Origin of the sequence: Lewinella cohaerens DSM 23179 (assembly GCF_000379805.1) — a bacterium.
Classification (GTDB): domain Bacteria; phylum Bacteroidota; class Bacteroidia; order Chitinophagales; family Saprospiraceae; genus Lewinella; species Lewinella cohaerens.
The window spans coordinates 173,015-213,796 of the sequence record NZ_KB903537.1 but is presented as its reverse complement, the minus strand read 5'-3'; the positions used below and the strand labels follow the sequence as shown (position 1 = coordinate 213,796).

At 45.8% G+C, this 40,782-nt stretch carries 33 protein-coding genes (1 of these 33 running past the window's edge); 8 read left to right on the top strand and 25 right to left on the bottom strand.

Annotated elements, in window-relative coordinates; all coding sequences use genetic code 11:
• Positions 1 to 237 (top strand): transposase (locus tag A3EU_RS35470; RefSeq protein WP_020535674.1); only part of this gene is annotated, 237 nt, incomplete at its 5' end.
• A 206-nt stretch (positions 238 to 443) separates the two neighbouring features.
• Here A3EU_RS35470 and A3EU_RS29810 read toward each other — a convergent pair.
• The 9 genes from A3EU_RS29810 to A3EU_RS0108205 all read right to left on the bottom strand — a co-directional run bounded on the left by A3EU_RS29810 (position 444) and on the right by A3EU_RS0108205 (position 9,207).
• Positions 444 to 1,439 carry a sugar phosphate isomerase/epimerase family protein gene (locus A3EU_RS29810; RefSeq protein ID WP_020535673.1) on the bottom strand — a complete coding sequence of 332 codons (996 nt, stop codon included), beginning with the start codon at positions 1,437 to 1,439 and terminating at the stop codon, positions 444 to 446.
• Between the two features lie 1,666 nt (positions 1,440 to 3,105).
• Complete coding sequence (locus tag A3EU_RS0108240) at positions 3,106 to 3,696, bottom strand: aspartyl/asparaginyl beta-hydroxylase domain-containing protein (RefSeq protein ID WP_020535670.1); 591 nt, start codon at positions 3,694 to 3,696, stop codon at positions 3,106 to 3,108.
• A gap of 100 nt (positions 3,697 to 3,796) precedes the next feature.
• Positions 3,797 to 4,420 (bottom strand): hypothetical protein, encoded by a 624-nt coding sequence (locus tag A3EU_RS0108235; protein WP_020535669.1) that lies wholly within the window; start codon positions 4,418 to 4,420, stop codon positions 3,797 to 3,799.
• A 52-nt stretch (positions 4,421 to 4,472) separates the two neighbouring features.
• Complete coding sequence (locus A3EU_RS0108230) at positions 4,473 to 5,333, bottom strand: hypothetical protein (protein WP_020535668.1); 861 nt, start codon at positions 5,331 to 5,333, stop codon at positions 4,473 to 4,475.
• Positions 5,334 to 5,436: 103 nt separating this feature from the next.
• Positions 5,437 to 6,267 (bottom strand): maleylpyruvate isomerase N-terminal domain-containing protein, encoded by an 831-nt coding sequence (locus A3EU_RS0108225; RefSeq protein WP_020535667.1) that lies wholly within the window; start codon positions 6,265 to 6,267, stop codon positions 5,437 to 5,439.
• A gap of 15 nt (positions 6,268 to 6,282) precedes the next feature.
• On the bottom strand, positions 6,283 to 6,657 hold the full coding sequence (locus tag A3EU_RS0108220) for a hypothetical protein (RefSeq protein ID WP_020535666.1): 375 nt from the start codon (positions 6,655 to 6,657) through the stop codon (positions 6,283 to 6,285).
• Between the two features lie 22 nt (positions 6,658 to 6,679).
• Positions 6,680 to 7,420 (bottom strand): acetolactate decarboxylase, encoded by a 741-nt coding sequence (locus A3EU_RS0108215; RefSeq protein WP_020535665.1) that lies wholly within the window; start codon positions 7,418 to 7,420, stop codon positions 6,680 to 6,682.
• Positions 7,421 to 7,587: 167 nt separating this feature from the next.
• Positions 7,588 to 8,370, bottom strand: a complete 783-nt coding sequence (locus tag A3EU_RS0108210) for a hypothetical protein (protein WP_156825699.1) — start codon at positions 8,368 to 8,370, stop codon at positions 7,588 to 7,590.
• 45 nt (positions 8,371 to 8,415) lie between these two features.
• On the bottom strand, positions 8,416 to 9,207 hold the full coding sequence (locus A3EU_RS0108205) for a hypothetical protein (protein ID WP_020535663.1): 792 nt from the start codon (positions 9,205 to 9,207) through the stop codon (positions 8,416 to 8,418).
• A gap of 320 nt (positions 9,208 to 9,527) precedes the next feature.
• Here A3EU_RS0108205 and A3EU_RS0108200 point away from each other — a divergent pair, with 320 nt between their 5' ends.
• Positions 9,528 to 9,737, top strand: a complete 210-nt coding sequence (locus A3EU_RS0108200) for a hypothetical protein (protein WP_020535662.1) — start codon at positions 9,528 to 9,530, stop codon at positions 9,735 to 9,737.
• 97 nt (positions 9,738 to 9,834) lie between these two features.
• Here the strand turns inward: A3EU_RS0108200 and A3EU_RS0108195 are convergent, their stop codons facing one another.
• The 14 genes from A3EU_RS0108195 to A3EU_RS0108125 all read right to left on the bottom strand — a co-directional run bounded on the left by A3EU_RS0108195 (position 9,835) and on the right by A3EU_RS0108125 (position 27,609).
• Positions 9,835 to 11,655: a glycoside hydrolase family 2 protein gene (locus tag A3EU_RS0108195; RefSeq protein ID WP_020535661.1), complete on the bottom strand. Its 1,821-nt coding sequence runs from the start codon at positions 11,653 to 11,655 to the stop codon at positions 9,835 to 9,837.
• A gap of 163 nt (positions 11,656 to 11,818) precedes the next feature.
• Entirely contained in the window at positions 11,819 to 12,073 is a 255-nt protein-coding gene (locus A3EU_RS35465) for a helix-turn-helix domain-containing protein (protein WP_425412660.1), read from the bottom strand.
• A 1,940-nt stretch (positions 12,074 to 14,013) separates the two neighbouring features.
• Positions 14,014 to 15,636: an ankyrin repeat domain-containing protein gene (locus tag A3EU_RS0108185; protein WP_020535659.1), complete on the bottom strand. Its 1,623-nt coding sequence runs from the start codon at positions 15,634 to 15,636 to the stop codon at positions 14,014 to 14,016.
• A 94-nt stretch (positions 15,637 to 15,730) separates the two neighbouring features.
• Positions 15,731 to 16,321 carry a protein-methionine-sulfoxide reductase heme-binding subunit MsrQ gene (locus A3EU_RS0108180; protein ID WP_020535658.1) on the bottom strand — a complete coding sequence of 197 codons (591 nt, stop codon included), beginning with the start codon at positions 16,319 to 16,321 and terminating at the stop codon, positions 15,731 to 15,733.
• 87 nt (positions 16,322 to 16,408) lie between these two features.
• The gene (locus A3EU_RS0108175) at positions 16,409 to 16,819 is read right to left on the bottom strand and encodes a DoxX family protein (RefSeq protein WP_020535657.1); all 411 of its coding nucleotides are present in this window, start codon (positions 16,817 to 16,819) and stop codon (positions 16,409 to 16,411) included.
• Positions 16,820 to 16,985: 166 nt separating this feature from the next.
• On the bottom strand, positions 16,986 to 17,504 hold the full coding sequence (locus A3EU_RS29805) for a Crp/Fnr family transcriptional regulator (RefSeq protein WP_020535656.1): 519 nt from the start codon (positions 17,502 to 17,504) through the stop codon (positions 16,986 to 16,988).
• Between the two features lie 2 nt (positions 17,505 to 17,506).
• Positions 17,507 to 18,376, bottom strand: a complete 870-nt coding sequence (locus A3EU_RS0108165; protein ID WP_020535655.1) for an alpha/beta fold hydrolase — start codon at positions 18,374 to 18,376, stop codon at positions 17,507 to 17,509.
• A gap of 250 nt (positions 18,377 to 18,626) precedes the next feature.
• Positions 18,627 to 19,109, bottom strand: coding sequence for a hypothetical protein (locus A3EU_RS0108155; RefSeq protein WP_020535653.1), 483 nt, complete (start codon positions 19,107 to 19,109; stop codon positions 18,627 to 18,629).
• Positions 19,106 to 20,425: a sulfite oxidase gene (locus A3EU_RS0108150; protein WP_020535652.1), complete on the bottom strand. Its 1,320-nt coding sequence runs from the start codon at positions 20,423 to 20,425 to the stop codon at positions 19,106 to 19,108. The genes A3EU_RS0108155 and A3EU_RS0108150 overlap by 4 nt, the downstream gene beginning before the upstream one ends.
• Positions 20,426 to 20,448: 23 nt before the next feature.
• Positions 20,449 to 21,483 (bottom strand): sterol desaturase family protein, encoded by a 1,035-nt coding sequence (locus A3EU_RS0108145; protein WP_020535651.1) that lies wholly within the window; start codon positions 21,481 to 21,483, stop codon positions 20,449 to 20,451.
• Positions 21,484 to 21,488: 5 nt separating this feature from the next.
• Complete coding sequence (locus A3EU_RS29800) at positions 21,489 to 22,550, bottom strand: sulfurtransferase (RefSeq protein ID WP_020535650.1); 1,062 nt, start codon at positions 22,548 to 22,550, stop codon at positions 21,489 to 21,491.
• A 326-nt stretch (positions 22,551 to 22,876) separates the two neighbouring features.
• Positions 22,877 to 23,884 carry a hypothetical protein gene (locus A3EU_RS0108135; RefSeq protein ID WP_020535649.1) on the bottom strand — a complete coding sequence of 336 codons (1,008 nt, stop codon included), beginning with the start codon at positions 23,882 to 23,884 and terminating at the stop codon, positions 22,877 to 22,879.
• Positions 23,885 to 24,075: 191 nt separating this feature from the next.
• Complete coding sequence (locus A3EU_RS0108130; protein ID WP_020535648.1) at positions 24,076 to 26,469, bottom strand: ribonucleoside-diphosphate reductase subunit alpha; 2,394 nt, start codon at positions 26,467 to 26,469, stop codon at positions 24,076 to 24,078.
• Between the two features lie 162 nt (positions 26,470 to 26,631).
• Entirely contained in the window at positions 26,632 to 27,609 is a 978-nt protein-coding gene (locus A3EU_RS0108125) for a ribonucleotide-diphosphate reductase subunit beta (protein WP_020535647.1), read from the bottom strand.
• 993 nt (positions 27,610 to 28,602) lie between these two features.
• On the opposite strand from A3EU_RS0108125, the gene A3EU_RS0108115 reads away from it, so the two are divergent.
• Positions 28,603 to 29,337, top strand: coding sequence for a CPBP family intramembrane glutamic endopeptidase (locus A3EU_RS0108115; protein ID WP_020535646.1), 735 nt, complete (start codon positions 28,603 to 28,605; stop codon positions 29,335 to 29,337).
• Between the two features lie 448 nt (positions 29,338 to 29,785).
• On the opposite strand, the gene A3EU_RS29795 is transcribed toward A3EU_RS0108115, so the two are convergent.
• On the bottom strand, positions 29,786 to 30,874 hold the full coding sequence (locus A3EU_RS29795) for an AAA family ATPase (RefSeq protein WP_020535645.1): 1,089 nt from the start codon (positions 30,872 to 30,874) through the stop codon (positions 29,786 to 29,788).
• A 542-nt stretch (positions 30,875 to 31,416) separates the two neighbouring features.
• Here A3EU_RS29795 and A3EU_RS29790 point away from each other — a divergent pair.
• Together A3EU_RS29790 and A3EU_RS0108100 are read left to right on the top strand one after the other, a co-directional pair.
• On the top strand, positions 31,417 to 33,048 hold the full coding sequence (locus A3EU_RS29790) for a DUF6089 family protein (RefSeq protein ID WP_020535644.1): 1,632 nt from the start codon (positions 31,417 to 31,419) through the stop codon (positions 33,046 to 33,048).
• Between the two features lie 98 nt (positions 33,049 to 33,146).
• Positions 33,147 to 34,436: a hypothetical protein gene (locus A3EU_RS0108100; protein WP_020535643.1), complete on the top strand. Its 1,290-nt coding sequence runs from the start codon at positions 33,147 to 33,149 to the stop codon at positions 34,434 to 34,436.
• A 3-nt stretch (positions 34,437 to 34,439) separates the two neighbouring features.
• Here the strand turns inward: A3EU_RS0108100 and A3EU_RS0108095 are convergent, their stop codons facing one another.
• Positions 34,440 to 35,204, bottom strand: coding sequence for an NYN domain-containing protein (locus A3EU_RS0108095; RefSeq protein ID WP_020535642.1), 765 nt, complete (start codon positions 35,202 to 35,204; stop codon positions 34,440 to 34,442).
• Between the two features lie 198 nt (positions 35,205 to 35,402).
• On the opposite strand from A3EU_RS0108095, the gene A3EU_RS0108090 reads away from it, so the two are divergent.
• From A3EU_RS0108090 to A3EU_RS0108080, 3 genes are all read left to right on the top strand, one after another.
• Positions 35,403 to 38,684, top strand: coding sequence for a S41 family peptidase (locus A3EU_RS0108090; protein ID WP_020535641.1), 3,282 nt, complete (start codon positions 35,403 to 35,405; stop codon positions 38,682 to 38,684).
• A gap of 738 nt (positions 38,685 to 39,422) precedes the next feature.
• The gene (locus A3EU_RS0108085) at positions 39,423 to 39,764 is read left to right on the top strand and encodes a hypothetical protein (RefSeq protein ID WP_020535640.1); all 342 of its coding nucleotides are present in this window, start codon (positions 39,423 to 39,425) and stop codon (positions 39,762 to 39,764) included.
• A gap of 320 nt (positions 39,765 to 40,084) precedes the next feature.
• Positions 40,085 to 40,782, top strand: partial view of a TonB-dependent receptor gene (locus A3EU_RS0108080; RefSeq protein ID WP_020535639.1) — the start only. 1,540 nt of this gene lie beyond the right edge of the window; 698 of the gene's 2,238 nt are visible here — the first part of the coding sequence; it begins with the start codon at positions 40,085 to 40,087; its stop codon lies beyond the right edge, outside the window.

Genomic DNA, 40,782 nt, shown 5'->3' with positions numbered 1-40,782 from the left:
ATAGAATTTGTATTTCTCCCCCCGTATTCCCCTAATTTGAATTTAATCGAGCGGCTTTGGAAGTTTATGCGTAAAAAAGCCATCAGCTCTATTTACTACGATACGTATTCAAAATTCAAAGACGGAATAATTGATTTCCTCAATGACACTAAGTCATACAAGTCGGAGTTGCGCAGGCTACTAACGTTGAATTTTCGTTCAGTAGGTGGGGCTTCTGTGTACGCCCAAACCACTTAGGGACGGGTATAATCAAGCCCTTGGTGTCTAAAATGCAGGAGCGATGTGGAAGGGTGGTGCCGCTACGGCGGTGCCAGACAGTGGTGCGGAAAAGCACCGCTGGCCGAGTGAATAACGAGCCCTGCAACGTAGCGCCGGTGCCGCGAGGCTCCCTTCCTGAAAAGAGAGGAACACCACGGCACCGGCCTGCCCTGAAAAATCTAATCTTATAGCTGCTGAAACACCCGCTCCAGCAAAGCTTTGGTAGCTTTGATCCCTTCGTCTTCCGACAGTTCGGGGCCTTCGTATTCGATGCCGACATACCCCTTGTAGCCTGCTTCCTTGACGATCTTCATCATGCGTAGGAAGTCGGTATGGGTTTCTTCGCCGGCGGCGTTGAAGTCGTGTGTTTTGGCGCTCACCCCTTTGGCGTAGGGCATCAGGTCTGCAACGCCCTGATAGCGGTCGTATTCGTTGAGGCATTCATACTCAGGGCCTCTTTCGATGCAAAAGTTGCCGAAATCAGGGAGGGTACCGACATTGTCCATTCCCACCGCTTTCATGACGCCAGCTAACCAAGTGCCATCGGAAGAATAGCCGCCGTGATTTTCTACAATAACGTTGATGTTTTTGGTGGCTGCATAAGTGCCCAGTGCGGCCAAACCTGCCGCGGCATTGGTTGCTACTTCTTCGGCGGTACCGCTGCCGGCCGCATTGACCCGGATGGCGTGCGCGCCGAGAAATTGGGCGGCATCAACCCACGGATAGTGATTTTCTACGGCCTGTTGGCGAGCAGCTTCATCAGCCTCGCCGAGGTCACCCAAACGGTCGCACATGATGAGGCCGACGGTGACGCCAGCTTCCTGGCACTTGTTGCGGAAGGCCGTGAGGTAAGCTTCATCTTCGGCTTTGCTAAAGTAAAAGGTGTTGACCAACTCAATGGAATTGACGCCATAGCTGGCGGCGATAGTGGGAAAATCCATAGGGTCGAGGTCACCTTGCAGTAGGGAGTCTGGTGACTCCTCCAGCATCCGCCCAAAAGCATCCCAATCCTCGATGGCACCACCAAAAAAGGAGCGATGGAGCGACCATTGTGCAAGGGAGATTTTGAAGTCTTGTTCGGTGGCTACCTCATCATCGGTATCAGCAGCTTGCTCTGGGGATTGGGGGCTGCAGGAGACAAAAATGAGTAGTAAAAGGGGAAGGAGGATTCTTGTGGACATAGTTGGTTGATGGTTGTTTGTTAGATGGTTTGATTGTTCTGAAACCTGAGGGGCTGATTACTTCCGGCCTCCGATTTTGCAGAAGGCATTCCTTCGGGGCCCAATTTCGGCCTTGAAGTGGAATGTTTTTTATGGGCTACAAATTAATCAATCTTGGGAATAATCCGGACGCCCGAAGGCTGCACATCCATTATATACTCCTGAAGGTTTTCATCGAGCAGGATTTGGGTGCGATCATCGGCCAGGGTAGCTCCGCCGATGAAAGTGATCCCTGGTGGCTTTTCCGCTTGAGCGAAGGCACGGCGATTGGTATATTCATCGTTCATCATCCACAAGCGGGTATATTTTATGGGGAGAAGTGGCTGCCCCTTGGTAGTGATCAGGCCCCAGTGGTCTTGATAGCGGACGGCTAGCATATTGTGAGGTTCCCATAGGTTGAAGTGGTCGTATGGGCCANGTTTTTGAGGGGCGTTGATATTCCACAGGTAGACTTCCTCACGGCGTTTTTTTTCGAGAATGATCAATTCGTTGTTTTCGAAGTAGCCAATGCGGAAGTAGTTGGAAGTATCTGCAAGTCGTCCAGAGAAAAAATAGAGTTGATAGGTGGTAGGGGCATCGGTTTGCCGTTTTTCTGCTACGATTGTTTTGGTGGGCAGGTCGATCTCCAGAGAATGAGCGGGAATAAAAGGGAAGGCCCTGCGGCCATTAGCAAAGAGGATACCTAGCTGGCCTTCGGTTGTTTCGGCAATGTAATAAGGATAAGGCTCAGGGATGCTGCTCTCTGACTGCTCATAGTAGTTTTTGGCGTAGTCGAAATAAGGAAATAGCCTCGCGTAAATAGGCTTGATGATAATTTTACCAGCAGTATTCTTGACCCCAAACTGGCGCTGCTCATTGGTGAAGACTTGCTGCTGTCGGAGGTCTGTTTCCTGGGTTTTGCAAGAAGCAAATAGTAAAGGAAATAAGAAGAGAATTACGAGAGGCCTTGGAAACTTATTTGTTGTCATTTTTGACGCCGTTGAGGTAGGAGAAAATACAAGTTATGAATTAAGTACTTGGCCAAATGTAATCACGGATTGCTTTTTGAGTCTTTTCCTCCTACTCTTCGTACAGTCCTCAACTTGGTAGCTATGGCTACCAGTTTCCGGGCTTCCCTTGATTAGAAGAAAAATAGCGCTAAAAATCAATACCACATTTCTTTTGTCCAAGTACTTAACTTGTAACAACTATGATTCTACTTTGGCTGCAGGTTGTATTTGGATAGTGGCGGCTTTGCCCTTGATGGAAGATAGCGTGTTTTGGGGGGGTAACTTGAAGTTATACCCGGCACAAGGTGGTGGTTGAGGTGGGCCGTCGTGACTTTTTTAGCGCCCAAATAGGGGTATGATACGCTGGGGTACAACTCCCCCAACCAGGGTTGGGGGTCCCACCCCGCCTGAGTCGCCGCAGCACCTACTTCGCCCTCGGGCGATACAGGCATGCCTCCTCCACCTACTCCCTTAGGGAAGTAGCCAGCTTCGAAAACAAACAAACCGCTGATTTTCCTGCTGACCTTGCAGGGGTAGTGACCTATGATTGACCAGAGAGAAGGGTCTTCAATTCTCCGGATGAAGCAAATGTAGTAAAAAGTTTTTATTATTCACAATTCAAACAAATTTTTATAGAGTTAAGCATCTTGAATCAACTCTTTCACCCAGTCATTAGGAATCATATCAATGGTGAGGTTAATGCGTTCTACATCACTCTTGTTATTGATTTTATGAGGGTCGGTCAAGCGCAGGTACCAACATTCGCCAGCCTTAAGTGGTACAATCTCGTTATTGAGATAAAAATCCACCTGGTCATTCGTAAAAATGGGGATGGTGAGCCGGATGACAGACCGCTCAATGTGTAGCCCCAGAGTAGGGTCGGTGTGTTCCCGAACGGTAGCCTGAGGGGCTAAACGTAGTAAGCGGACCAGCGTAACATCAGTGTGGGCTTTGAAGGAATCGATAACACTGGTCAGGTAAGGCGACTTTTTTAGCAGTTCCGTATCCATCCAGTCGGTCCACGAGCCATCGGCATAATCATCAGCGGGTGGAGGCACTGGCAACGAAGTGTCTACCATGTGAGCAGGTGAACGTAGCGGCAGCACATCGTAGTAAATATAACTGTACAGTTGCAGTGCTTTTACTTCTTCCTGAAGCTTAGGAACATCAAAGGTCATCGGCAGTTTTACCCGGTCCAGAGTAGCATCGGCGGTTTCGACTAGTTGCATGATATATGTGTTTTGGAGGTGTGTTAAATGTTGTAAAATAGAATTTTTCTGGAACGTAAGCAAAAAATGCTGATTCTCTTACTTGATCACTTGACGCATTCTACTTGCCCTCAATAGCAGCCTTTGTCATCCTGGATTTTACTAAATTATAAACACCAGTAGCAATGAGTGTAATCACTAAAAAGAGTGTCTTTCTGCCGCCCCATTGAAGATAAGGCTGGGCTGCTAGTACAGCTACCGCAATAATGATCAGCAACCATCCCATCACAACGAAGTTCTGCTTCTCCTGCCCGCTTACTTTCACATTGTGTTTGATGTAATGATCAACTTCGGCCAGGATGTTTTCATGGGTGAAGAAAGGATTTTTCAGCGTCTTGGCGATCTCTTCTTCTTTTCTACCTTCCTTCATCATCTTGGCAACGGACCTTTGACCCCTCGTCTGGATTTCGGTAATTTGAAACTTCTTGACCAGTTCAATGGTAGAAGGTGCCAGGTCAGGGAATTCCTGTGCTAGTTGTTCTTCCTGACCATTGAGCAAATAAGGCTCAAATTGTGTTCCGTACTTCTGCTGGAATTCTTTACGGAGAAGTACTTTGATTTGATTGATATCGCTGGCGTATATCCCCTGCTTACTGAGGCTGGCCAGGTAGTCATCTATTGTAAGATCTTTGTTGATTTTTTGAATGCCTTGCTGTGCAATGGCTCGTTGTTCCTTGTATTTCATTTTAGTGGATTTTAATGGAACATTTACAAAAAAAATGATGCTTAGATGAAAATCAGGGCTTCCGCCGCCGACTGCGCTTGGCCTCTTGAATCTGGTAGCGAAGCAGGATACTGTAAGCCACATTCATAGCAGGAGGCTCAAAATCTCTAAAGCCTGCTTTTTGGTCTTCGGTAAGGATTGGGTTTTCTACCTTGATACTCCCAAAAGAAGCAATCGTAAGGTTGGGGATGACTTTCACATCCAACGATACTTTCTTGGAAAACTTGATGGCTGCTACTGGTACAAGCGAAGCCTCTAGCGCAAAAATCCGCCCTTGATAAGGGAAGGAGCCAGAGTCGTAGGGCGTACGCTTAAAAGTATATAGCGATGGTTCCATAGACACCGCTACGCCAAATCGCAAAATATCGTACCTGGGATTACCAAAGTATTTGCCCAATTCGTAGCGAAAAGCAAAGGCTGCCGTTCGCTCTTCTGTACCCGTAAAATAGAGGTCTATCGTATTACCCATATCGTCAAAGACATAAATATCCTGGCGAAATGAGGACTTGGAAATCGCAAACTTCGTCAGTGCCAGCTCTTGAAATATCCCATCTCTATTCTCAAATTGAACGCTGCCCCCGATACTTATCAGTTGAGAAGGACTAAGAAGAGTGGTTGTGGTTTCGTAATCGGTCGTCCTGCTTCCCACCACCCTGAAGGTCCCCGCATTGGGTTCTCGGTAACTCAGGATCAGGCGTGTATCCTCTTCTCGACTAAACTCACTGAAATAAGAGAAAGCATCGATTGCTGGATAATAATTGAAGGTCGTCGCCACCCGCACGTTCTGTTTCTTGAGCCATTTGCTCCTTTGAGCAGCTAACGAAAGTGGTATTACAAATATAAAAATGAGGGCAAGGGTAAATAGTCTTTTCATGGAGAGTGCGTGTTGAAATTTAAAAAGAGAGAAAATAAATCCACTGTGAACTTACTAAATCACGAGTTAATATTTGCCTTTTTTTGACAATTTTGTGTGGTCTCTAAGTAATAAAGGAAACCATTGACAATACCTTTTCTGCCAGCAACGGATCTCCTTTTACTTCAATAAAAGCTTCGAGATCGACAGCTCGTTTACTCTTGGAAACCAATTTCCAAAAGGCTTCTGCTGTTATCGTCACCTCCGTTATCGGTGTGTTGATGGCAGCTTCGCCAATCTGCCATTGGCCCTGATGAGCAAAGAAAAACCAACGGCCTCCACAGGCACCGGGAATACTTAACTGTATGCACGTCCCATCAGTGGCGGGCACCTCTCTAAAGGTATGCGGCAATGCTTTTAGGCAAACCTCCACAAAAGGCAAAAAGAAAGCTGTGGTCATAATGCCCGGTCGCTGCACGGCATCTCTAATTTGCTGTTGGTGCAAAAACTTCTCCGTGTATTCCCGTGCAATGTGCATCCAGTTTTTGCTTTCTTCTTCACCAGCCCACGCTACGGAAAAAGCAGCTTTTTCAAATGGATCCAGCGAGGCGTAATACGTATTGTACAAGGGGCCTGTAAGCTCGTGGAGGAGTATCAATATTTCCGGACTCACCCGCTTCATGGCCTGTACCCAGTCGGCATTCAGGCGGTTAATGTAGACCACCAAATCTTGGTAAGATGCGATGTCAGCGGTCTCTCCTTGGTAGCCATCACGTAGCATAGAGAGGATACGAATATTACCGTCTAGCAAATGAGCCACCACGTCTTTTACTTTCCACTGGCTGGCCACGGTTTGTGCCTGCCACTCTTCTGCGCTGAGGCTTTTGAGGAGCGTGAGCAACTGCTCGTTTAGCGCTGGTAGTTTATGGACGAGGTTGGTGATGGAAGAAGACATTAGGGAGATATTAGTTTATTTCTTAGGATAATAGCCTTGCTCTTTTAATACATCCCAACTAATAATGATTAGGTCTTTTGAAGCACTTCTTATTTTTTCAATCGTCATCACTTCTGTTATCAGGATGTTCACTTTGTCGTATAAGTCGAAAAAGTTGGGTAGCAAAAGGTCTTTAGCATCATCAAAGTCAACACCAATAGCGGAGTAAGAATTCCCCAAAAAGTCTCCATACGCGATTAAGTAATAATTGGAGCAGGAAGGGAAGTCTGGCAGATGCTTAGGGAGTTCCTGACGAAGGTATTCCAATGCTTTCATAATCAAGTCCATGTCCCAATTGAAAGCATCATAGATAGGAGGGGCTATAACCTCAAATTCAACCAGTTTTTTCATTTGCAAATCATTTAACTGGCGACTATTTCACCGGCAAATACAACTTCATCTTCTCCGCCTCAAATTCCACCGCATCCAAGTGCCCCATCTGGGTGTTGTCATCGGTGATCAGGTGTAGATGGATGTAGGAGTCGTGATGAGTGAAAATCCCCTGATGCTCGGTTGAGAAAAAGCCGATAATTGCTACTTGTTCTTGTCCCAGCGCATAGTTCGTTTGCCCCCGATGGGCTTCTTCTGGCGAGCTCACTTTGCTACCTTCTGGCAAATTCTGGATGTGGATATCGGCACTCATCACTTCTCCTTTTAGCTTGAACACAAAGGGGCGTTTGTAGCTCCGTGTCAGGGTGTCCAGGTGGCTTTCCAGCGCTTTGCCGTTAGTGATCGAAGCAGGCAATTCCAGCTCCTGCCATTCCGTAACGTTGCCATAAACAAGGAAGGGTGCTTCTGTGTCAAACGTCGCTTTTACCATCATTGTAGTATCAGATACGACCTTCGAAACATAGGCCTGGCCATCATTGATCAGTAGTTCACCTTGTAGGTAACTTAATGGGCCGATGCCGTACAGTCCTTCTTTATTGGCAATATCTTCCAAGCTGATAATACCGGCCAATTCTCCTTTCCACATCACATTTTTCATGGCGCCAGCCACTTGCACATCGGGGTAGGCATCATGGGTAATCGCTGTTGCTTCGCCCACCCCGCAGGATAGAAAACCAAGGTTGAGTAGCACTAAAAGGGTAGGGGTGGTAAGTCTGTTATTCATTGCTTATATTTTTCAATTGATTGTTCTCGTTTTTATATAAATTTTGGGCCATGCCATCTCCCGTCCCGACTAGAAAAGTCGGGACGGGATAGCCTTTGTCCTCCTCGTACCTGCGGCGAGCTTCAGGCTAGCGCCTTGCGCACTATATGGTATACGGCTACAAGTTCTTATTCCCGTTCGTAGTGAATTTCCGTTTTTTCAATGCCGTGTTTGTCGTAATAAAACCAATCATCGACTTTCACGCCCGAAAGTATTCTTCCGCCACAGTTTTTTATCCACTTACTTGGCGTAATCCAATTGATAGAGGAAAAATAACCGCTAACCCCCACAAATTTTTGATCAATCTCTACCGGGTCTGGGCTCACCAACTGTAGTTCAACGACATTCAAATCGTCAGCGATGTTGTGGTTACTAATCAATTTATCCATCTCTTCAAAGCTTGATTGGGACAGCGTGTCAATTGGTGTCTCCGAAAGGTCTTCCTCATCAGAGGAAAGGTAGCGATAAAATTTAGTCGCTTTCCATTTGAAATCAACAATAGGGAGCTCTTTTTCACTTCGCTTAAAGGTGAATACACAAAAATGAACAGGCGAAAAAATAAAGGTACCCCTTAGCTTTAGGGTATCTCCTACAAGTGTGCTGCGATGATCAATCTCGTTGTTGCCCATGTAAACATGATTGCCAAAACGGAAGGCATTGTTCAATACGACCCCAATGCGAATGTGGCAATCAATAATGAGCAGATAGGCACCTTTGAACACCACTTTCCCGGTGAGCTGATATTTAGTGAAGGACAATTCCTCTAAACCATACTCGGCATTACTTGGGGGTATCCGCTCCATTGATTCACAGTTAAATAGGAGCTTGTTTACAAATTCTACCTCTTTGCCGTAGAAGTCATGATCTCCGGAATGCATAGAAAAAGTAGAGGTTATTGTTCTGATCGTCATGAAAGAGGATTTGAACCAAATGAAAATGCCAGGAAAGGTACAAGTTTAACGCCTCTTTCGTCTTTTCTTTTTCTTGCGAAACTTACCCTCGCCATCAATAACGTAACGGATATTGATATTTCTAAAGTCCAAAACGGAGGCAAAAGCCTCAGTATCCATACGGGCGCTCCTGGTTGCTTTCTGCTGTTGGGTCAGAATGGGGTTCTCTACCCGTTCTTCGTACCAAGACCACTGTCCGGCGACGGGGATAAAGCTGTAGCCGATATTGATTTTTTTGTGGATTTGGTAGTTCAGCCCCAAGTGGATATTTAAACCGAGGCCTAGCCAGGTTTCTCTAATAGGGAACCCTGCACTAGTTAAAGGAATAGTATTTTTTCTTTGATAAACCGGGTAGCCGCCTACACTTGCATCTGCCGTCAACCGCTTGAGCAGCGGAAACATTTTTCCCCGCCGGTAACCAAAGCGAATATCGATGGTTTCAACGAATGTACCACTAGCAGGTTCATAAATTTGTGAACCTACTCTTTCGGCCACTCTAAGGTCTTCTTTTCTAGTGAAATCAAAGGCAAAGAGATCGAAGTGATGGTAGCTATTATCCTCCTTGATCACCCGATAATACATCCCTAGGGAAAGGGCTGCATCATAGTCTTTACTTGTCAAAAAAAGAGTAGAATCACTAGTGAATTGCTTAATCTCCTCCCGATTCTGATAATAGAAATTATGCAAGCCGATCCACTGATCAGGCATGGCGCGTTTTTGTGCCAGTAGACTGGTGCTAGAAAGAAGCAGTAATGCAAAAATGGATAATAAGCGGGTGCTTAGGGAAATCGTTTTCATAATCAGAGAGATTTTTGTTCAGCAATAGCCAAACCAATCAAGATGATGGGATAGCGCTGTTGGGAAGATAAGGTTTTATCACTTTTCTTTAGCTTAATTCCATGGGAATTATTAGTTATCATCAAAGGAGAGAAAAGAAATAGTGGGATGCTAAAAAGTCGAAAATTCCCACCAAGGTATTAAAAACGACCCTCAAAGGTGTTCCAATGTTAAGTTTTGCAGTGAAAATGGAAACTTAACATTGGAATCTAACTCTTTCGGTTACCGCGTGTTACTTTTGTGTTAATTGATTGTTTAATAAAAGTTAACCCGGTTGTATTATGAGTAAAAAACTCAAGAAAGCAGAGAAGAAGGTGAAGTCTCTCAAAAGTGCATTAGCAAAAGCTAAAAAAAACCAATCTAAATTGGAGAAACAGCATAAGGCTGAGGTAAAGAAGTTAAAGAAAAAACTGAAGTCTGCCACCAAGCCTGATAATTCCAAAGAGAAGAAACCTACTAAGGTAAAGAGACTAAAAAAGAAGACAGCATAGACTGTCTTCTCTTGTAAGTTTTATTGTTTTGAACAGCCAAGAGGTCCTGCCTCTTGGCTGTCATTTTTTTAGTAGGTGAGTTAAATAACTAATGCTGTTACTTGTTGTTGTAAAACGCCTGTAAAATAAAGAACGCCTTCTTTTTTTCTCCTTCTTCAGAGATGAGCCCCTTTCTGTTCCAGCCATCTTGAATTTCTGGCAGCACTCTGCGAGGAGACCTGAAGTCCACGAGTATCCACGGCGAAAATCCTTGGATTTTGTCAATCTTATCAATCATCTGCAAGGTTTCCACATAGAGGTTTTCTTGAAACTCTTCGGTCCACCGTTCTTCTTTACTGCCGTGTAATCCTTGTTTGGCTCCTGCGCCAAATTCAGAGATCAGTACCGGTTTGTCTTCTTCAATTTTCCAGGTAATGGTTTTACACTTTTCTGGCAGCCCATCATACCAGCCTATGTATTGGTTGAAACTTAGGATATCTACCACTTCGGCAAAGGGGTCGTCAATGGTTCTGATCGTAGGATCTCCCTGGTAATTCTTCTGTTCTAGCGCGGCACTTATCAGCCGGGTATTATCTTTTGCCCTGGCGTAGGCTGCAAGCTTGTTTAGAAATACATTTCTGGCAGGTACATTAGGCGTTTCATTGGCCATCGACCAGATGATGACACTGGCCCTGTTTTTATCGCGCGCAATCAGCTCAGATAATTGGGTTTCTGCATTCTGATAGGTGCTCTCATTGTCCCAGGAGATGGTCCAGTAAACGGGGTTTTCTTCCCATACCAGAATGCCCATCTGATCGGCCAACCTCACCATGTGTTCATTGTGCGGATAATGCGCCAGGCGCACATAGTTGCACCCCAACTCCTTGGCCCACTCCAACAGTTGTGTGGCATCTTCTTTGGAGTAACCACGGCCATCTCGCAGCGGACTTTCTTCGTGGATGGAAATGCCCTTGAGGTAAACAGGCTGGTCGTTCAACATAATCTGCGTACCCTCCGTACGGATACTCCGGAAACCAATTTGATCTTTCACCGTCTCTTGCGCAGTTTCGATAGCTACATCGTACAAGAACGGATCGTCTAAAGACCAGTAGCGAATATCTTCAACAGAAAGGTCTACAGCGGCGTAACCGTCCTGATCGCTAGTGAGTTGCTGGTCTATCCCCAAGCCAGGGAGTTTGAGTTGAAGCTTTTGAGCACCCGTATCCTTACTGTTTACTTGCACGTAACCCTTTATCTTTTTGGTGTCCTGTGGGTCCAATTGGATAAAGTAATCCGCTACAAAAGTAGCCGCGGTTTCTACGAGTTTCACATCTCGGGTAATGCCTCCATAGTTCCACCAATCCGTGTTTAGGGTCGGCACGCCGTCTTTGAGGCGCTTGTTATCTATTTTGACGATCAAGAAATTGTCTTGCGCTTTTACAATATCCGTAACCTCAAAGTTGAAAGGGGTAAAGCCGCCAGTGTGGGTGCCTAGCTTCGAGCCATTCAGATAAACCTCGGCTTGGTAATTGGCTGCTTCGAAATAGACAAAAAGCCGATTTCCTTCGGCAGAAAAATCAAAGTCAAACGACTGCTTATACCACACTGTTCCTTCGTAGTAGTACAATGACTCCTTTTGCGTATTCCAGTCGCCAGGAACTTTAAGATTATCCATCTTGTCAAAGTCGTACTCTAGCAGATCGGATGCATCCTTGGGTTTGGAGTTCAAGAAAAAAGCACTCGCCCAAGGGGTGGGTTGTTGGTCAAAGGGTTCGTAACGGTAATTGTAATAGCCGTTTTCATACGGATCTACAATGTATTTCCAATCCCCATTCAGGGATATCGTCGTCCGGTTGTAGACGTTTTGTAATAAATGATCTTGGCCATAGCTGGAGCTTACACAAATCATTAAAGCCAGAAGAAGAAATTGTTTACTCATGTCTTTTTGTCTCTTTTTACAAAATTTGCACTTAATGTTTAGTAAAATAGGAGAGAGGGTTGTGAACCACCAAAGGCATCTAAGGCTTTAAAAAAGAATGCACTTATATGCCCTTATAATCCCTTTTATGGTTCAAAAAAAGATGCACTTACTATGGTTTGAATTACCCCGCTTTGAGAAACTGCTTAGGCGTAAGCCCCGTCTCTTTTTTAAAATAGGTATTGAAAACCGTTTTTGAGTTGAACCCACTTTCATAAGCCAATCCTAATAAGGTGATGTGCGCATTAGCAGGCTCTTTGGCTAGTCGCTTAAAAGTCTCTACCCGATAGTGATTGATAAACTCGCTGAAATTCTTGCCCAGGCACTCATTGAGTAGCCAAGAGAGTTGATTGGGGTGCAGGTCCAGGTGTTCCGCCATGGAGCGCAGCGACAAATCAGAATTTAGATACGGTGCTTCCTCCTCTATGTAGGAGAGTAACTTTTTCTGATACTGTGCCGTAGCTTCTTTATCCAGTAAGGCCTTTTTGCTTTTTTTAGCTCTCTTTGTACTAAACAACTTGGGGGGAAACAGCTGCTGCTGAAATTCATCATACCTTGGGTCATCCTTGATCGAATTCATCAAAGGGTCGGAAAGTCGAAGAAGTAATAATGGGTTAGGGACTTCCTGCGCACGCTTTGCCCAAGCAAAAGCCTCCTCTGTTTGGTGGGTTAGTCCGTAAAGGAGAAAAAGAAAGACATCGGCTGCGAATCCACCTTCTTGTTGAGCANGCTCGACTAATTGTTCCTGGTAATGCTTGGCTTGTGCTTCGTCTCCGCTGGCGGCGTAGCCAAGTGCGAGCGCCCCCACTTTCTCGGCAGGAATAGTGATTTCCGCAGGCATATCATCAAAATAATGGATGACCTCCTCGACCCGCCCCAACATCAGCAAGCAGTTGGTCTTCATGGAATGCGCAGGAATATTTTTTGGATTGGCTTCCAGGCAGGCATCCAATCCGTTTAATGAACCGACAAAATTCTCCTGCATATAATGCATGTAAGCACGAAAGAACAGCGTTTCCTGGGAAAGCGGATCAACACTCAAGGCTATATCTATATGTGTATTCGCCAGTTTTTCCTTTCCTGCAATGGTGTAAAGAAAGGCAATAAACTGCTGCGACTCGACATGGTTAGCGTTGATTTCCAGTGCCTTTTTTATGTATTGAAAGGACTGCTCGAAGTCAGCAGCTGTAAAAAAAGCGAGGTTGGCCAGTTGGTAGTAAGCCGCTGGCAACCGGTCATTGATGGCCAGTGCCTGCTGGGTGAGTTCGGCACATTTTCCCCATCCTTCCTCGTAAGAAATGAAGCCTGTAGTCGCCAAAAAGCTGTAACTATCGCCTAGCCCCACCAAGGAGTTGGGGTGCTTCGGATCCAATGCTAGCGCCTGCTCATAAAACTTTATTGCGGTTTTGATATCCTCCGGGTTCCACTTGTTGAAGTAGTAACGTCCTTTGAGAAAGAGCGTGTAGGCATCTAGGCTATCCGTTTGCTTAGCAACCAGGTGCTCCTTGATTTCAAAGTGACCAAAATGTTCCCGCAGCTTTTCGGCAATCTCCAGGCTTACCTCGTCCTGCACTTCAAAAAGATCATCCATCTGCCGATCCCAGGTCTCCGACCAGAAGTGAAAATCTTCATCCGCTTGGATCAACTGCGCGGTGATCCGCATCTTTTTTCCCGCCAAGCGTACGCTTCCTTCCAGTACCGTAGCGACGCCAAGCTGCTCCCCAATTTTAGTAATCGGAATGTTCTTCCCTTTAAAGAAAAAAGCAGAAGTCCGGGAGGTCACCCTCAACTCCTTAATTTGCGCCAAGGCATTGATAATCTCTTCTGTGATGCCATCACAAAAAAAATCGGTCTCCTGATCCGCACTCATATTCATGAATGGCAAAACAGCAATGGACTTAGGATGTTTTTCTGATTTTTTCAGCAAAACTATGCTTTGTTAGACTTGTTCTGCTGGGATCATTTCGAGGGAAAATCGCGCCTTGTCTTCCCACATTGTGCCTTTTTTAAGTCGCTTAGCTACGGCTAGGCTCTTCAAAAAAGGCTTCACGTGGTCGATAATACATCAATTTTCCCACCAAACTGACCCAGCAGAACAAGTCTATTGATAATGGGGGTATGCTTAGGGGGCGGCGAAGAATAAGTTACCCATTTCAGGCTAGAGGTTTTGGTGTTAAACAAGGCGCGCAGAACGAGCATAGCCAAAGCTACGCAAGTGATAAGCAACGAAGTTCAGCGCCGAAAGATCAGCATTAAAGGGAGGAAGTTATTTTTCGCCGGCCCCTTAGAAATCGTAAATATAACTCAAAGTCATTGGGATTACAACTGGGGAGTGGAGTGCGGGGATATAGCCCAGTCTTTTCCTCTTATTCCGAACAACTTAATCTCCGCATTCGTAATGACGATCAAATTCATGGTCTCTTTGTCATAATGAATTTGCCGTACGTCCTCTTTTAGTGCCAACGTGATTTCTTCTATCTTTTGAAACACATGGTTCTTTTGGTAAACGACCAGCTTTTTCCCTTTGCCGAATAAAAACACGTCGTTCGAAATGACCGCGAGGCTAGAAGCGTCGTAAGCGGATGGGTAGGCGGAAATGCTTATTTCTTGTGTTTTGGTCAAACGACCAGCTTGCCATTGGTAGACATCTATTTTGTCAGGATAAGCGACCAGCATTTCCTCTCCGATAAATGTAAAGCTCTTGGAGGTGTTCTTCCAATCCTCAAAGAAGGTGTGAATGAATTTTACTTCGTGGTCCGCGTTCAATTGGTATAAATCAAAAAACGTTTCTTGGTCATAACTCCAAAAGCAAAGGAAGTCTTCGTTGTCGCTTACGGTCGGAAAGAAGGTGCCATCTTCTGCATCCATCTTCCTGATGACGTCAAAGTTTTTATCAAGGATCGTTATATCCCAATTGCTCGAGCTTCCGATGTAAATCGCTCTTTTAGGAAGGTAGGTGAGCTGGTCAAAATTATACGCCTCTTCGAAAACGATAGTGTCAACAAGCGCAAAGGTGGTGCGGTCTAGTTTTAGCAATTTGTTCTCTCCAGAAGGGATAATCAGATGACCGGAAGGGCTGATCGCGAAATTTCTAATGATGGGCACATCCAGTTCGATGGACTTAGTGGCTACTAGGGAATTGCCTCCTTTTACTTCGTAATTTATCAATTCTCCTTCCTGCGTTAATGCAATATAGTTGGATGTTTTTTTTCGGAGGAAAGCTATTTTTGAGAAGGTTGGTTTTAGCTCAACTACCTTGACTTTATTAGAAAGAAGCGCTGGGTACTTGCCTTCTATAAGTTCGACAATATGATTTCTTGCCCCTTGCTTGGCTAAAATATAAGGCGTCCTTCTGCTGTTGTCTTTTTTCCAGCTTAGACCTAGCTGTAAGGCGTATTCAAAGACTTCGGTAGAGCCCGCCCAAGCGAGTTTGTGGAGCAGGTTACTTCCGTTGGTATCGCAGCCATTTAGGTCAATTTGGTGCTTTCGGTAGGTGACTATGGCTGCTTTGCTTCTGCACTGTAAGTATTGAGGCTCCTTTGCATGAATCTCCGCACCACTGCGGAGGAGCAAATCCATAACCTGGGTTTTGTCTTGCCTTGTTGCAAAGTCCAACTCCCGATCGTCCATGGTCGCCCCGTGGTCAAGCAAATATTGCGCGATCTCTACATTGTCGGCCCAACACAAAGGCGTAGCGTAAACCCCAGTCCGCGCTGCATTGACCAACGCACCGTTTTCAACCAGGTATTTTACCATTTTAAAATTTCCACTCAAAGAAGCGATATGCAAAGGCGTATCACTCATCCACCCTTTGAGGTGTATCTCCTCCGGCTTACTTTTGAAATGCGCTACCGCCTCCTCATTCCTATGATTTCTGATCAACTCAAAAACAATAGGTTTTAGGGTATGGTCTCGTTGGTATTTGTTTTGCTCTTGGTTCATTTTTTGATGGTTACCATTGGCAAAATAAGCTAAATTTAGCGATCCGTTCCTAGCGGTGTGGTGGTCCAATATTTGTAATGACCTAAGTGCTTGCTTATACAAGTCGCTGTTTCCAAACCCTGTAGGCTTGTAAAAGCATAACGGGGGCAAAATGAAATAACGCGCCTCCCATACTGACATGCTCTCCCTGCAAGCCCAACAAGGCCCAATGCGCAAATGCCATCACCGTAGCTAAATACACCCATCGTTGTAGCTTTTTCCAAGCAGGTCCCATTCTTTTTATTGCAGCATCGGTACTCGTAATCGCCAAGGGGATGAATACAAAGAAGGCAACCCATCCTGTTAGAATGGAGACCTCTGAAAATTCATTAACGATTTGACTAAATGGATATTCCAAAACATAGAAAATGGTGTGCAATAGCGTATATGCGAATGCAGAGACGCCAAAAAAACGACGATTCCTGATTAGCCACTTAGCTACTCGGCCTGTAGGAAACATCAATGAGATGGGCGTAGCAATCAGGCTGATTACCAAAAAACGACCAGCAAATTCACCGGTGATATGCATCATCATATCATAGCTCAGTTGCCCTTTCAGGGAATTTATGGTTGCCATGACTCCGGGAATAGCCAGGATCAACCAAAGCATATATTTTCCGGTAAGGAAGGATTTTAAATGATTCATGTTATAGTGTGATTTTCATAGCGCTTGCTCGAAAATGTTCGAACAAGCGCTATAAGATCGAAAACTGTAGGGTAGGTTAATACGCTATTAGCCTTTAGCTAGAATAGGAACTTTCTTACTTCTTCCCCATGCTATAAATGCCGAAAGAGCCATCAATACCACATTCATTCCGATCGCGGAAAACTCACCTCTTGAGGCATGAAATAGCGCCGCTAAAAGCATAACTGCCACTAAGCCAATTGCTGCCCAAACGGTTAAGAATGGCTTGATACGTAGTAAGGAAGGAAGCAATAAACCTAAACCACCTAATAATTCACTGATACCAATAAACCGCACCAGCCCTAATGGCATAGATGTTACCCATGGAAGTGATTCCGCCAAGGCCTCTACGGGTTGAGAAGCCTTCATTGTTCCTGCCATTAAAAACATAGCTCCTAATAATGCTTGAGCTACCCAAAGTGCAATATTGATTGCTTTGCTATTTTGTTGATTTGCCATCTGTAAATCTTATTTGATTAATAATGGCACAAAATTGAGGAGTATAAGGTTAAGAAAAATTAAGATAGCTTAAGAAATGGCTTAATGCCGTGATTTTGGTAACGCAGCCTGAGGCTGAAATACAAAGGGAATAGGAGAGCGTAATTGGAAATCACAGTACTAGAACTTACTTTTTTGCCATTTTACGCCTTAGGTCACTCAGGTATTCTGGCGTAATACCGATGTAGGAGGCGATTAGCTTTAGCGGGAGTCGCTGTACCAAAGTCGGATAGGTTTGTGTAAACGATATATAACGTTCTTCAGCAGTAGCACTTAGTAGGCTAATGATTCTTTTGTTGGCAGCAATCACATTATTTCGAAGCTTAATGCTCATTTCGACCAAGAGTTCTTTTTCTAAACTATGAAAATCGCGAAAGTCAGCGGCTGAAATAAAAGAGACTTCACTTTCTTCTAAAGCATCAATAAAAATAGTAGAAGGATCGCCGTTGGTATAACTACCCATATCTCCAATTATCCAATCTTCAGGAGCAAATTGTAAAATGTGTTCTTTACCTGCATTGTCAATAACATAGCTTCTCAGGCAACCGCTTTCAACCTTGTATGCGTACAAAGTAGTATCACCAACGCTTAAAAGAAGATCTCCTTTTGAGACTTTCTTTGTTTTACTAAATTTAATCGTTGCCATTGTTAAGTCGTTGCTTGCTCTCCCTTTATCATCGCTTCAATTTTTAGATTGTCTGCGCTGTTCAAAACATGCTTAGAATCCTCAAGGAGGACGGTTTTTTTGAGGGATGAAAATAGCTTTGAAGCTCTTTTTAGCATTTTCTCACCAGGGAACATCATGTCTTTTTTTGCCGCGATCAAGGTGATAGGCGTGCTAATGCCCTTTGCTTCTGTCTTGCTGATGACCGGAACAGGCGTGAAATCCATATCGAAATTCAGGAAAACCTTAGAAAGGTATTTTAGTGCAAATTCATCCCTGTCGGTGAACACTTCCTTGAGGAACCGCTCTAAATATTTTGGTTGCTCCGTCTTCATGAACCGCTTCATCGGGATGAAAATTTTGAACAGCGCCTTCAAAGGATTTCCATTGACGATATAGGCCGGTGCGGATAGGTATACTTCCTTGATTTTATCTTCCTGATGCAGGAGGGTTTTCAGAATCACTAAACCTCCAAAGGAAAACCCTACCAGGGTTACGTTATCTAACTGTAGAGACGCTATGATTTCATTCATCCATTTGCCGTACGAGTCATCCTTCATACTGAGCCTGGTTTCCGCACTTTTGTTGGGTTGCGCGAGCACATCGACAGCAAACACCTGGAAATGAGTCGATAAATTGGGATAGGTTTCTAAACCAATAGGCGCACAACCATTCGACCCATGTAGGATAATTAATGGCGGATTGGAGGAAGCACCCGTAACAATGATATTGGTTTTTCCGTAACTGGAATTAATGACTTTGTATTGATAATCAATACTTAATTCCTTTAGCTTTTCATCATAAAGGCTAAGGATTTCTTTTTTTCCAGCTTCCGTTTTAAAAAGAGAAGGCATATTTTATTTTTAAGTTTACACACGGCTGCAGGCGATGTGGTTCGCCTTAGCACATCGTGGAGGTGTGTGCTCGGTACGGGCAGCTTTTTATAGCGGAAAGATAAAAAATAACTAGAGAGGGGGACAAGTGGGCATGGTCCCAAATCTAAGAAGGAAGGACAAGGCTGAGGGGCAAAGTGCCCACTCTGAGGACCAAGGGGAGCTTAGCTGGGCTTCTGTTGAAAGCCCAGCTAAGTTTTGTGCCCAATTACTACTCTAATTCTAAAATATACCACTCGATAGCAGCGACATCTAGGTTGGCTCGCCGACCGACCTCGGTAGGAGCGTAATGTTTGGCTAAGTAATTAACAATGGTACTTTCGTTTTTACCCAAATCCCATAATCCTTGGGTGGCTTGCATCCAGCGGATCATCTGAGTCCAACCCTCCTTAGTTGCTCGGTTTTGGGTGACCAACTTGGCGGAATGGCAAGCTGTGCAGGTAGCACGTACGATCTCGAAGCCTTCTGCATAGATGAGCCCCGTTTGTACGTGAATACCGTCGACGACTTTATCGTAGTCGTCCACTGAGTTGCCACTGCTGGTAGAGGCGCTTTTCTGTACAACAGGGTCTGGTTGGAACGAAGGTGCCAGCATATCCCCAAAGATCAGGTAACAGAAAAACAGCACGCAGATTACAAATCCGATATTGATCAGCAGTAATAGTGGCCTGAAATCTACTTTGAAATTATTCATCCCGCAACTACTTTAATCGCAATGCGGTGGCAGGCATTGTTTAAATATCCGCGTGGGTTCCAGCCAGGCAGTAGCATGGGCTGGGCATTACCATCAACGTCGGTGGCTCGGGCCCACACCTCATAGTAGCCATCGGTTGGGAAGTCTAGTTTGGTACTAAAACTTTGCCAGGCGTAGCGGTTGTTGCCGGGTTGTAACTCGCAACTTTGCCAGCTGGCACCAAAATCGATGGAGCATTCTACTTTCGATATTTTGGTTGCGGAAGTCCAGGCATGTCCCCGAATCGGCAAGCGTTGCCCTTTTTTGATGGTCGCTCCCGATTTAGGGAACGTAATCAATGATTTGACGGGCATACTTTCAATGATACACATATCCTTGTCCTCTACCTGCGTACCTGGGGCTACAGGTTTGCAAGGTACACGGTAGGATTGGCCCGTCATCTTAGGTCCATCGTGGACTTGATTGCGAATGACAATTTTAGAGAGCCACTTACCTGAACAGGAAGCAGGGTAGCCTCCGATGACCAGGCGCAACGGGTATCCGTTCAGCATAGGGATATCTTTACCATTCATCGCCCAGGCAATCAAGTTTTCTTCTTCCAGTGCTTTAGCTACTGGCACGCCGCGAGAAATGACTACTTTTTTTGGATCTCCGGAAATATGGGTGTCCTTACCATAGTAGGCGACGTATACTGCATTGGAACGAATACCAACATCTTCTAACACATCCTTGAGTCGTACTCCTGTCCAGGAGGCACAACCTACTGCTCCGGTTGACCACTGATTGCCTTTGGCAGGAGGATTAAATTCTTTACGGCCATTGCCACCACATTCCAACGTCAAATGGTAGGTGTGATGTGCAAATTTTTGTTTAAGCTCCGCCAGGGTATACGTTTTCTTTTGACTGGCCGATTCTCCTTCGATGGTGAGTGTCCAGGTATTCACATCTACATTTTCCGGAGGAAGACCATTGTTGCGAACAAAAAATAATTCATTGGGAGTAAGGGCATCATCCAGCAAATCAGCAGGCGTTTCGGCATTGATGGGTTTGTCGTTCAAGACAATTAAGCCAGCATCTTTACCGGGCAAGTTTAATACTTCATCGCTGGGCGTTAAGCCTACAGGAATCATCCCCAAAGGGAGGTTTTTGGCAAAAACCATTTTGGCACCTAAGGCAACACCCATTGCTGCCAGCGCACCTTGCCGAAGGAAGCCACGACGGTCTTTCTTGAGGCTTATACCAGACAGTTCGCCTGTTTTGATAGGCTCTTGGTCAGAAAGTTGGTGTAGGTGGATATGTTTTTGTTCGTCTTTCATATTTATTCTTTTTCCAAATAAGTCTATTGTTTCCCGCTATCACTAAAACCGTGCTTTGCTTGTGCTGTAAAATCAGCGGGGAAATTTTCTACGCCGGGGAAACCCAAACGTATATCCTGCCCGTTATGGGGAATATAAGCAGTACGGAAAATATAATCCCAGATAGCGAGTGTCAGACCAAAATTCACCCCGTAACGGCGCTCCTCGGGAAGGTCGTAAGAATGATGCCAAATATGCATTTCCGGACTATTAAATAGGTATTTCATTAAGTTTCCAAGCAACAGGCTACCTCCTGCGATAGCTCCGAGTACGATAGCTATCTGTAACCCAAGGGAAGGGTTTTGTACAAGGTTAATATCCAACAAGCTCTGCGAAACAAGAATTCCTATCAGGCCACCCAGAACACCTCCCGTCACATAGCCACTGACGCTGATATTGGAATGGTTGTAGTGCCCCCAAGCCAGCGTGAAAATGTGGATAATGAAAAAATCGTGGAGACCAATGCCCAACAAGGCCAATGGCAGGTATTCCAATGTACGGTACACTATGTTCTCCATCCAATGGTAGCGCAGGTGTGCCGCAAAACCCATCTCCGCAACAGAATGGTGCACCTTGTGGAATTCCCAAAGGCGGTCAGAACGATGCAAGAGCCTGTGAATCCACCACTGGACGAAGTCGCGCACCAGAAAACCGATTAACAGGATGCCCCAGATCGGGAAATCATTGAGCGGATTCATGGCTTGTAGGTCGAAACCATTCGCGATAAATTTGATCCCATCATTGAACAGATTGACGACCACATTGGACGCAGCACTGTAGATGATCAGTGAAAACAGGAAAAAATTAAAGAACATATAGAAGACGTCCAGCCAAAAGTCTCTTCGTAGAATAGCTTGCTTTTTTCTCCACGGGATCACGACTTCCAAAACAAAAAAGAAGAGCGATACCAAAATGAGCCAGTAAAAATAGTTATCCCACGAGGGATGCGTAATCTCATGCCAAAAGTAGTTGGCATAGCCCGTGTAACCCTTGACAAATAAATCCCAGTATTTTTCCATAATGATTAGTTGTGTTTTCTCAGCAGTTTTGCCGCCAGGCGTTCTGACTCCTGCGCTACCTCGGCTAGAGGAGTATGTTGCTCGATAGGCACTTGTTGCCCGTTTTGATAAAAATAGGACCATTCAATCCAAGAACCATCATAATTCTTGACGTTGGGGTATCCCAACAACTCCGTCAATACAAAGGTTGTGTGGGCGGAACGCACTCCCGATTGGCAGTAAGTTATTATTTGTTTGTTAGGAGAAATACCTTTTTTTATAAAATTATACTGAAGGGCCTGCAGTGATTTAAAGCAGTGATCACCATCCAGGTCAACAGCGTCAGACCAATTGATATGAATGGCACCCGGAATAGCACCACTGGTGAATGCTCCTTTTTTGTAATACAGCAATTTATCTTGGTGGAGGTAAGGCTTTCCCATGAATTCTTCCGGCTCCCTGGTGTCGATAATAATAATATTGGTATCAATAAGTGCCGCCAGGACATCTTCCATCTGAGCTATTTGTAAAGAGCTGACAGGTTCCGGAAAATGATAAACACTGGGTACTGGTGCGGGAAGCTCCCCCTCCGATAAAGGATATTGAGCTTGTTGCCAAGCAGTCTTCCCTCCATCCATCACGGCTGCTTTATGATGACCATAGCTGCGGAGAATCCACAGCAGGCGCATCGCATCTGCACTGCCTTTCGTATCATAGATGATAATTTCGGTACTGTCAATAACGCCATGTTGACTGAGCAAGCGTTCCATTTGTAGGCGCGTGGCCACCATCCCTTCATAAGGGAAGTCGGTGCTGTTTTCGTAATCAGGGCGCCACAGGTGGAAGGCTCCAGGAAGATGCCCCTGGTGGTATTTGGCACTTTTGCTTAACTCAAAAATGACGAAATTTTCGGAATTAGCTAAACGTTCTTTGACGTCTTCGACAGATAGCAAGAAAGGGGTAGTAGTCACCGCTGTTTCGACTGTTGCAACTTGTTCTGTTGATGTGTCCTCCTGTGGTTCATGCTCTGCTATGCAGGCTGTGCCGCTTAGTAGAACGAGTAGCCCCACCCAATAGCTGTGCTTCATTTCTGTTCTTTTAAATAATCAGGAGCACAAAATATGAAAATATGTTCATAAGTAAAAGTGATATTTTTTTAGGTGAAGATTTTCCTCTTTTTTAGGTGATATTTGTCACCGGATGATTGGCGGGTGTACCGGGTGGATTTTTTTGAACCACATAAGACACTTAAGGGCACATAAGAAGGTCTGCGATTCTTATAGATCACCCTCTGTCACGCCTTCAAGGGAGGACCGAGGAGGGAGCTTTTTTGAACCACATAAGGCACCTAAGGGCACCCAAGTTTTTTTGTTTTTACTACATAGCCTTTTTAGGCGCGTTCTATAGGGCGAATTTACGATCTTGACCGTCCCCAAGGTACCACTGCCACTGAAAGGGCAAACAACCCCATCACTAATAGCACCCACGACCATTTTTGATTCTTATTCATCAATCTTTTTGCCTGATCTAAGTTGATGTACTCCCTTCCTTCGTGGCTCAATTGGTATACCCAGATCATGTCCCAGTGAAAGTGCTTCGTTTGGAAGGAGGGCGGTGCCAGATTTCCTATTTTAGATCGGAAGTCCTCCTGCTTTAGCCCAAGCCTGACTTTATCGCCTGCTTGAAGCTCATCCGTTAGGTTTGTATTGCAAGCTTGGTACCGAAAACCATTGATTTTGAATTCAAATTCAGGATATTCCACGGTATGGATCGGGATATAGTGCTTGTTTCCTTTACCAGAACTTGACTCAACGACAGGTGTTGAAGCCAGGGTCATTTCGGTGTAATGCAGGTCTTTCTCTAGGTCATCAATCTCGTCAAACTGGGTTTTAATGAAAAATCCCAAAAAGAATATTGCTCCAGTAAACAAAATAATCTGAAAAGGGAGGTTTTTTAAAAATTCGTACCGCTTGAATTCCTGGTCCTCTAATTTTCTAAAATGCTGTCGGGCAAACCCTACGATTTCGTAGAAGTTGGCATAGCTGTTGGAGTCTATGGTTAGAAACTTATTGCCCATCTTGAACACCAGTCTTCTTCCACTTTGATGCTTTTCTTGATAAGTTTCCTCCTTGAAGCCCTGAATAGTACTGGCGGGGAAAACCTTCCTCCTCAACTTGGTCTTCAGAATTATGCGCTTACTCGATAGCTCAAAGACCTTTCTATTGATCAAATAATTCAAAGCCATCAGCGCAAAGGCAAAGAAAAACAAGGACATTACTAAGTCTATCCCATCCACGTACTTCTTGGTGAAAAGATCCTTACTCAAAATGATACCCAAAAATCCGCACAATAACACACCTATCACCAGCAAGGAACGGTGCTGGTTGGAGTGGATGGATTTTATTTTTTGGGGGTGGGGCATTTTAGAGGATCTATCTGTTTTTTACCAAAGTTACAAATGAAAAAGTGTAAACCATGTGGGTTGAGAAGTGTAAGCTATGTCCCTTACTATTGTGACTATGTGATAAAATAAAAAAACCTTAAGTGCCCTTTGGTGGTTTAAAAACAAAAAAAGAGGGACACGCTAACCGCGCATCCCTCTTTGATTTTTTATCAACCAGAACACATCAAGCAGTCCGGATCATCCAGGTTGCAGGCTTGTCCCTCTTCGGCTTCCGTGGCTTGGCTTATATTGCCGCCGTTGGCCACCGCCGCCAGGTTTCCAGCTTTCACCGACGCTTGCGCCTCCGCGTTGACCGTAAACTTAATCGGGTTTACCGCAGCCTTCGAGCGTAGGTAGTACATACCCGTCTTCAGGCCTTGCTCCCATGCGTAGAAGTGCATCGAGGAGAGCTTGCCAAAGGTCGGGTTCTGTACAAACAAGTTCATACTCTGACTCTGGCAAATAAACGCGCCGCGGTCAGCAGCCATGTCGATGATCACGCGCTGACTGATCTCCCAAACCGTCTTGTACAGGTCTTTCAACTCCTGAGGAATATCGTCGAAGTTCTGGATCGAACCATTGGCAGCCATCAGGCGGTGCTTCATATCGTCCGACCATAGGCCCAGACGGTTCAGGTCGCGCAGCAGGTGCTTGTTTACGATCACAAACTCACCAGACAGCGTCCGGCGACTGTAGATGTTCGAGGTGTAAGGCTCAAAACATTCGTTGTTACCCAAAATCTGCGAGGTCGAAGCCGTAGGCATTGGCGCTACCAGCAAGCTGTTGCGCAGGCCGTTTTTCTTGATATCCTTCTTCAGGCTAGCCCAATCCCAACGGTCGCTGGGCTGCACGTCCCACATGTCATACTGTAGAATACCTTTGCTGGCAGGCGAACCCTCATAGCTTTGGTAAGCACCCTCTTCGGCAGCCATCGCACAACTTTCGGTCAGTGCCGCAAAGTAGATGGTCTCAAAGATGTCCTTGTTCAGCTGGCGTGCCTCTGGGCTATCAAACGGGTGACGCATCAGAATAAACGCATCGGCCAGTCCTTGTACACCCAAGCCAATAGGGCGGTGGCGCATATTGCTGTTCTTCGCCTCAGGGATGGGGTAGTAGTTTACATCAATCACCTTGTTCAGGTTGCGCGTCACGATGCGCGTCACCTCATACAGGCGCTCAAAGTCGTAGGTGGCGTCTTCCTTCACGTACTTGGCCAAGGCCAGGCTGGCGAGGTTACACACCGCTACTTCATCCTTCGAGGTATACTCCATGATCTCCGTACACAGGTTCGAGCTGCGAATGGTACCCAGGTTCTTCTGGTTGCTCTTACGGTTGGCAGCATCCTTGTACAAGATGTATGGCGTACCGGTTTCGATCTGGCTTTCCAAAATCGCAAACCATAGGTCTTGGGCTTTTACCGTCTTACGGGCGCGACCTTCCTGCTCATATTTGTGGTACAGGGCCTCAAACTCGCCACTGTGTACATCAAACAAGCCCGGTGCTTCGTTCGGATCAAAGAGCGACCAGTCGCCGTTCTCTTTTACGCGTGCCATAAACAAATCAGGCATCCACATAGCGTAGAACAAGTCGCGCGCACGCATCTCTTCCTTACCGTGGTTTTTCTTCAGTTCCAGGAACTCAAAGATGTCGGCGTGCCAAGGCTCCAGGTAGATCGCAAAAGCGCCCTTGCGCTTGCCACCACCTTGGTCCACGTAGCGGGCCGTATCATTAAATACCTTCAGCATCGGCACAATTCCGTTACTGGTTCCGCCGGTGCCTTTGATGTAGCTACCCTTGGCGCGGATATTGTGAATGCTCAATCCGATACCACCAGCCGACTGCGAAATCTTCGCACAGCGGTCCAGCGTCTCGAAAATACCGGGAATACTATCGTCGGTCATCGACAACAAGAAACAGCTCGACAGCTGAGGGCGAGGTGTACCCGCATTGAAGAGGGTAGGAGTGGCGTGAATAAACCACTTCTGCGACATCAGGTTGTACGTCTCCAACACCTTGTCCAGATCTTCTCCGTGGATACCTACCGCTACCCGCATCAGCATATGCTGTGGGCGCTCCACCACATGGCCGTCGGCACGCATCAGGTACGAACGCTCTAGGGTTTTAAAACCAAAAAAGTCAAACTGGTAGTCACGATCGTAGATGATCGCACTGTCAAACGTGTCACGGTGCTTCCAGATAATATCGTATGCTTCCTTACTGATCAATCCAGCCGGTTCTCCGGTCTTGGGATCGATATAGTTATAAAGTACCTTCATCGTTTTGCTGAAGGACTTGTCGGTATTCTTGTGCAAGTTAGAAACGGCAATACGCGCTGCCAGAATCGCATAATCCGGATGGTCGGTAGCCATACTAGCAGCCGTCTCCGCAGCCAGGTTATCCAGTTCGGTGGTCGATACACCATCATAAAGGCCCTGGATCACCTTCTTGGCAATCTCAATATGGTCCACCTGCTTAGCCAGGCTGTAATTCAATTTCTTAATGCGGGCGGTGATCTTGTCAAAGCTTACTGCTTCCCGCTTTCCGCCTCTCTTTAGTACTTCCATCTTTTGGTGTGTATTATATGTGGTGTTTAATGTTTTTTTAATGTGTAAAGGTTGGGTAAGTGTGTATCCAGTGTTAAAGGTTGGGTAAGTGTAAAAGTGTAAAGGTTTTTTTGGGGTGAACCTAACGTTTACACCCTTACACTTTTACACCCTTACACTGTTCTAGAAATCTTCATCCAGCGAAAACGTCTGACTCTCCCGATCGGCCATCACGCCGCTCTTCTGGTAGTCGCCTACGCGTTTTTCAAAGAAGTTGGTTTTCCCTTCCAACGAGATAAGGTCCATCCAAGGGAAAGGGTTCTCTGCACCAAAGATCTTACCTACATTGAGGGCTACCAACAAGCGGTCNGCTACAAACTCGATGTACTGACACATCATTTCTGCATTCATACCAATGAGGCTTACAGGTAGCGCATCGGTTACAAATTCCTTTTCGATCTCTACGGCATTGGCAATAATTCCTTTTATTACCTCAGGGTCCATCTTGTGCTGAATGTGGTCATTGTACAGCAGACAGGCAAAATCACAGTGCATTCCTTCGTCTCTGCTGATCAGCTCATTCGAGAACGTGAGGCCCGGCATCAATCCACGCTTCTTCAACCAGAAAATCGAGCAGAAAGAACCCGAGAAGAAGATACCTTCTACCGCAGCAAATGCGATGAGGCGCTCGGCAAAGCTGCCGTTGTCAATCCAACGCAAAGCCCATTCGGCCTTCTTCTTCACACAATCCATCGTTTCAATGGCATTGAAGAGGTAGTCCTTTTCTTTGTTGTCCTTTATATAGGTGTCAATAAGCAGCGAGTAGGTCTCGGAATGGATGTTCTCCATCATAATCTGAAAACCGTAGAAGAACTTAGCTTCGGTATACTGTACTTCAGAGACGAAGTTTTCCGCTAAGTTTTCGTTTACAATGCCGTCTGATGCAGCAAAGAAAGCGAGTACGTGTTTTACAAAATGGCGCTCGTTGTCGTTTAATTTTTCAGCCCAATCGGTGAGGTCCTGGCTCAAGTCAATTTCCTCTGCAGTCCAAATGCAAGCTTCTGATTTTTTATACTCCGCCCATATGTCATCATGCTGAATAGGGAAAAGGACAAAGCGGTTGGGGTTTTCTACCAGGATCGGCTCTACTTTTTTGTTCATTTCTGTACTTCCGTTTAAAAAATATATTAAAGTTCTTCCTTCTCGTAAGGAAATTAAAATGTGATGTCTCGCTCGGTCCAGCGGCTAGAATGCCCGGCCATTACGTAGTGAAATGGTCAGGTAAGCACAAAATGCTGGGTAGTTGCATGGCACAGGTTTGGGGCACGAAGATGGCTACTGCTTTTGCCACAGTAGCCATCTTCATAAAGGTTTTGAGATCGGCAAATACCGCTCCCTCGCGTTCCCCTTAATGTTTATTTACCGAATAAGTTCCTGCTGGATAAGAGATAGTCAAAAGTGGTATCAGTAAGTTTCTTTACCTATTCGGCGCTTTGGTTTCACTAAGATAGGGGGCAGGAATAGAAAAAAGTGAATCAGTTTTCCACATTTTGTTGATAACTAACCTAAGTTACTGATTATCAGTGGTAATTAATTGTTTAATTAGTTTTCCACAGTGTGGATAACTTTTTTGTGGATAACTTTAGGAACCTGGTAACAACCTTCTATATCGGAGGGATATAAGACAATTATAGGCAGATAATTCGATTACGACTTACCTTTTGGTGCATATTATCATTACTACCGAGCCAAATGTTGCCAACTACCAGCATCTAGGTCAGTCAATTGATATTAGTCAGTTGCCAGTAGTCGGTGTTTTGGCCTCGCCTCGGTACGGGTGTATTATGGAGTGATCTGTGCTGATCGTACCAATGCGTAATCGCAATTATACGATTAGCCCCAATAATCTCCCCCCCCTTGCAGGTTAGTCCAAGCGCCTCCGCATAAGTTTATCCTCTAGCGTGAGGGCGGCATGAATTCTGCAACCGTGAAGCAGCCACGAACCTGTCTACTCGGTGAAGCCAAGTAGCGTAAAACCTGCAAAGAACCCGTAGTCCTTTTGATGATCTTTTTTGTAGAAGTTAGGTCAGAAAGGGTATTTTGTTCGCATATAAATAAGTTAGCCTTCATCACTACTAAAACAATTAAAACTGAATGACAGAAACTAAATATCAGCAATTAACACTAAAAAGGGGTATTCTGGCCATTGTAATCATGTACGCATGTCAACTCCTAGCTGGGATTGCTATCTCTTATGGGTTTAAATTCTTTTCACCTACTAATAAAGTTCCTCTTGAGATCTTGGGGCTCACTTCTGCTTTGCTCGGTGGCATTATGATAATTACTTTTTACTGGTGTGATATTCGTAGATCAGGTAAAACTTTTTATCCTGAGATAGGACTTCAACCAAGCAAGATTAAAAAAAGTAAAGGTCTTTTATTGGTTATAGGTGCATTGGTATCGACACACTTTTTAGCATGGATATATAGATCGGTGACCTTACCTGCCTTCGGTCACGAAGGAATCATTGGAGGAGGCTCCAAGATGTTCAGCTTTATTCAGACCAACGGAGGATCACTTGAAATGGGCGGTTTTTTATTGCTGGCACTCTTTGTTGGGCCTATTATGGAAGAGGTTGTATTTAGAGGGTATTTACAGTCTTCATTGGCCAAGAAAACACCTTTGTGGGCAGCTGTGTTGATAACTTCTATTGTTTTTACCATTGGCCATAGTCCCATGATATTGTGGCCCATGTATTTTCTGTATAGTGCGACCTGGGGTTGGATCTTGGTACGTACTGGCTCTTTAAAAATGGCGGTCCTAATTCATGTTCTAAGCAACTTATTTTATGCTGTTGTAGGCTTTGCAGGGTGGGATATTCTTGCCTAATTCGAATATGGGCAGATAGAATTAATAGCTAACCATGATAGTAAAAAGCTTATAAAATTCAGTTTTGACGATCCAGATTGCAGTGATAAATAAATAAAACGAAAGGCTAACAATGTGTATAGTGCATAGCTACCCTTCGGGATAACTACGACACGCATACACGAAACCGTTACGACACATTTGAAAAATGACACGCAGTTGGAATGATATACAGTGGATTTTTGAACCCGACAGGAGCCTTATAGACATTTACGTCCAAGACATTTCATTGGAAGAGTGGAGAAAACTCTTATGGAGAGTGCTAATCAAGAATATCAACCGACAAAAAAAGAAAAAAACGTGTGGTAGCAAAGTGTATATCACCCTGCGAGATGCTTCGGTACTATACACAGAAGACCTTTCTTTTCATTGCCGCATTACTTCTGATCGCCGCACCCCGCACCCTTCCCTACCCCAAAACCAACCGACTCAATTCAGAATGTTTCAACAACTGCCCCAGCACAGGGTGCCCTTGCTTACTTATCCCGTGTAGGAGTACCAGCCGCTGGTCTGCTGGGAGTTTAGGTAAGAGTAGAAACTGCTCCAGTCCAGCAGCCTGTAGAGCGCTAAGCTCAGGGTGAGTTTTTAGATAGTCAAGGATACGTTGCCCCAAGGTGGCTAAGCGATCTACCTTCGGGAGCTCTCCTGCTAGCAGTTCTTCTAATAGAGATTGCTGGGTTTCCGCTTTCGCATCCAGGAAATCTGATGCAGAGGGCAGGGGAATGGTTTCGTTCGCGAGATAAGCCACAAAAGCCTGTGCTGCCTGAGCACCCACCGCGGAATGCGCCAGTAGCTCCAACTGTGGATCGGGGGGCATGGGTTGCCCGTATTGTTGCCACAGCCGAAAGAGGAAAGTAAGCGTACGGGCTGTAGTCTGCTCGCCATCAATCATTTCTGGTTGCTGCCGGACAAATTCGATGGCCATTGCCGGAATTCCCTCGGCTTTCGCCCAGGCTGTCCAACTGTCTATCTCAAAGACGAGTTCCAAATGCAGCATTCGAGAAATAGTGGCCTCGTCTACTGGTGTCACAGAATACTGCTGCCCCTCAGGGTTGCCGGTCAGGAGGATAAACCAATTATCGGGCAGTGCCCAGGAACTCAGTCGGCGTTCTTGCCACAGGGCCATCAAGCCTCGTAGGATGCGATCATCTGCGCGGTTGAAATCATCGATGAGTAGAATGCCTGGCCCTTCTCCCCGTGGTATCCATTCCGGTGGAGCAAAACGACTTAAGGCCTCGCCATCAGCGATATTATCCAAATAGGGCAAGCCAATCAAATCCCCCATTTCTTCAAACTGTGCAGGACTGATCATTTGGCAGGGCCAGTCTTTTTCTTTGGCCAATGCCAAAACCATTTCAGTCTTACCAATGCCATGCTTTCCCCATAAACAAACAGGCGGAACCTGGTGTGCAGGCTGCATAAAGAGGCGCTGCAAATACTGAGTAGCAGCTTGAGGACTGACACGCGGACCATGAGAAAATGGTGTGGTTATTGCCAAGATAGGTCGTTTTTAGAGGGGGAGTGAACAAATAAAAATTAGCGCCAGAGCTAATTTATGACATAAAAGGCAGCAAATTCTCAACTTTTTTGTGATTTTTGTAGCCGAAGAAGCTTTTTCTGCTTCTAATCCTTTCGCTTTTAGGTCATGTTTGGGACGGTTTTGTTATGATAATCAATGATTTCCGGTTCTGGCGAAGCTGCGAAATTCGAGTTTAGCGGACTAAGCGAGTGTTTTGCAGTAAAGTCAGGTTCGTAAAGTATTGATTCGCAATAGGAACGAGGCCCAAAGATGCTCTTAGGTCATGAAACCACAGGAAGTCAACGCTAAAAAGCCAAATTGACTTCTCGTACTTTAGAGAAAACACACAATACGGCAGACAAGCATCCATCGCTTGTCGAATCGGTGATATTGGTTAGCCCAATATTGCCAAATATTTGATCATTGCATAATAGCAAGCAATAGAACGCTTGTGTAATAAGGTTTCAAAAAGCGTGATTGAGCTGCAAAATTGTTGCTTAGTCAATATTTAAGGCAATCCTATGAGACACTACATCCTTTGGTGCGGACTATTATGGTCTGTGACTTTGTTGGCCCAGCCTCGGGCAGAATTAAATTTATTACTTGGCGGTGGCGCCTATCTCGGCGACTTGCAGGTAGCGAACCAGATTCCTGATCTGGAGCAGGTTCAGTTTTCTCCTGGGCTACAGTTCGGTTTGCCGATCCACAGCAACTGGCTGGTCAGGGCTGGGTTTCAAACCCTAAGCTATGATGGTGCTGATGCTTTTAGCGATATCGTAGAAATTAGAGAACGAGATTTTTCCTTTACAGGGAAACTCACAGAGGGCAATGTACAACTTGTATGGGAGCCTTTAGCCCATCGCCGTTATCCTGCCACTGGAGGTTATCGAAGTATTATTTCCCCTTACCTTTTTGTTGGTGCTGGCTTGGCCTTTTTCGAACATACTACGCGCTATGGCAACCCTGGCGTTGATGGTTTTCCTCCAAAGATACAAGCTGATCTTGATGCCGAAGAATCTCCTGCATTTGTTCTTCCTGTAGGTGGAGGAGTTCGTTTCGACCTTAGCAAGCATACCAGTGTAGGCCTTGAGTTGGGCGCACGCAAGACTTTTACCGATCAACTTGATGGTGTGTCCAATTCGGGGAAATCAGATACCGATGATTGGTACCTGGCCGGTGGCTTGACCATCAGCTATCGTTGGATCACACCAGATTATGATCGCGATGGCTTTTTTGATAAGGTAGATGCTTGCCCTGAGCAGGCTGGCGTGGATTATGCCAAGGGGTGTCCTGATAGCGATGGGGACGGCCTGCCCGATAATATGGATCTTTGTCCTTACCAAGCAGGTAAAATAGAAACCCGTGGTTGTCCCGATACTGATTTTGATGGGATCGCTGATTTTGTGGATGATTGCCCCGATTACCCCGGTTCAGCAAGTGCCAAAGGTTGCCTGGATAGTGATGGCGATGGCCTCCGCGATGACGAGGATATGTGCCCACACTGCCCAGCGGTAAATGGTTTGTCGGGCTGCCCTGATACGGACGGCGATGGTATTGAAGATGCCCGTGATCGCTGCCCCAACCTAGCGGGTACCAGCGAAGGAGAAGGTTGCCCTTACGTAGATACTGACCATGATGGTGTTGCTGATGAAGAGGATCAATGCCCGGAACTTGCAGGGTCAGAAGCGACTAAAGGTTGCCCCGATACAGATGGTGATGGCTTGATTGATACCGAAGACAAATGCCCAACACTTGCGGGAACATCAGAAAATATGGGTTGCCCCGCAGTGAGTGAGGCCATTAAAGAGGTTTTGGCCTTCGTCACGGAAGCAGTACAGTTTGAAACCGGAAGCAATCAACTCAAGGAAAGTTCTCAAGAGAAACTGGATGAACTGGTGGCTATCTTAGAGGAGTACCCTTATTATCACCTCACGATTAGTGGTCACACGGATAGCCAAGGGAACAATGAGGCCAACCTCAAATTGTCTCAGGCCCGAGCAGAAGCTTGTTTTGAGTACCTTAAAGATGGAGGGATCAATGCCGCGCGCATGGCCCACGAAGGTTTTGGCGAAAGCCAACCCATTGCACCAAACACCACAAAGGACGGTCGCCGTAAAAATCGGCGGGTAGCTTTCGAGTTGGTAGTAAGATAGAGGCTAAACATGAGTCAGCACGGATTTTGATGACAATCAAAATTCGGGATGACTCATGTTTTGTATATTAGCTCCGTAAAATAACACCTCTCTGAATAATGAAAAACTTTCTATTTGTGTTGTGCATTCTCATTGGAGTGCCAGCCATTGCTCAATCATTTACAGTCACTATCCCTACTGATCAGCTTCCTGAAACGGCAGTGTCGTACTGCATCCTTTCCGGCGATGAAGGGCAAATTATTGATGAGTATTTTTATAATCCTTTTACGGAATTGATCACAGACACAATTCGTTTACAAAGCTATTCAGAGGATCGCTCTCATCTTTCTGTGGTTCATTATTATGCGCCAGTAAGGGCCGATCAGGAAGATTTGACCAGGGTTTTTACTTGTTATGGCTTGGAAACAGATTTTCTTTACCAAGCCGAGGTACGCCCACGAGAAATGCACGTATTGGGCCAATATGCTTCCAGCGAGGAAGTCGTTTATCATTTTACGGATATGGATTACAGTCTTTCCCAAGTTCAGTTTCCTCCCAAAGCAGAACTCACCGACAAAGGCTACCGGTCTCGACATAGAACCGGAAAATTAGAAGGGGTGGATCAGTGCGCCGAAGATTATTATATTTTCCTTCGTCAAGGCAGTAAAACTCCCTGGCGGTATATTTTGCACCAGCAAGAGTTTAGTGGCGACACTATTCGCTACTCCGGTTTGCCTACGATCTCCCGGGAAAAAAGAATTGTTTTACCCGTATTCGGGAAATGGCAGCTTCAGGTCACTGCTTATCACCCTTATCTTGATGATCGGGTAAGTATTCCTTTTTCTGATAGCCGCGATGGTCGATTTGAAGGGCGTGAATTGTATTTACAAATTCCAGAAGACGATATCCTCGAAGATTTCATTATTCGAGCATTGGTTTCTCCACAGGGGGATAAGTATTTGTACCTCTTTCGAGGCAATAATCTGCCAGACGAAATATATAGAGTAGAGCCGAGCCTAAGTCCCTTGAATGATGCTCGGCGTATTTCCATCAAAATGGTTAGCCCAGACGGGTATTTCCTTCTGGAAAGTCCAAGCAATCGCTTGGTAAGAAATGTTGAAGGAGGGTTTGAGTACGAAGACATCCGGTTTTCGTGGGTACTTACTGGCGAAATTCCTCCTTCTCGGCACATTGAATTTGATATTCCCGTTTTTAGAAGTAACATGCTACACGCAATTCCTACCTTAAAGAGGTTCACGGCCAGACAAATGACCGTATGCAAGCTCTTTTACCCAAATGTGAAACTGACCCCACAGCAATGGTCAACCCAGTTGGTTCAGGGGCAATATTTCCTACAGGAATTCGGTGGAATGATGTTTACGGACAATTTGCCCATTAGTATCCGTTAGGAATTATTTAGACTTTCGCTTCAGCCGCGCGTAAATATGCTTGGAATGCCCACGCCCGGGAGATTCCCGTTCATCAATTTCGATCAAATCCGTCAGTGATTTTAAGAGAGGGGTAAGTTTATTGAAGCCATGATTACGTGGATCAAACTGGGGTTGTTTTTTCAACATCAGGCTACCCACCTCTCCCAGAAAGGCCCAGCCATCATCATCGCTAATGTCGTCGACAGTCTCGGCAATAAGTTGCTTGATTTTTTTCGGGATCACCTCTTTTTTACTGCGACCAGGAGTACTTTCTGTTCCGGTCTTTTCCTTTTTGATGTGTGGTTTAAGGATTTCAATAAAGATGAACCGATCACAGGCCACAATAAATGGTTCGGGCGTTTTTTTCTCCCCCATACCGATGACTTTCATGCCCGATTCGCGCAAGCGGGTAGCAAGGCGGGTAAAGTCGCTATCGCTGGAAACAATACAAAAACCATCGACCTTGGAGCCGTAGAGGATATCCATCGCATCAATGATCATGGCGGAGTCGGTCGCATTTTTACCAGTGGTATAGCTATATTGTTGGATTGGCGTGATGGCATGTTCCAGCAACACCTGCTTCCATCCTCGTACATGGGGCTTGGTCCAGTCGCCATAGATGCGCTTGATGGTGAGGGTGCCGAATTTGGCGAGCTCTTCCATCATTTCCTTTACCATTTTGTAAGGAACATTATCGGCATCAATCAGCACTGCCAGCTTTAAATCGGGTTTGTCTTGGTTATCCATAGGTCTAAAGGTAGGGTTTTATTGAGGCACCGTTTGCCATCTGTTTGTATTAACGGACGATTCAAAGCATACGTTCAGTGTTCTGCCAAGTTTTTTCCTGAATAATATTCTACCCTCGTTTACTTTAGTAATTTAGCTAAACTGTCCAGTAATGGGTGGGTCTGCTTTTATTCTTCACGTATGATTTCCAATTCCGTTATGAAAAAATCCTTATTCATCCTGGTGTTAAGTTGCTTATTAGGGACCGTCGTCTCTGCTCAGATTAGCGCCAAGCTTATGCGTTTTATTGACGTATCCGAAACCCAGATCACCTTTGTTTATGGTGGCGATTTGTGGATTGTTCCAAAAAGTGGTGGTACCGCACAGCAGGTAACCCACTCTCCGGGTGAGGAAAGCTACCCCCGCTTTTCTCCCGATGGTAAGTCTATTGCTTACACGGCCTCCTACAATGGTAATATGGATGTCTACACTATGCCGATAACCGGTGGTGTACCTACGCGCGTAACCTACCAGTCGCATGCCGACCGCATGGTAGATTGGCACCCCGATGGGGAACGACTCCTTTTCGCTTCGCGCCGTGAGCTGGGGCAGCGTTCTGGTCGTCAGCTGTTTCTGGTCGATAAAGACGGAGGAATGGCCCAACGGTTGCCTATTCCTTACGGTGAACTCGCTAGTTATTCTCCTGACGGAAAACAGTTGGCCTACATTACTAAAATTACCGAAGGCTACCCCTTCAAACGCTACCGTGGTGGCCTCACTTCTGATATCTTGATTTATAATACGGATAGCCAGGAGGTTATCAACGTGACGAACAATACCGCCAACGACGGGCAACCCGCCTGGGCCGGAGACAAGGTTTATTTTCTCTCCGATCAGGCCAAGAATATGCGCCTGAATATTTGGGTCTACGATACCAAAACGAAGACCTCTCGGCAGGTAACTAAATTCAACGACTTTGATATCTCTCGCCTCGCAGCCGGCCCTAAAGACCTGGTTTTCGAAATGGGAGGCACGCTTTATCGTATGGATTTGGCAACCGAAAAATACGAAGCTGTTCCGGTCAATGTCATCAGTGACCTTTCGGTAGAGATGCCGCGTGCCGAAGATGTGAGCCGCAATATCAGCAACATGACCGCCGCCCCCGGTAGTAAGCGCATCATTTTTGAAGCCCGAGGGGAGCTGTTTAACGTTCCCGTAAAGGAAGGGTATACGATGAACCTCACCAATTCCAGCGGTGCCTTCGATCGTGATCCAGCCTGGTCGCCGGATGGCAAAACCCTCGCCTTTTGGAGCGACCGCTCCGGAGAGTTTGAGGTCTACTTTCAGCCCGCCGATGGCAGCAGCCCGGCACGGCAAATGACCCAGCGCGGCAAAGGTTTTGGTTACAACCTATTCTGGTCACCAGATAGCAAGCAGGTTGTATTTATCGACGAAACCAATACCATCTTTTTGATGGACGCCACCTCTGGTGATCTGAAAACAGTAACCCGAAACACTTGGAATATCAGTCATCCTGGCCGAGGAGGTTACACCATTTCCTGGTCACCAAACTCGGAATGGCTGACCTTTTCCCTGGGGCAAAACAATGCCAATGAGGCTATCTTTTGTTACAATACCAGAACAGAAAAACTGGAACGGGTAAGTAGTGGCTACTTTAATGATTCGGACCCCGTTTTTAGCGCAGACGGTAAGTACCTGTTTTACCTGACCAATCGCAGCTTTACACCCTCTTATTCTGATATGGGTGATGGCACTTGGGTGTACCCCAATACGACCCAGATTGCGGCGGTCAGCCTCACTTCAGATGCGCCATCATTGCTGAGTGCACGTAACGACGAAGTGGAAATAAAAGAAGAGAAGAAAGAGGAAGAAGACAAAGAAGAAGGTGAAGACGAAGAACCAGAGGAAGAGGAAGAAGAGGACGACACCTTGGCCATCGACTTTGAAGACATAGAAGCACGTTTGGTCTTGTTGCCGCCAGATGCGGGCAATATTCTTGGCTTGATGCCTTTCAAAGGGAAGCTGCTGTATGGGCGCGCACCCAATACGGGCTCCGGCGAGCGTTCTGTAAAGATTGTCGCCTACGACCTGGATGACCGGGAAGAAAAAACGGTGATCGACGGTATCAATGGGGCAGTAGTCACTGCTGATGGAAAAGCGATTCTAGTAGAGAGCAATGGTCGCTATGGCATTATCAAGCCTTCTCCTGGGCAAAAAATAGAGAAAGGAATCCCCACGGATGGCTTGGTGATGAACCTGGTTCCTCGCGAAGAATGGAAGCAAATTTTCAACGATACCTGGCGCCGGCACCGTGACTTTTTCTACGATCCTGCCATGCATGGCCTTGACTGGGATGCACTCCGCAAACGCTATGGTGCGTTGTTGGATGACGCCCGTACCCGCTGGGATGTTTCGGCGCTGCAATCTAATCTCGCTGCAGAACTTAGCGCAGGGCATACCTATACCTTTGGCGGTGATGCCGAACGGGTGCGCCCCGTCGTGACCGGCTATCTGGGCATCGACTGGGAGCTGGCCAATGGCAAGTACCGTATCAAACGCATCGCCAGGCCAGCGGCTTGGGATACCGAAGTGCGTTCTCCGCTGGATCAGCCCGGTGTGGATGTAAAAGCAGGCGATTATATCCTGGCGGTCAACGGCATGCCGTTGGATGCAAACAAAGACCCTTATGCCGCTTTTGCTGGTTTGGCAGAAATGACCGTGAGCCTCAAAATCGAACGTACAGGAGAAGAACCTCGTGAAGAAATCGTCACCCTTTTAGATGAAAGAGACGAAGTACGCCTACGCCATCTGGAGTGGATCGAGCAGAACCGGAAAATGGTAGAAGAGCTTTCTGATGGCAAATTGGGCTATGTCTACATGTCCAATACTTCTGGGCAGGGCCAATTAGAGTTGGTGCGGATGTACTACGGTCAGTTAGACAAAGAAGGCTTCATTATTGATGAACGCTTCAACGGCGGTGGCCAGCTGGCAGATCGCTTTTTGGAGCTGTTGCAGCGCCCGGTGGTTTACAACCTGCATTGGCGTCATGGCCGGGATCATACCCACCCAATCAAGACCAATACCGGCCCCGTAGGGATGTTGATCAACGGCTGGGCGGGTTCCGGAGGAGACGGTTTGCCGTGGGCATTCCAAGAGCTTGAAGCTGGCCCTATTGTGGGGGAGCGCACTTTGGGCATTCTCGTTGGCCCCGCTACCGGGCATCGCCTCATTGATGGTGGTGGAATCACCGTTCCGGGTGCTCGCCTCTACGACAATGATGGCCACTGGTTCTGGGAAGGCGAAGGCGTCGCTCCAGACATCGAAGTTTGGGATGACCCCAATATCCTCATGAAAGGCCGCGATCCACAAGTAGAAAGAGTGGTACAGGAAGTGGTGAAATTACTGGAAACCAAACCCGCTAAATTCACGCCTGCTCCTGCACCAGAGGATCGGACAGCGAAGGGGTTAGGTAAGCAGTAGCTTTTGCTGAATAGGATAACACGATCGGCCTGGGACTAAAAATCTGGGCCGATCGGTTTTTATCCAATCGCACCAGTGCGATTATACGGTTGGGGGCAACTCTCAAAATATTCGCTTTTTATGGCAGGTATGATCACGGCACAGAACGATGCAGTATTTCTTGAAAAAGAGAATTTTTCTTAAAAGGCACGCTCATGTTAGTTTCCTAACTAACATGCTATATCCTGCTGGTCCCCTGACCAGCTAACAAGCCGTAAATGTGAAGACTGTTGGTCGGGAGACCAACGTGATATTTTCAGGTTAGTCTGGTGACTAACCTGAGCGGAAGAGGAAATTTTTCTTGAAAGGCATCGTTTACCACTTGAAATTAAATTAGGAAGCACTGAATAAGTACTTGTTATAGTGATGGTTGTCTGACAAAACATTGCTTTTGTATGACCAATAAAGAACAGCACAATAATAAGTTGAGCCGTCGTTTTTCAAAAAGTTGGCTAAGCGGTTCACTTTAAGCGTGTCAACTATTTGGAAAACCAGAAAGACGGCTCAGCTTGTTTTTTGCGCAATACTAGGACAAGCCTCACTGTAATTTTAATTATCTTTGCTTCGCAAAAAAAACTTCTCTGACAGTTTTTGTGGTCAAGCTAAAGTGAAAATGCTAAGCAACTGATAAGGAGCGTTGTTTTCACTTTCGATTGACTTTAAACACCAAAATGTCAGAGCATCAAAAAAAAGTTGAACATGAAACATTCCCTCTCTATTTTCTTTTCGATCTGCTGCATGGTGCTTTTTACGAGCAACCTTAGCGCGCAAACAGAAACGGCTACGACTTCCACCAGCCAAACGACCATCAGTGTTAAGGTTACCGGCGTAGGGTGTTCGACGGATATAAAAACTATTGCTACCAATGTTGAAAGAATGGAAGGCGTAAGCAGCTGTATTGCAGCTAAGCGTGGTGCTGTTACCCGTTTTGATGTGAGCTACAACCCTGATATGGTTAGTGAAGAGGATATCCACCAGAAAGTTCAAGATACTCCTGGGTGTAAGAATCCTAATGACCGTCCTTACCGCGTAAAGATTTAAACGCTTAGGCGTTTTACATTATGTTTGATGCGACGGGGCTTTGAATACGAAATGTTCCCGTCGCATCAAGTCATTTCTCCCTTCTCTCAGTTTTGAGTCACAGTTCGCCTATGTCGCCTCCCTGGTATAGGTATAGTCAAAGTCGGAGGTCATTGGGGCACCTCACTCAGGTTCAATCAACCATCAACAAACAACCTGCAACCATCCAGTATTTTACCGGAGGCATCCCTACGGAGCAGGTTTTAGATTTTTAACCCTTACACCCTTACACTAGTCAAAACCCTCCAACCATCTAACAATCAAACAATCAAACCATTCCCGTGCGAAGCTTTACCCAACTATCACTATTCTTATTCTTAACCCTTCCGCTAATATCTTTTGCACAGGAATTGACAGGCTATGTCCATGACATAGAAGGCCAACCGCTGGTGGGGGCTAGTGTCTATTGGAGCGTACAAAACGATGGAGGTACGTACACCGAAGTGGATGGTACCTTCAAGTTGCCACTTGCCAAGGATTTACCTGCCGATTTGGTGATCTCTTATGTCGGGTATGTTCCTGATACCGTACAGGTCAAAGAGGTTGGTAGTCTTGATGTTGAGTTGCGGTCTCGGCAAGATATGGATGTGGTAGTGGTGACGGAAAACCGGCAAGGGACTTTCATCTCTACCATCAACCCTGTAAAAACGGAGGTGATTACCGCCAAGGAGTTAGGCCGTTCGGCATGTTGTGATTTGGCAGGCTGTTTCAATACTCAAGGGAGCGTACATCCTACTACGACCAATATTGTCACCAATGCTAAAGAACTCCGTATCCTTGGTCTTTCTGGCGTGTATAACCAAGTGCTGATCGACGGCTTTCCACTGATCCAGGGCTTGAGTTATACCTACGGCATTAGCAGTATTCCCGGCACCTTGATTAAAAGCATTTTTGTGGCTAAAGGGGCCAATTCTGTGTTGCAAGGTTACGAGAGTATTTCCGGCCAAATCAATGTTGTGCTCAAGCAACCTGACGAAGA

Coding starts and splice junctions, on each gene's coding strand:
- A3EU_RS29790 (WP_020535644.1), top strand. CDS start 31,417: ATGAGACACTACATCCTTTGGTGCGGACTATTATGGTCTGTGACTTTG.
- A3EU_RS0108210 (WP_156825699.1), bottom strand. CDS start 8,370: ATGACGATCAGAACAATAACCTCTACTTTTTCTATGCATTCCGGAGAT.
- A3EU_RS0108150 (WP_020535652.1), bottom strand. CDS start 20,425: ATGAAAGACGAACAAAAACATATCCACCTACACCAACTTTCTGACCAA.
- A3EU_RS0108185 (WP_020535659.1), bottom strand. CDS start 15,636: ATGAACCAAGAGCAAAACAAATACCAACGAGACCATACCCTAAAACCT.
- A3EU_RS0108180 (WP_020535658.1), bottom strand. CDS start 16,321: ATGAATCATTTAAAATCCTTCCTTACCGGAAAATATATGCTTTGGTTG.
- A3EU_RS0108095 (WP_020535642.1), bottom strand. CDS start 35,204: ATGGATAACCAAGACAAACCCGATTTAAAGCTGGCAGTGCTGATTGAT.
- A3EU_RS0108130 (WP_020535648.1), bottom strand. CDS start 26,469: ATGGAAGTACTAAAGAGAGGCGGAAAGCGGGAAGCAGTAAGCTTTGAC.
- A3EU_RS29810 (WP_020535673.1), bottom strand. CDS start 1,439: ATGTCCACAAGAATCCTCCTTCCCCTTTTACTACTCATTTTTGTCTCC.
- A3EU_RS29805 (WP_020535656.1), bottom strand. CDS start 17,504: ATGGCAACGATTAAATTTAGTAAAACAAAGAAAGTCTCAAAAGGAGAT.
- A3EU_RS29800 (WP_020535650.1), bottom strand. CDS start 22,550: ATGAAGCACAGCTATTGGGTGGGGCTACTCGTTCTACTAAGCGGCACA.
- A3EU_RS0108230 (WP_020535668.1), bottom strand. CDS start 5,333: ATGAAAAGACTATTTACCCTTGCCCTCATTTTTATATTTGTAATACCA.
- A3EU_RS0108155 (WP_020535653.1), bottom strand. CDS start 19,109: ATGAATAATTTCAAAGTAGATTTCAGGCCACTATTACTGCTGATCAAT.
- A3EU_RS0108100 (WP_020535643.1), top strand. CDS start 33,147: ATGAAAAACTTTCTATTTGTGTTGTGCATTCTCATTGGAGTGCCAGCC.
- A3EU_RS0108085 (WP_020535640.1), top strand. CDS start 39,423: ATGAAACATTCCCTCTCTATTTTCTTTTCGATCTGCTGCATGGTGCTT.
- A3EU_RS35465 (WP_425412660.1), bottom strand. CDS start 12,073: ATGGCGGAACACCTGGACCTGCACCCCAATCAACTCTCTTGGCTACTC.
- A3EU_RS0108145 (WP_020535651.1), bottom strand. CDS start 21,483: ATGGAAAAATACTGGGATTTATTTGTCAAGGGTTACACGGGCTATGCC.
- A3EU_RS0108115 (WP_020535646.1), top strand. CDS start 28,603: ATGACAGAAACTAAATATCAGCAATTAACACTAAAAAGGGGTATTCTG.
- A3EU_RS0108090 (WP_020535641.1), top strand. CDS start 35,403: ATGAAAAAATCCTTATTCATCCTGGTGTTAAGTTGCTTATTAGGGACC.
- A3EU_RS0108175 (WP_020535657.1), bottom strand. CDS start 16,819: ATGGCAAATCAACAAAATAGCAAAGCAATCAATATTGCACTTTGGGTA.
- A3EU_RS0108165 (WP_020535655.1), bottom strand. CDS start 18,376: ATGCCTTCTCTTTTTAAAACGGAAGCTGGAAAAAAAGAAATCCTTAGC.
- A3EU_RS0108235 (WP_020535669.1), bottom strand. CDS start 4,420: ATGAAATACAAGGAACAACGAGCCATTGCACAGCAAGGCATTCAAAAA.
- A3EU_RS0108195 (WP_020535661.1), bottom strand. CDS start 11,655: ATGAGTAAACAATTTCTTCTTCTGGCTTTAATGATTTGTGTAAGCTCC.
- A3EU_RS0108240 (WP_020535670.1), bottom strand. CDS start 3,696: ATGCAACTAGTCGAAACCGCCGATGCTACTCTGGACCGGGTAAAACTG.
- A3EU_RS0108205 (WP_020535663.1), bottom strand. CDS start 9,207: ATGAAAACGATTTCCCTAAGCACCCGCTTATTATCCATTTTTGCATTA.
- A3EU_RS0108215 (WP_020535665.1), bottom strand. CDS start 7,420: ATGAATAACAGACTTACCACCCCTACCCTTTTAGTGCTACTCAACCTT.
- A3EU_RS0108220 (WP_020535666.1), bottom strand. CDS start 6,657: ATGAAAAAACTGGTTGAATTTGAGGTTATAGCCCCTCCTATCTATGAT.
- A3EU_RS0108225 (WP_020535667.1), bottom strand. CDS start 6,267: ATGTCTTCTTCCATCACCAACCTCGTCCATAAACTACCAGCGCTAAAC.
- A3EU_RS0108200 (WP_020535662.1), top strand. CDS start 9,528: ATGAGTAAAAAACTCAAGAAAGCAGAGAAGAAGGTGAAGTCTCTCAAA.
- A3EU_RS0108135 (WP_020535649.1), bottom strand. CDS start 23,884: ATGCCCCACCCCCAAAAAATAAAATCCATCCACTCCAACCAGCACCGT.